This window comes from Pseudomonas sp. Lz4W (assembly GCF_000346225.2).
Taxonomy (GTDB): Bacteria; Pseudomonadota; Gammaproteobacteria; order Pseudomonadales; family Pseudomonadaceae; genus Aquipseudomonas; species Aquipseudomonas paraversuta.
Genome location: NZ_CP017432.1, coordinates 3,852,109 through 3,909,779 on the forward strand (window position 1 = coordinate 3,852,109; position 57,671 = coordinate 3,909,779).

Annotated in this window: 50 protein-coding genes (2 of these 50 only partly in view); 17 read left to right on the forward strand and 33 right to left on the reverse strand. The window is 58.7% G+C overall.

Translation table 11 applies throughout. The annotated features are described in order from the left end of the window. The 19 genes from B195_RS17630 to rpsB form a co-directional block, all read right to left on the reverse strand. Positions 1–747, reverse strand: partial view of a CTP synthase gene (locus B195_RS17630; protein ID WP_003440470.1) — the start only. 885 nt of this gene lie to the left of the window's left edge; 747 of the gene's 1,632 nt are visible here — the first part of the coding sequence; the start codon lies at positions 745–747; its stop codon lies beyond the left edge, outside the window. Positions 748–1,019: 272 nt separating this feature from the next. After that, entirely contained in the window at positions 1,020–2,336 is a 1,317-nt protein-coding gene (gene tilS, locus B195_RS17635) for a tRNA lysidine(34) synthetase TilS (protein WP_003440468.1), read from the reverse strand. Positions 2,337–2,414: 78 nt separating this feature from the next. Then, positions 2,415–3,362: an acetyl-CoA carboxylase carboxyltransferase subunit alpha gene (locus tag B195_RS17640; RefSeq protein WP_003440465.1), complete on the reverse strand. Its 948-nt coding sequence runs from the start codon at positions 3,360–3,362 to the stop codon at positions 2,415–2,417. 184 nt (positions 3,363–3,546) lie between these two features. Next, positions 3,547–7,068 (reverse strand): DNA polymerase III subunit alpha, encoded by a 3,522-nt coding sequence (gene dnaE, locus B195_RS17645; RefSeq protein ID WP_003440462.1) that lies wholly within the window; start codon positions 7,066–7,068, stop codon positions 3,547–3,549. Positions 7,069–7,146: 78 nt separating this feature from the next. Then, positions 7,147–7,770, reverse strand: coding sequence for a ribonuclease HII (gene rnhB, locus B195_RS17650; protein WP_003440459.1), 624 nt, complete (start codon positions 7,768–7,770; stop codon positions 7,147–7,149). Between the two features lie 11 nt (positions 7,771–7,781). Beyond that, positions 7,782–8,912 (reverse strand): lipid-A-disaccharide synthase, encoded by a 1,131-nt coding sequence (gene lpxB / locus B195_RS17655; protein ID WP_003440456.1) that lies wholly within the window; start codon positions 8,910–8,912, stop codon positions 7,782–7,784. A 2-nt stretch (positions 8,913–8,914) separates the two neighbouring features. Beyond that, on the reverse strand, positions 8,915–9,691 hold the full coding sequence (gene lpxA / locus B195_RS17660) for an acyl-ACP--UDP-N-acetylglucosamine O-acyltransferase (protein WP_003440454.1): 777 nt from the start codon (positions 9,689–9,691) through the stop codon (positions 8,915–8,917). Next, entirely contained in the window at positions 9,688–10,128 is a 441-nt protein-coding gene (gene fabZ, locus B195_RS17665) for a 3-hydroxyacyl-ACP dehydratase FabZ (protein ID WP_003440450.1), read from the reverse strand. Before fabZ ends, lpxA begins: the two co-directional genes overlap by 4 nt. A 109-nt stretch (positions 10,129–10,237) precedes the next feature. Continuing rightward, positions 10,238–11,293: a UDP-3-O-(3-hydroxymyristoyl)glucosamine N-acyltransferase gene (gene lpxD / locus B195_RS17670; protein ID WP_003440447.1), complete on the reverse strand. Its 1,056-nt coding sequence runs from the start codon at positions 11,291–11,293 to the stop codon at positions 10,238–10,240. 2 nt (positions 11,294–11,295) lie between these two features. Beyond that, entirely contained in the window at positions 11,296–11,799 is a 504-nt protein-coding gene (locus tag B195_RS17675; RefSeq protein ID WP_003440444.1) for an OmpH family outer membrane protein, read from the reverse strand. A gap of 45 nt (positions 11,800–11,844) precedes the next feature. Then, the gene (gene bamA / locus B195_RS17680; protein ID WP_003440442.1) at positions 11,845–14,193 is read right to left on the reverse strand and encodes an outer membrane protein assembly factor BamA; all 2,349 of its coding nucleotides are present in this window, start codon (positions 14,191–14,193) and stop codon (positions 11,845–11,847) included. Between the two features lie 75 nt (positions 14,194–14,268). Continuing rightward, a complete protein-coding gene (gene rseP, locus B195_RS17685) occupies positions 14,269–15,621 on the reverse strand; it encodes a sigma E protease regulator RseP (RefSeq protein ID WP_003440439.1) in 1,353 nt (450 codons plus the stop codon). 44 nt (positions 15,622–15,665) lie between these two features. Beyond that, on the reverse strand, positions 15,666–16,853 hold the full coding sequence (ispC, locus tag B195_RS17690; protein ID WP_003440436.1) for a 1-deoxy-D-xylulose-5-phosphate reductoisomerase: 1,188 nt from the start codon (positions 16,851–16,853) through the stop codon (positions 15,666–15,668). Beyond that, positions 16,850–17,656 carry a phosphatidate cytidylyltransferase gene (locus tag B195_RS17695; protein WP_003440433.1) on the reverse strand — a complete coding sequence of 269 codons (807 nt, stop codon included), beginning with the start codon at positions 17,654–17,656 and terminating at the stop codon, positions 16,850–16,852. The genes ispC and B195_RS17695 overlap by 4 nt, the downstream gene beginning before the upstream one ends. After that, positions 17,656–18,411 carry a polyprenyl diphosphate synthase gene (gene uppS, locus B195_RS17700; protein WP_003440430.1) on the reverse strand — a complete coding sequence of 252 codons (756 nt, stop codon included), beginning with the start codon at positions 18,409–18,411 and terminating at the stop codon, positions 17,656–17,658. Before uppS ends, B195_RS17695 begins: the two co-directional genes overlap by 1 nt. A gap of 15 nt (positions 18,412–18,426) precedes the next feature. Then, complete coding sequence (gene frr / locus B195_RS17705) at positions 18,427–18,984, reverse strand: ribosome recycling factor (protein ID WP_003440428.1); 558 nt, start codon at positions 18,982–18,984, stop codon at positions 18,427–18,429. Next, on the reverse strand, positions 18,981–19,724 hold the full coding sequence (gene pyrH, locus B195_RS17710) for a UMP kinase (protein WP_003440426.1): 744 nt from the start codon (positions 19,722–19,724) through the stop codon (positions 18,981–18,983). The genes frr and pyrH overlap by 4 nt, the downstream gene beginning before the upstream one ends. A 205-nt stretch (positions 19,725–19,929) precedes the next feature. Further along, on the reverse strand, positions 19,930–20,799 hold the full coding sequence (tsf, locus tag B195_RS17715; RefSeq protein WP_003440424.1) for a translation elongation factor Ts: 870 nt from the start codon (positions 20,797–20,799) through the stop codon (positions 19,930–19,932). A gap of 206 nt (positions 20,800–21,005) precedes the next feature. Further along, positions 21,006–21,749, reverse strand: coding sequence for a 30S ribosomal protein S2 (gene rpsB, locus B195_RS17720; RefSeq protein WP_003440422.1), 744 nt, complete (start codon positions 21,747–21,749; stop codon positions 21,006–21,008). Positions 21,750–22,040: 291 nt separating this feature from the next. On the opposite strand from rpsB, the gene map reads away from it, so the two are divergent. The 3 genes from map (at position 22,041) to dapC (ending at position 26,900) form a co-directional block, all read left to right on the forward strand. Beyond that, on the forward strand, positions 22,041–22,904 hold the full coding sequence (map, locus tag B195_RS17725; protein ID WP_083912784.1) for a type I methionyl aminopeptidase: 864 nt from the start codon (positions 22,041–22,043) through the stop codon (positions 22,902–22,904). A gap of 67 nt (positions 22,905–22,971) precedes the next feature. Next, positions 22,972–25,674, forward strand: coding sequence for a [protein-PII] uridylyltransferase (locus tag B195_RS17730; protein ID WP_003440414.1), 2,703 nt, complete (start codon positions 22,972–22,974; stop codon positions 25,672–25,674). Between the two features lie 26 nt (positions 25,675–25,700). Next, positions 25,701–26,900, forward strand: coding sequence for a succinyldiaminopimelate transaminase (gene dapC / locus B195_RS17735; protein WP_003440410.1), 1,200 nt, complete (start codon positions 25,701–25,703; stop codon positions 26,898–26,900). 77 nt (positions 26,901–26,977) lie between these two features. Here dapC and B195_RS17740 read toward each other — a convergent pair whose 3' ends face one another. After that, positions 26,978–28,621, reverse strand: coding sequence for a Na+/H+ antiporter (locus B195_RS17740; RefSeq protein WP_003440407.1), 1,644 nt, complete (start codon positions 28,619–28,621; stop codon positions 26,978–26,980). A gap of 229 nt (positions 28,622–28,850) precedes the next feature. Here B195_RS17740 and B195_RS17745 point away from each other — a divergent pair, with 229 nt between their 5' ends. The 4 genes from B195_RS17745 to B195_RS17760 are packed head-to-tail and all read left to right on the forward strand — an operon-like array spanning position 28,851 to position 31,950. Further along, positions 28,851–29,213 carry an ArsC family reductase gene (locus B195_RS17745; RefSeq protein WP_003440403.1) on the forward strand — a complete coding sequence of 121 codons (363 nt, stop codon included), beginning with the start codon at positions 28,851–28,853 and terminating at the stop codon, positions 29,211–29,213. 36 nt (positions 29,214–29,249) lie between these two features. Then, complete coding sequence (dapD, locus tag B195_RS17750) at positions 29,250–30,284, forward strand: 2,3,4,5-tetrahydropyridine-2,6-dicarboxylate N-succinyltransferase (protein ID WP_003440400.1); 1,035 nt, start codon at positions 29,250–29,252, stop codon at positions 30,282–30,284. 59 nt (positions 30,285–30,343) lie between these two features. After that, positions 30,344–31,549, forward strand: a complete 1,206-nt coding sequence (locus B195_RS17755; RefSeq protein WP_003440397.1) for a cysteine desulfurase — start codon at positions 30,344–30,346, stop codon at positions 31,547–31,549. Continuing rightward, positions 31,546–31,950 (forward strand): SufE family protein, encoded by a 405-nt coding sequence (locus B195_RS17760; RefSeq protein WP_003440394.1) that lies wholly within the window; start codon positions 31,546–31,548, stop codon positions 31,948–31,950. The genes B195_RS17755 and B195_RS17760 overlap by 4 nt, the downstream gene beginning before the upstream one ends. A 176-nt stretch (positions 31,951–32,126) precedes the next feature. Here B195_RS17760 and tcdA read toward each other — a convergent pair whose 3' ends face one another. Continuing rightward, complete coding sequence (gene tcdA, locus B195_RS17765; protein ID WP_003440391.1) at positions 32,127–32,936, reverse strand: tRNA cyclic N6-threonylcarbamoyladenosine(37) synthase TcdA; 810 nt, start codon at positions 32,934–32,936, stop codon at positions 32,127–32,129. Positions 32,937–33,211: 275 nt separating this feature from the next. Between tcdA and B195_RS17770 the strand changes: the two genes are divergently transcribed. The 4 genes from B195_RS17770 (at position 33,212) to B195_RS17785 (ending at position 38,323) form a co-directional block, all read left to right on the forward strand. Next, on the forward strand, positions 33,212–35,803 hold the full coding sequence (locus B195_RS17770; protein WP_003440388.1) for a glycosyltransferase: 2,592 nt from the start codon (positions 33,212–33,214) through the stop codon (positions 35,801–35,803). A 98-nt stretch (positions 35,804–35,901) separates the two neighbouring features. Continuing rightward, complete coding sequence (gene dapE / locus B195_RS17775) at positions 35,902–37,053, forward strand: succinyl-diaminopimelate desuccinylase (RefSeq protein ID WP_003440376.1); 1,152 nt, start codon at positions 35,902–35,904, stop codon at positions 37,051–37,053. Continuing rightward, a complete protein-coding gene (locus tag B195_RS17780) occupies positions 37,053–37,862 on the forward strand; it encodes a putative RNA methyltransferase (protein WP_003440374.1) in 810 nt (269 codons plus the stop codon). Before dapE ends, B195_RS17780 begins: the two co-directional genes overlap by 1 nt. 80 nt (positions 37,863–37,942) lie before the next feature. Next, a complete protein-coding gene (locus B195_RS17785; RefSeq protein ID WP_003440371.1) occupies positions 37,943–38,323 on the forward strand; it encodes a hypothetical protein in 381 nt (126 codons plus the stop codon). A gap of 110 nt (positions 38,324–38,433) precedes the next feature. On the opposite strand, the gene B195_RS17790 is transcribed toward B195_RS17785, so the two are convergent. Continuing rightward, the gene (locus B195_RS17790; protein WP_003440369.1) at positions 38,434–38,643 is read right to left on the reverse strand and encodes a cold shock domain-containing protein; all 210 of its coding nucleotides are present in this window, start codon (positions 38,641–38,643) and stop codon (positions 38,434–38,436) included. Between the two features lie 240 nt (positions 38,644–38,883). Here B195_RS17790 and plsB point away from each other — a divergent pair, with 240 nt between their 5' ends. Together plsB and B195_RS17800 are read left to right on the forward strand one after the other, a co-directional pair. Next, positions 38,884–41,397 carry a glycerol-3-phosphate 1-O-acyltransferase PlsB gene (gene plsB / locus B195_RS17795; RefSeq protein WP_003440367.1) on the forward strand — a complete coding sequence of 838 codons (2,514 nt, stop codon included), beginning with the start codon at positions 38,884–38,886 and terminating at the stop codon, positions 41,395–41,397. Between the two features lie 86 nt (positions 41,398–41,483). Beyond that, a complete protein-coding gene (locus tag B195_RS17800; protein ID WP_003440366.1) occupies positions 41,484–41,885 on the forward strand; it encodes a YbaY family lipoprotein in 402 nt (133 codons plus the stop codon). An 88-nt stretch (positions 41,886–41,973) separates the two neighbouring features. Here the strand turns inward: B195_RS17800 and B195_RS17805 are convergent, their stop codons facing one another. Then, positions 41,974–45,033, reverse strand: a complete 3,060-nt coding sequence (locus B195_RS17805; protein ID WP_003440364.1) for an efflux RND transporter permease subunit — start codon at positions 45,031–45,033, stop codon at positions 41,974–41,976. Between the two features lie 5 nt (positions 45,034–45,038). After that, positions 45,039–46,139 (reverse strand): efflux RND transporter periplasmic adaptor subunit, encoded by a 1,101-nt coding sequence (locus tag B195_RS17810; RefSeq protein ID WP_003440361.1) that lies wholly within the window; start codon positions 46,137–46,139, stop codon positions 45,039–45,041. A 90-nt stretch (positions 46,140–46,229) separates the two neighbouring features. Here B195_RS17810 and B195_RS17815 point away from each other — a divergent pair, with 90 nt between their 5' ends. Continuing rightward, a complete protein-coding gene (locus tag B195_RS17815; protein WP_037001390.1) occupies positions 46,230–46,868 on the forward strand; it encodes a TetR/AcrR family transcriptional regulator in 639 nt (212 codons plus the stop codon). An 89-nt stretch (positions 46,869–46,957) separates the two neighbouring features. Here the strand turns inward: B195_RS17815 and B195_RS17820 are convergent, their stop codons facing one another. After that, positions 46,958–47,740 carry a class I SAM-dependent methyltransferase gene (locus B195_RS17820; protein WP_003440357.1) on the reverse strand — a complete coding sequence of 261 codons (783 nt, stop codon included), beginning with the start codon at positions 47,738–47,740 and terminating at the stop codon, positions 46,958–46,960. Between the two features lie 93 nt (positions 47,741–47,833). Between B195_RS17820 and B195_RS17825 the strand changes: the two genes are divergently transcribed. Next, entirely contained in the window at positions 47,834–48,454 is a 621-nt protein-coding gene (locus B195_RS17825; protein WP_003440355.1) for a hypothetical protein, read from the forward strand. Here B195_RS17825 and B195_RS17830 read toward each other — a convergent pair. The 5 genes from B195_RS17830 to ppc all read right to left on the reverse strand — a co-directional run bounded on the left by B195_RS17830 (position 48,451) and on the right by ppc (position 54,095). Then, positions 48,451–49,314: a DUF72 domain-containing protein gene (locus B195_RS17830; protein ID WP_003440353.1), complete on the reverse strand. Its 864-nt coding sequence runs from the start codon at positions 49,312–49,314 to the stop codon at positions 48,451–48,453. The genes B195_RS17825 and B195_RS17830 overlap by 4 nt on opposite strands. Before the next feature lie 4 nt (positions 49,315–49,318). Next, on the reverse strand, positions 49,319–49,615 hold the full coding sequence (locus B195_RS17835; protein ID WP_003440351.1) for a hypothetical protein: 297 nt from the start codon (positions 49,613–49,615) through the stop codon (positions 49,319–49,321). A gap of 144 nt (positions 49,616–49,759) precedes the next feature. Next, positions 49,760–50,437 (reverse strand): tRNA (adenosine(37)-N6)-threonylcarbamoyltransferase complex dimerization subunit type 1 TsaB, encoded by a 678-nt coding sequence (tsaB, locus tag B195_RS17840; protein WP_003440350.1) that lies wholly within the window; start codon positions 50,435–50,437, stop codon positions 49,760–49,762. 94 nt (positions 50,438–50,531) lie between these two features. Then, a complete protein-coding gene (gene adk, locus B195_RS17845) occupies positions 50,532–51,179 on the reverse strand; it encodes an adenylate kinase (protein ID WP_003440349.1) in 648 nt (215 codons plus the stop codon). 285 nt (positions 51,180–51,464) lie between these two features. Further along, complete coding sequence (ppc, locus tag B195_RS17850; RefSeq protein ID WP_003440346.1) at positions 51,465–54,095, reverse strand: phosphoenolpyruvate carboxylase; 2,631 nt, start codon at positions 54,093–54,095, stop codon at positions 51,465–51,467. A 271-nt stretch (positions 54,096–54,366) separates the two neighbouring features. Between ppc and B195_RS17855 the strand changes: the two genes are divergently transcribed. Further along, entirely contained in the window at positions 54,367–54,780 is a 414-nt protein-coding gene (locus tag B195_RS17855) for a DUF4398 domain-containing protein (protein ID WP_003440344.1), read from the forward strand. Between the two features lie 64 nt (positions 54,781–54,844). Beyond that, the gene (locus tag B195_RS17860; protein WP_003440342.1) at positions 54,845–55,624 is read left to right on the forward strand and encodes an OmpA family protein; all 780 of its coding nucleotides are present in this window, start codon (positions 54,845–54,847) and stop codon (positions 55,622–55,624) included. Between the two features lie 100 nt (positions 55,625–55,724). Here B195_RS17860 and B195_RS17865 read toward each other — a convergent pair whose 3' ends face one another. The 3 genes from B195_RS17865 to B195_RS17875 form a co-directional block, all read right to left on the reverse strand. Next, positions 55,725–56,045: a hypothetical protein gene (locus B195_RS17865; protein WP_003440340.1), complete on the reverse strand. Its 321-nt coding sequence runs from the start codon at positions 56,043–56,045 to the stop codon at positions 55,725–55,727. Further along, positions 56,042–56,953: an alpha/beta hydrolase gene (locus B195_RS17870; protein WP_003440338.1), complete on the reverse strand. Its 912-nt coding sequence runs from the start codon at positions 56,951–56,953 to the stop codon at positions 56,042–56,044. Before B195_RS17870 ends, B195_RS17865 begins: the two co-directional genes overlap by 4 nt. A gap of 126 nt (positions 56,954–57,079) precedes the next feature. Then, positions 57,080–57,671 carry the 3' end of a flavohemoglobin expression-modulating QEGLA motif protein gene (locus B195_RS17875; RefSeq protein ID WP_003440336.1) on the reverse strand. Its footprint extends 686 nt past the window's final position, so only the last 592 of its 1,278 coding nucleotides appear in the window; its start codon lies beyond the right edge, outside the window; its stop codon occupies positions 57,080–57,082.

Sequence of the window (57,671 nt, forward strand, 5' to 3'; positions counted from 1 at the left end):
CATGCCCGGGATACGGTAGATGGTGTCGGCGTCTTCCAGCGAAATCACCGCACGCTCTTCAACGTTGGTGAACAACGCGATTTTGCGACGCGAGGAAATATCGACATGGTGATCGGAACGGCAGATCAGAACATCTGGCTGCAGGCCGATGGAACGTAATTCTTTAACCGAGTGTTGCGTTGGTTTGGTTTTCGTTTCGCCAGCAGTGGCGATATACGGAACCAGAGTCAGGTGCATCAGCATGGCGCGCTTGGCGCCTACTTCGATGCGCAGCTGACGGATTGCCTCGAGGAACGGTTGCGACTCAATGTCACCCACAGTGCCGCCAATCTCAACCATCGCTACGTCGGCATCGCCGGCGCCCTTGATGATTCGACGCTTGATCTCGTCGGTGATGTGCGGAATTACCTGGATGGTTGCACCCAGGTAATCACCACGGCGCTCCTTGCGCAGGACGTGTTCGTAGACACGGCCCGTGGTGAAGTTGTTGTTCTGGGTCATGGTCGTGCGGATAAACCGCTCGTAATGACCCAAGTCCAGGTCGGTCTCTGCGCCGTCGTGTGTGACGAACACTTCACCGTGCTGGAACGGGCTCATGGTGCCCGGATCAACGTTGATGTAGGGGTCCAGCTTCAGCATGGTGACCTTAAGTCCCCGCGCCTCCAGGATGGCTGCCAATGAAGCCGAGGCAATGCCTTTCCCCAATGAAGAAACAACACCGCCCGTGACGAAGATGTAGCGCGTCATGAAAAACCCTAGAAGTCTGCGTTAAAGCGGTCAGAGCCGCCGGGGAAAGCGAAGGAAGGCCGAAGCCCCCAATCACCAGCATTAGTCACAGTGCACCTTTCGAAAAACTGCTGCGTTGAAACAGACCGATGGAAACCAACGGTTCGATACAAGCCACACATTTTTTTAAAATCGCCCAGCAAAGACTGCTTGGTAATCGGCAACATCTGCAATTCTGGTGAATCTACAGAAGTTGTATCAAGAAGGGAGCGTAGTCTACCGGAAACACCCTTTCAGCTCAAACCTTGATCGCTCTTAGTTGGCAGCCAGTGCAATTGCCAGCGTCCACAGGGGCCGCAGTCCAGTCCCGGGAGGTTTGCCACTGCCAATAACTGCCCGTTTACATACAGAAGCGGCAATCTGCCACGGACAAATAATGGCAACCCCTGCTCGTTGAGCAGTCGCTTCAGGTCACGATGACCACGGTTTTTCACCGTCATCACCTCGCCCCCCTGACGATAGCTCACTTGCACGGAGCCATCGGGTATATCCCCCGACAGACGTAACTGGCCGTTGCCGGGCAATATCAGTGGCTGATGCGGGTTGTGCCATTGCACAGAAGCTGGCGGCTGGCGCAACCAGTCACCGGCCAGCCACCAGATCCTCCCGCCTGCACGGTGCAACTCGCCTTCGGCAAGTTTCCAGAGCGGTTGCCCGTCGCCCCGGGCATCGCGCAAGGCATCCCAACCGGCCCAATGATCGGTATCCGGTAATTGACTGAATGCCGCCAGCCAGTAACGCAACGCATTGCGTTGCCGGGCCGGTGACAGGCAGGTGATCGGCGCAAGCTCCAGCGAGGGCAAGCCGAGCCAGTCGAACTCGCTGACCGCCCCCGCAGCTTGCAGGTCCTGCCGGGCCAGGTCATCGAGCAGGCCCTGCGCCTCGGCACAGTGGGCCGCACTGCGCGCCATGCTGGCGGCTGCTTGCGGCCAGCGCCGGGTCAGCAGCGGAAAAATCTCATGGCGCAAATAATTTCGCGAAAAGTCGGTCTGCTGATTGGACGGATCTTCAATCCAGCTCAGGCTGTGTTCCCGCGCGTAGGCCTCCAGGTCGGTGCGCGACACATCCAGCAAAGGTCGACATAAATTGCCTTCACCCAGCCGACGCTGACGCGGCATCGCAGCCAGGCCGCTCACTCCGGCCCCGCGCAGCAGACGAAACAGCAGGGTTTCCGCCTGGTCGTCGCGATGCTGACCGGTGAGCAGCACCTCTTGCGCTCGCGTAAGCGTCACGAACGCCTGATAGCGAGCCTCACGGGCCGCACGCTCAAGACTTGCTCCGGCCTGCACATGCACGTGTACAACCTGCAGCGGCACCCCCAGCGCATTACAGAGTGCCTGGCAGTGGGCCGGCCACGCGTCTGCCGCAGCCTGAAGACCATGATGGACATGGATGGCGCTCAGAGGAGGCAGAGAACGGGTTTGACGAAGTTGAGCGAGAACATGCAGCAACACGGTCGAATCGAGACCGCCGGAGAGCGCTACATGCCAGGCCCCGGCATTGCGCCAGGGCTCGAGGGCTTTGAGAAGCAGGATTGAGAGGTTGGACATCGCACAATCCTGTAGGAGCGAGCCTTACAACGCAGCAACGAAGAGCTCGCGCGCAAGCTGGCTCCTACAATGCCCCTGTCAGAGACCGTAGCTCATCAGTCGCTCATAGCGACGCTTGAGCAACGCTTCGTGATCGAGTTTATTGAGCATGTCCAGCTGGGAGGCAAGCTCGGCACGAATCGAAGCGGAAGCCGCCACCGGATCACGGTGCGCGCCACCCAATGGCTCGGTGATGACCTTGTCAACAATACCCAGACCTTTCAAACGCTCGGCAGTAATGCCCATCGCTTCGGCAGCATCCGGCGCCTTTTCGGCGGTTTTCCACAGAATCGATGCACAACCTTCCGGCGAAATCACCGCATAGGTCGAGTACTGCAGCATGTTCAACTGATCGCAGACGCCGATTGCCAGCGCACCACCCGAACCACCTTCACCGATAACAGTGGCAATGATCGGGGTTTTGAGGCGCGACATCACCCGCAGGTTCCAGGCGATTGCTTCACTCTGGTTGCGCTCTTCAGCGTCAATCCCCGGGTAAGCGCCAGGGGTGTCGATGAAGGTCAGGATCGGCATCTTGAAACGTTCGGCCATTTCCATCAGACGGCAAGCCTTGCGGTAGCCTTCCGGGCGCGGCATGCCGAAGTTGCGGCGTACCTTTTCACGCACTTCACGGCCCTTCTGGTGACCAATCACCATGACTGGCTGATCGTCCAGACGGGCAATACCGCCAACAATGGCAGCGTCGTCCGAGAAATGGCGGTCGCCGTGCAGCTCATCGAACTCGGTGAAGATGTGCTCGATGTAGTCCAGGGTGTAAGGACGGCGCGGGTGACGGGCCAGACGGGCAATTTGCCAGCTGGTCAGCTTGCCGAAAATATCTTCAGTCAGCGTTTTGCTTTTGTCTTGCAGACGAGAGATTTCATCGCTGATGTTCAGCGAATTGTCGTTACCAACCAAGCGCAACTCTTCGATTTTGGCTTGCAGGTCAGCAATCGGCTGTTCGAAATCAAGAAAATTCGGGTTCATAAGCATCCGTCTTGGGTCGGCGGCAAAGCATGCCAGAAGAGTTAAAACCCAGCATTTGCTGGTGCTTTTAACCGAACTGGGGCAGCCGGTTGATCTGTATCGCGCCTACCTTAAGGGACAGGCGCTCTCAGGTCGAGATTAAAAATTAGGGTCGAGGTCAGGGCGCTTCTCGCACCCCTGACCGTCAACGGTATTGGAGGAAGACGTTGTCTCGCCCAAACTGGTCACGCAAGGCTTGAATCAAGCTGTCAGCCGGATCGATTCTCCAGGTCTCGCCAAACTGCAGCGTCGCCTTGGCCCCCACTCCGGTGTATTCCATGGTGATCGGGCATGCGCCGCGGTGTTTCTTGAACAAATCGCCCAGCCAGCGCAGTTGATCACCTTTGAGCGCGGACTGTACAACTTTCAGACGCAGGCTTTCGGCCAGGCTGGTTCGGGCGTCTTCCATGCTCATCACACGCTTGACCCGCAGGCGCAGGCCGCCGGAGAAGTCGTCATTGCTGACCTCACCTTCGACCACCACCATCGCATCCGTCTGCAACAGCGATTGCGCCGAATGGAATGCCTCGGCAAACAGCGAGGCTTCAATCCGTCCCGACCGGTCGTCGAGGGTGATGAAGCCCATCTTGTCGCCTTTTTTGTTCTTCATGACCCGCAAAGCGATGATCATGCCGGCAACCGTTTGAGTATCCCGGGCCGGCTTGAGATCAATGATCCGCTGACGGGCAAAACGGCGGATCTCGCCTTCATACTCGTCAATCGGATGGCCGGTCAGGTACAGGCCCAGGGTGTCTTTTTCGCCCTTCAAACGCTCTTTGAGCGTCAGCTCCTTGGCCTTGCGGTGATTGGCGTAGACGTCGGCATCCGCCTCGACAAACAGGCCGCCAAACAGGTCGGCATGCCCGCTGTCGTGGGTGCGGGCGGTTTGTTCGGCAGCCTTGATCGCCTCTTCCATCGCAGCCAGCAATACCGCGCGATTCTGGTCGATACTCGCCTGCCAGGCCTTGGGTTCATCATGGAAAAACGGCCCCAGACGGTCCAGCGCACCGCTACGGATCAGACCATCCAGGGTTCGCTTGTTGATGCGTTTGAGGTCGACCCGGGCGCAGAAATCGAACAAATCGGTGAATGGACCGTCCTGGCGAGCTTCGGTGATGGCCTCTACTGGCCCCTCGCCTACGCCCTTGATCGCACCCAGACCGTAAATGATCCGCCCTTCATCGTTAACCGTGAACTTGAACTCCGAAGCATTCACATCCGGCGCGTCGAGACGCAGCTTCATGGTGCGAATTTCTTCGATCAAGGTCACGACCTTGTCGGTGTTGTGCATATCCGCCGACAGTACCGCAGCCATGAACGGCGCCGGGTAATGGGTTTTCAGCCATGCCGTCTGGTACGACACCAGACCGTAGGCGGCAGAGTGGGATTTGTTAAAGCCATAACCGGCAAATTTCTCTACCAGGTCGAAAATGTTACCGGCAAGGTCGCCATCGATATTGTTGTTGGCACAACCCTCGATAAAGCCGCCGCGCTGCTTGGCCATTTCTTCGGGCTTTTTCTTGCCCATGGCCCGGCGCAACATGTCGGCACCACCCAGGGTGTAGCCGGCCATGACCTGGGCAATCTGCATCACCTGTTCTTGATACAGAATGATGCCGTATGTCGGGGCCAATACCGGCTTTAGCCCTTCGTACTGGTAGTCCGAGTGCGGGTACGCCAGTTCGGCACGACCGTGTTTACGGTTGATAAAGTCATCAACCATGCCTGACTGCAGCGGCCCCGGACGGAACAGGGCCACCAGTGCGATCAAGTCTTCCAGGCAGTCGGGCTTGAGCTTTTTGATCAGCTCCTTCATGCCCCGCGACTCAAGCTGGAACACTGCAGTGGTTTCGGCCTTTTGCAGCAACTGATAGGTCGGCTTGTCATCCAGCGGAATGAAGGCGATATCCAGAGGCGGCTCGTCTACCTTGGCGCGATCACGGTTGATGGTTTTCAGCGCCCAGTCGATGACTGTCAGGGTCCGTAGCCCCAGGAAGTCGAACTTCACCAGACCGGCCGACTCAACGTCGTCCTTGTCGAACTGGGTTACCAGGCCGCCGCCCTCTTCGTCGCAGTAAATCGGCGAAAAGTCGGTAAGTTTGGTCGGCGCGATTACAACGCCACCCGCGTGCTTGCCAACGTTACGGACTACGCCCTCGAGCTTGCGGGCCATGTCCCAGATCTCGGCCGCTTCTTCATCGACCTTGATGAAGTCACGCAGGATTTCTTCCTGCTCGTAGGCTTTTTCCAGGGTCATGCCGACTTCGAACGGAATCATCTTCGACAGACGGTCCGCCAGGCCGTAGGACTTGCCCTGGACCCGGGCCACGTCACGGATTACCGCCTTGGCAGCCATCGAACCAAAGGTAATGATCTGGCTTACCGCGTTGCGACCATACTTTTCGGCTACATACTCAATGACCCGGTCTCGACCATCCATGCAGAAGTCGACGTCGAAGTCGGGCATCGATACCCGTTCCGGGTTAAGGAATCGTTCGAACAGCAGGTCGTATTCCAGCGGATCAAGGTCGGTGATCTTCTGCACATAGGCCACCAGCGACCCGGCACCCGACCCTCGACCCGGGCCAACGGGTACGCCGTTGCTTTTAGCCCACTGGATAAAGTCCATTACGATCAGGAAGTAACCGGGGAACCCCATCTGGATGATGATATCCAGTTCGAAATTCAGCCGGTCGACATACACCTGGCGCCTGGCGTCATAGTCTTCGGTGGTGTCTTTAGGCAGCAGAACGCTGAGGCGATCTTCCAGACCGTCAAAGGACACCTTGCGGAAATACTCATCGATGGTCATGCCATCGGGAATCGGGAAGTTGGGCAAAAAGTGTTTGCCCAGTTTTACTTCGATGTTGCAGCGCTTGGCGATTTCAACCGAGTTCACCAGCGCCTCTGGCAAATCACTGAACAGCTCGGCCATTTCTTCGGCGCTTTTCAGGTACTGCTGGTCGCTGTAGTTTTTCGAGCGGCGCGGGTCGTCCAGCGCCCGGCCTTCACCGATGCAGACACGGGTTTCATGGGCTTCGAAGTCTTCTTGCCTGATGAAGCGCACATCGTTGGTCGCCACCAGTGGCGCGCCGACTGTCTCTGCCAGCGCTACCGCTGCATGCAGGTGCTCTTCGTCATTGGGACGTTTGGTGCGTTGAACCTCGAGATAGAACCGGTCCGGGAATACGGTCATCCATTCGCGGGCCAGAACCTCGGCCTCTTCAGTGTTGCCACTGATCAGCGCGATGCCGATTTCACCCTCCTTGGCTGACGAAAGCATGATCAGGCCTTCAGCAGCCTCGGCTACCCATTCGCGCTCGATAATGACCTGGCCGTTACGCTGGCCATCAATAAAGCCACGGGAGATCAGTTCAGTCAGATTGCGGTAGCCGACGCCATTCATCGCCAACAGGCTAAGGCGACTCACCGGGTTTTCCGGGTCTTTGTTCGACAACCACAGGTCAGCCCCGCAAATCGGCTTGATCCCGCCGCCCATGGCCGCTTTATAGAATTTGACCAAAGAACACATGTTGTTCTGGTCGGTCACCGCCACGGCGGGCATATTCATCCCGGCCAGGGTTTTGATCAGCGGTTTGATCCGCACCAGGCCATCGACCAGGGAGTATTCAGTGTGCAGGCGCAGGTGAACGAATGAAGCCGGCATGGTGATCCTGTCTTTAAGCTTTGAGAAACAACAAGGCCCGGATTGTACCGGGCCTTGGCAAAAACATCAGCCTTGGGGCTAAATCTCGGTCGCCTCGCGGGCTTCCCAGGCCCGACGCACCGGACCAAACGAACGCCGGTGTATCGGTGTGGGACCAAGGCGTTCCAGCGCCTCGAGGTGTACCGGGGTCGGATAACCCTTGTGTCCGCCGATGCCATAGCCGGGATAGATCAACTCAAAGGCGGCCATTTCCCGGTCACGACTGACCTTGGCCAGAATCGAAGCCGCTGCAATCGCCGGAACCTTGCTGTCGCCTTTAACCACGGCCTCAGCCGGCATCGCCAGTTTAGGGCAGCGGTTGCCATCGATCATGGCCAGCTTGGGGGTAATGCTCAGGCCTTCGACAGCCCGCTGCATGGCCAGCATGGTGGCGTGCAAAATATTCAGCTCGTCGATTTCTTCAACTTCGGCCCGGGCAATACACCAGCTCAGGGCTTTTTCGCAGATTTCGTCGTAGAGCTTTTCACGCCGCGCTTCGGTGAGCTTTTTCGAATCATTGAGCCCGGCGATGGGACGCGCAGGGTCAAGAATTACCGCTGCGGTCACTACCGCGCCGCACAACGGCCCGCGGCCCACCTCATCGACTCCGGCCACAAGGTCTTCGGCCAGATCGACCAGATTGAAGTCCAGCCCGATTTGCATGGTTACTTTACTCATTTGGATTGCGCAATCAGATCCAGCACCGCTTTGGCGGCCTGATTGGAAGCGTCGAGACGCAATGTACGGTGAATCTCGTCAAAGCCCCGGGTCTGCTCTTCGCCACCGTCCAGCAAGGGCAGCAGGGTTTGCGCCAATGCTTGCGGGGTAGCCGCATCCTGCAACAGTTCAGGCACCAACATCCGTTGAGCCAGCAAATTGGGCAATGACACGTAGGGACTTTTGACCAGACGCTTGAGAATCCAGTAGGTCAGACCTGCAAGACGATAAGCCACCACCATCGGGCGCTTGTACAGCAGCGCTTCCAGGGTGGCCGTACCGGATGCAATCAATACCGCATCACATGCCGCCAGGGCCAGATGCGAGCGGCCGTCGAGCAAGGTCAGGGGCAGATCACGCCCGACCAGCAACTGTTCGATTTGCGCCCGGCGCGCCGCATTGGCGCAAGGCAGGACAAACCGCACATCAGGTCGTGCTTCACGAATTTTTTGCGCAGCATCCAGAAACAGCCCGCCCAGCTTACCCACTTCGCCACCGCGACTGCCCGGCATCAAAGCGACCAGCGGCCCCTCAGGCAACCCCAGCTCGGCACGCGCACCGGCTTTGTCGGCCTCAAGCGGGATGGTGTCTGCCAGAGAGTGTCCGACGAAACGCACAGGTACACCGTGCTCTTCATAGAACCTGGCTTCAAACGGCAGCAAGGTCAGCATCAAATCGCAGCCTTCGCGGATTTTCAGCACTCGCTTCTGACGCCACGCCCACACGGAAGGGCTGACGTAGTGCACGGTTTTGATCCCGGCACGACGTAACTGGAGTTCGATATTGAGCGTGAAGTCAGGCGCATCGATGCCGATAAAGACATCGGGCCTTTCTGCGATCAGGGTCTGGACCAGAAGCTTGCGGCGCTTGAGCAATTCGCGCAAACGACCCAGCACCTCAACCAGCCCCATGACCGACAGTCGCTCCATCGGGAAGTAAGAGCTCATGCCCTCAGCTTCCATCAATGGGCCGCCGACGCCGATAAATTCGACATCAGGATGCTGTGCCTTGAGTGCCCGCATCAGCCCCGAGCCCAAAATGTCGCCCGAAGCCTCCCCTGCCACCAGCGCGATACGCAATCTAGCCATGACTAGCGCGTAATGCCGCGGGTGGAGGATTGAATCGACTCAACAAACATTGCAACTTCAGGGAATTGCGCAGCAGGCTCAGCCAGTTCGGCCAGCGCCTGATCAACGGTCAGGCCCTGGCGGTACACCACTTTATAGGCGCGGCGTAACGCGTGAATGGCGTCTTCACTGAAACCGCGACGGCGCATGCCTTCGAAGTTCATGCTGCGCGCTTGCGCAGGGCTGCCAAACACCGTCACAAATGCCGGTACGTCCTTGCCAATGGCGGTGCCCATGCCCGAGAAGCTGTGGGCGCCGATATGGCAGAACTGATGAACCAGAGTAAAACCGGACAGGATCGCCCAGTCACCCATGTGCACATGGCCCGCCAGGGCAGCGTTATTGACCAGAATGCAGTGATTGCCGATCACGCTGTCATGGCCGATGTGGGCATAAGCCATGACCAGATTGTGATCGCCCAGGGTTGTTTCGGCGCGATCCTGAATGGTACCGCGATGAATGGTGACCCCTTCACGAATGACGTTGTGGTCACCGATCACCAGGCGGGTTTCTTCGCCCTTGTACTTCAGATCAGGTGTGTCCTCGCCTACCGAAGAGAACTGGTAGATACGATTGTGCTTACCGATCCTGGTTGGGCCCTTGAGAATCACATGCGGCCCAATCACTGTCCCCTCGCCGATTTCCACACCTGCGCCGATGATCGACCATGGGCCGACCTCGACGTCGTCGGCCAATATGGCCGTCGGATCGATGATTGCGCGAGGGTCAATCAAACTCATAGTTTGCGTTCCGCACAGATAATTTCAGCCGAGCAAACCGGCTTTCCATCAACCGAAGCCTGGCACTCGAACTTCCAGATCTGACGCTTGCAGCTCAGAAATTTGGCTTCAAGAATCAGTTGATCACCCGGGGTGACCGGTTGACGGAAGCGCAGCTTGTCGGAGCCCACGAAATAGTAAAGCGTGCCGTCGGCAGGCTTGAGGTCGAGCATTTTGAAGCCAAGGATACCAGCTGCCTGAGCCATCGCTTCAATGATCAAAACGCCGGGCATGATTGGGTGCGCCGGAAAGTGACCGTTGAAAAAAGGTTCATTGATGCTGACATTCTTGTAGGCACGAATGCGCTTGTTCTCGATATCCAGATCCACTACGCGATCCACCAGCAGGAACGGGTAACGGTGGGGCAGATATTCGCGAATCTCGTTGATGTCCATCATTTCGTGGGGAAGCCTGTAATAAAGATTGGGCGCGCGCGACTAAGGCGCGCTCCTCTAGCAAATCAAGGAAGCAAACCAGTGGCTATGCACACTTGATATGGAAAATGTATTAGCCCTCTGAAGAAGCTTTACCGTCCGGGGTCACTTCCCCGACGTGCTTTTCCAGATGTTTAAGCCGTCTGGCGATATCGTCCAGCTGACGAATACGTGCCGCGCTCTTGCGCCATTCGGCCGCCGGCTGCATGGCGGTCCCTGAAGAATAGGCGCCTGGTTTGGTAATCGAGTGAGTCACCATCGTCATACCAGTCAAGAACACGTTGTCACAAATTTCAATGTGCCCCACCAAACCGACACCACCCGCCAACATGCAGTGCTTGCCGATTTTAGTGCTACCGGAAATGCCCACACAGGCAGCCATGGCCGTATGGTCACCGACCTGAACGTTATGGGCGATCTGGATCTGGTTATCCAGCTTGACGCCATTACCCAGCACCGTATCGGCCAAAGCACCGCGGTCGACGGCGGTGTTGACGCCAATTTCGACATCATCACCGATGGTTACCCCACCGATCTGCGCGATCTTTTGCCAGACACCCTTCTCGTTGGCAAAACCAAAACCCTCACCGCCCAGCACAGCACCCGACTGAATCACCACGCGCTTGCCGATGCGTACGTCGTGATAAAGCGTTACCCGTGGTGCCAGCCAGCCGCCCTCGCCGATTTCACAACGGGCCCCGATAAAGCAGTGGGGACCGACCGTGACGCCGGCAGCGATTCGAGCACCACTTTCAATTACCGCAAAAGCACCAATGCTGGCCAGCGGATCAATCACCGCATCAACAGCAATGACTGCCGTCGGGTGAATGCCGGGCGCCGCCTTGGGCTTGGGATCGAACAAGTGGGAAATTCGGGCATATGCCAGATAAGGATCAGGTACCAATAGCGCATCACCGACATAATCCTCGGCATCGTCCGGCTTGAGCAATACAGCTCCCGCGTGGCAGTCGACAAGGAATTTTCGGTACTGGGGATTGGCCAGAAAGCTCAACTGAGCTGGGCCAGCCTCTTGTAAAGTGGCTAGCCCAGTAATTTCTTTCTCCGCGCTGCCACGCAAGGTGGCACCGAGGAACTCGGCCAATTGGCCGAGTTTTATAGTCGCAGTCATAATTACTTCAGCTGATTCATGCGCTCGATAACCTGGCGAGTGATGTCGTACTGAGGTTTGACATCAATCACAGCACCACGCTCGAATACCAGGTCAAAGGCACCTTTCTTGATGACTTCTTCAACAGCGCTGTCCAGTTTTGGCTTGAGCTGTTTCAGCATTTCACGGTCAGCAACTGCTTTGGCTTCGTTCAGTTCCTTGGACTGGAACTGGAAATCGCGGGCCTTTTGCTTGAATTCAAGCTCCAGACGCTCACGCTCGCCCTGCTGCATTTTGTCGCCGCCTTTTACCAGACGATCCTGAATACCCTTGGCGCTGCTTTCCAGGCTTTTGAGCTTGGTCAGTTGCGGGCCAAATTTCTTCTCGGCATCCACTGCATAACGCTTGGCAGCGTCAGATTCCAGCAATGCCATCTGATAGTTCAGTACGGCAATTTTCATATCAGCAAAGGCTGGGCCAGCGACCAGGACCGAAGCCAGGAGAACCAATTGAGTCAACTTGCGCACGATGCACTCCTAAAAAATCTGTTGTCTGTGTCTAAAGTCAGGCTTTTAGAAAGTCTGGCCGAGGGAGAACTGGAATACCTGGGTATCTGCGTCATCCGGTTTCTTGACCGGCATTGCCAAGCTGAAGCTTAGCGGGCCAAGTGCAGTCACCCAGGTCACGCCAACACCGACAGAGCTGGCCATATTGCTAAAGCTGATGTCGCAATCCTTGGTATCGCCCTTGCAGTTGGTGTCGAACACGTTACCAACATCCCAGAACACAGAGGTCCGCAGGGAGCGCTGATCTTTGACGAACGGCATCGGGAACAGAACTTCCACACCGCCCTGGATCAGCACGTTACCACCAAATGGTAGCGGATCCTGATCAGGGTCAGCGATGGTGCCCGGGTTTTTACCCGAGCTAGGCGTGCTGCGAGGGCCCAGAGCGCTGTCCTTGAAACCACGTACCGAGTTGAAACCACCGGCGTAGTAGTTCTCGTAGAACGGCAGGCCTTCAGTCGAACCGTAACCGTCGCCATAGCCCAGCTCAGTGTGCAGGCGCATGGTGTAAGTGTCGGTCAACGGCTGGAACAGCTGGGCACGGTAGTCTAGCTTGTAGAACTGCAGGTCGCTGCCAGGAATCGTGCTTTCAAGCACCAGGCTCTGCGAGCTGCCGCGTGTTGGCAGTACACCTTTGTTCAGGGTCGATTCAGACCAGCCGACCGATGCCTTGAAGTTGAGGTACTTGGTGCCTTCACGGTTTACGAAGTCGAAAATCTCGTCAACGGTGTACTGACCGGTACTGATTTCATCCTGCTGCACGGTCAGACCATAGGTCAGACGCGAAGTGTCGCTGATCGGGTAGCCCATGCTGACGCCTGCACCCAGGCTGTCAACGGAGTAGTTGGCAACGTCAACGTCCAGATCTTTGTAGTCAGTGGTGCGGTAGAACACGTTGTAGCCCAGGCTTACGCCATCTGCAGTCCAGTACGGATCAACGTAGCTGAAGTTGTAGCGGCTCTGGTATTCGCTGCGGGTCAGGCCAATGCTGACCTTGTTACCCGTACCCAGGAAGTTGTTCTGCGTGATCGAGCCACCCAGGATCAAACCGGCGCTCTGGGCAAAACCGACGCTGGCAGTGATCGAACCCGAAGCCTGTTCTTCTACGGCGTAGTTCACGTCAACCTGGTCGTCAGTGCCTGGCACAGCCGGAGTTTCAACGTTCACTTCCTTGAAGAAGCCCAGACGCTCAAGGCGAACCTTGGACTGGTCAATCAGGTAAGTCGAAGCCCAGCCACCTTCCATCTGGCGCATTTCGCGACGCAGAACCACGTCTTCAGACTTGGTGTTGCCGCGGTAGTTGATGCGGTTCACGTAAGCACGCTTGCCCGGATCAACCACAAAAGTGATGGCTACCGTGTGATCTTCAGGGTTTGGCTGAGGCACACCGTTCACGTTGGCGAAGGTGTAGCCCTCGTTACCCAGACGACGGGTAATCAGTTCGGAGGTAGTGGTCATCAGCTTGCGCGAGAACACCTGCCCTGGCTGAACCAGCAACAGCGATTTGATCTGGTCTTCAGGAACCTTGAGGTCACCGCTCAGTTTCACTTCGCCGACATTGTATTTTTCGCCTTCATTCACGTTGACCGTGATGTAGACGTTCTTCTTGTCGGGGGTGATCGATACCTGGGTCGAAGCGATATCCATATTGATATAGCCGCGATCGAGGTAGTAAGAGCGCAGACGCTCAAGGTCACCCGACAGTTTTTCACGAGCATACTTGTCGTCATTCTTGAAGAACGACAGCCAGTTCGTGGTTTTCAGTTCGAAGAGGTCAACCAGATCTTCTTCAGGGAAGACGGTGTTGCCCACCACGTTGATGTGCTGGATAGCAGCAACCGTGCCTTCATTGATGTTGACCTTCAGGGCAACGCGGTTACGCGGCTCGGGCACCACTTCGGTGTCAACCGTGGCCGAGTAGCGGCCCTGGGCAACATACTGGCGTTGCAGCTCGTTGCGTACACCCTCAAGGGTTGCACGCTGGAAGATTTCACCTTCGGCCAGGCCCGACTGTTTGAGCCCTTTCATCAGGTCATCAGTGGAGATCGCCTTGTTACCGTCGATGGTGATGCTGGAGACGGATGGACGTTCGACAACCGTAATGACAAGCACATTGCCATCACGACCCAGTTGGATATCCTGAAAGAAACCGGTTTTGAACAACGCACGAGTGGATTCCACCAAACGGCGGTCATCCGCTACTTCACCCACGTTCAGAGGCAACGCACCAAACACGCTACCGGCGGAAACCCGCTGCAGCCCGTTGACACGAATATCAGAGATAGTGAAGGACTCGGCGTGAACTTCGGCGATCATCAGTACGGCGAGAACCGCAGTTAGCAGCAGACGTTTCATGAAGTCCTTTCTTATTCCAACTGGCAATAAACAAACTGCCGCAAAATGCGGCAGATTCGCAATTCAGCGAAGTGTTTACAGACGTCCCAGATCGTTGACCAGAGCAAGCAACATCACCCCGATCACCAAACTGATACCGATCTGCATCCCCCAACCCTGCACCCGATCCGACAAGGGACGACCACGCGCCCACTCGATCAGATAAAACAATAAATGCCCCCCATCCAGTACAGGGATGGGCAACAAATTCAGAACCCCAAGGCTAATACTCAGATAAGCCAGGAAACTCAGGAAATCCACGACGCCCGACTGGGCAGAAGCGCCCGCCACTTTAGCAATGGTTATCGGTCCACTCAAGTTTTTTACCGAGAGCTCACCGAACAACATTTTCTTCAGCGAATCGAGAGTCAATACGCTCATGGTCCACGTACGCTTTGCACCCTCCCCGATTGCGGCGAGCGGGCCGTAACTGACCTCACGAATCATTGCCGGTGGCCAATCGACACCTTTGGCCCCCGCCCCCAGATAGCCGGTTGCCGCCTTACCTTCGCCGCGAGCCGCCAGGGTAACAGGGACATCAAGCGCAACCCCGTCGCGCTCGACATGCAACACAACACGGGAGTCCGGCCGCACGCGAACCCAGTCAACCACCTGCTGCCAGTCGTTGATGGCCTGATCGTTGATGGCCAACAGCTTGTCACCGATTTTAAGTCCGGCAGCCTGTGCCGGGCCTTTCGGGTCAAGCTCTGCCAGCACTGCCGGCAACTCGGGGCGCCACGGGCGAATACCCAGCGACTTGATCGGATCCGGCTCGTCAGCAGACTTGAGCCAGTCATGCAGGATCAACTGATGCGAAGTCTCGACATCCGAGCCCGGCCCGCGTACTGCGATCTGGATAGAACCGCTTTCACCCAGACGGCGGACCAGTTGCAGGTTTACGTTCGACCAGCCAACGGTCGGCTCGCCGTCGATGGCAACGATTTCCTGGCCGGCCACAAGGCCGGCCTGAGCTGCCAGGCTGGCGCTTTCTACGGCACCGATTACAGGCCGCACCTGCTGGCTGCCCATCATTGCCAGCACCCAGAAAAACACCATCGCCAACAAGAAGTTGGCGATCGGCCCGGCGGCGACAATGGCTATGCGCTGACCAACGGTCTTGCGATTGAAGGACTGATCCAGCTGATCGGCGGGAACCTCGCCTTCGCGCTCGTCGAGCATTTTCACGTAGCCACCCAACGGGATGGCTGCAATGACAAACTCGGTACCCTTGCGGTCATGCCAGCGCAGCAAAGGCGTACCGAAACCCACGGAGAAACGTAGAACCTTGACGCCGCAACGGCGCGCCACCCAAAAGTGACCGAATTCATGAAAAGTGACCAGCACACCCAATGCCACCAGGGTGCCAACAATCATATATAGCGCACTCATCTACTTTCTCCGCGATCCTGTCCGGTTCCGGCAAGCACCACTTATCAGCCGTTACGACTCAACCACTGTTCAGCCCGCATTCGCGCCTTGGTATCGGCGGCGAAGACCGCCTCTAACTCGTCTACTGCAACCACAGGCTCACTGTTCAAAACGTCTTCGATGATACGGGCAATTTGCGGGTAACGGATTCGGCCATCAAGAAAGGCCGCAACCGCTACTTCGTTCGCCGCATTCAGCATCGCCGGCGCACTGTTGCCCGCCATGGCCGCTTCACGGGCCAGGCGCAAGCAGGGAAAGCGCTGCTCATCCGGGCGCTGGAAATCAAGACGCGCAACTGCAAACAGATCCAGCGGCGCGACCCCCGAATCAATGCGCTCAGGCCATGCCAGGGCATTGGTAATCGGAGTGCGCATATCCGGATTACCCAGCTGGGCAAGCACCGAACCGTCCACATAATCGACCAGCGAATGAATCACGCTTTGCGGATGGATGACCACCTCGACCTGGTCCGGTCTGGCGTCAAACAGCCAGCAAGCCTCGATCAACTCCAGGCCCTTGTTCATCATGCTGGCAGAGTCTACGGAAATCTTGCGCCCCATCGACCAGTTGGGATGGGCACAGGCCTGATCCGGCGTAACGTGCTCAAGCTCCGCCAGGGGGGTCTGGCGAAAAGGTCCGCCAGACGCCGTCAACAGAATCCGGCGAACGCCAACATTAGTCAGGCCTCGGGCGAAATCCTGCGGCAGGCACTGGAAAATGGCGTTGTGCTCACTATCGATGGGCAACAGCACCGAACCACTGCGGCGAACAGCCTGCATAAACAGGTCGCCGGTCATCACCAGCGCTTCTTTATTCGCCAACAGGATTTTTTTGCCTGCATTGACCGCTGCCAGTGTCGGACGCAAGCCCGCAGCACCAACAATCGCCGCCATGACCGAATCAACCTCGGGCGCCGAAGCAATCTGGCACAGGCCTTCCTCACCCACCAGGACCTCGACACCGAGCCCTGCCGAGCGCAGGCCGGCCAGCAACTGGCTGGCCGCACGATCATCCGGCACTACCACAACCTTTGGCTTGTGGGTAATGCACAACGCCAGCAGCTCGGCGAGACGGCTGTAACCGCTCAAACCGAACACCTGATAGCGATCAGGGTGACGGGCAACAACATCCAGGGTGCTCAGGCCAATCGAACCCGTAGCCCCCAGAACAGTAATCTGTTGTGGACGGCTCATGACGCCGCCATCCACAGCAATACAGCAAATACCGGGATCGCCGCAGTCAAACTGTCGATGCGGTCCAGAACACCACCATGGCCAGGCAGCAGGTTACTGCTGTCCTTGATCCCGGACTGGCGTTTGAACATGCTTTCGGTGAGGTCACCCACCACCGAAATCAATACGATCACGCCAGCACCGACCAGTGCGGCAAACATCTCGGAGGCGCTCCAGCCACGCGCCACACCGACCGCAGCGGTGATCAGCAAGCTCAGCAACAAGCCGCCAAATACACCCTCCCAGCTTTTGCCCGGACTGACTTTCGGTGCCAGCTTGCGCTTGCCGAATTTACGCCCCGAGAAATAGGCGCCGATATCGGCACCCCACACCAGAACCATCACTGCCATGATCAACCAGTTACCCAGCGCCATCGCCTTGATCAGCACCAGACCCTGCCAGGCCGGCAACAGAATCAACAGGCCGATGACCAGTTTGGTCGCAGTCGTTGACCAGTGCACCGCTGATTGCGGAAAGGTCAGCACCAGGTAGGTTGCCACTGCCCACCATAGAACCGCAGCACCCAGCACCCATGGCGCCAGATCAGGGAATATGTGCAGGCCAAACAGCAGCAAGGCTACAACCGCAGCAAAGGCAACGCGGGCCGGCTGAGCTTCAAAGCCCGCCAGGCGTGCCCATTCCCAGGCCCCCAGGGTCACGACCAGGCCAATAAACAGCGCAAAGCCGGCCCCCTCAAGCAGGAAAAAACCGCACAGGGCAATTGGCAGCAAGATAAGAGCAGTAATGATTCGTTGTTTAAGCATTAAACCCGGGCTCCAGCCTCAACCTGCTCGCTCGTTTTACCGAAGCGGCGCTGGCGAGAAGCGAAATCAGCCAATGCATGACGCATGGCTTCGTGTTTGAAGTCCGGCCAGAACAGGTCGGAGAAGTACAACTCGGAATAGGCCAGCTGCCACAGCAGAAAATTGCTGATGCGATGCTCGCCACCGGTGCGAATGCACAGATCAGGCAAAGGCAGATCACCCGTTACCAGACAGGCTTGCAACACGTCAGGGGTGATGTCTTCAGGCTGCAAATGCCCTGCCTGCACCTGACGCGCCAACTGCTGAGCGGCCTGGGCGATGTCCCACTGACCGCCGTAGTTAGCGGCGATCTGCAGCACAAAGCGCTCAGAACCCGCAGTCATTGCTTCCGCTTCACGCATCGCCATTTGCAAATCGGGATGAAAGCGTGAGCGGTCGCCAATGATCCGCAGACTGATGTTGTTTTCATTGAGGCGCTTGGCCTCACGACGCAGTGCCCGGAAGAACAAGTCCATCAAGGCACTGACTTCTGCTGCCGGGCGCTGCCAGTTTTCACTGGAGAACGCGAACAGCGTCAGCACCTCGACCTTGGCCTGGGCACACACTTCAATCACTGCGCGAACCGCATCCACTCCCGCTTTATGCCCGGCAACACCCGGCATAAAGCGTTTTTTCGCCCAGCGATTATTACCGTCCATAATGATGGCGACGTGTCGCGGCACCGATGACGGCTCAGCCTGCTTGGTCATTTCCATAAAACGCCCAGACCCTTATACGGCCATCAGGTCAGCTTCTTTCTGCTTGGTGGCAGTTTCGATATCAGCTACAGCCTTGTCGGTCAGCTTCTGAATATCATCAGCAGCACGACGCTCTTCGTCTTCGCTGATTTCTTTTTCCTTGACCAGATCTTTCAACTGGCTCAGCGCATCGCGACGAATATTACGCACAGCAATGCGGGCATCTTCAGCTGCGTCACGGGCCTGCTTGGCGAACACCTTGCGGGTTTCTTCAGTCAGGGCAGGCATGGAGATCAGCAGCAATTCGCCCAGGTTGGTCGGATTGAGGTTCAGACCGGCGCTCTGGATTGCCTTGTCTACCGCACCGAGCATATTGCGCTCGAACGCTACGACTTGCAGGGTACGGGAGTCTTTGACAGTGATGTTGGCCACTTGGCTGATCGGAGTATCCGAGCCGTAGTAAGGCACCATCACGCTACCCAGAATGCTCGGGTGAGCCTTGCCGGTACGGATCTGGCCAAATGCATGGGACAGAGATTCCAGCGATTTCTGCATGCGCGTTTGAGCGTCTTTTTTGATTTCGTTGATCATTGTTGACCTTCCTCGATCAGAGTGCCTTCAGCGCCGCCATGGACAATATTAAGCAGGGCGCCGGGCTTGTTCATGTTAAATACACGCAATGGCATTTTATGGTCGCGGCACAAGCAGATAGCCGTCAGGTCCATTACGCCCAGCTTGCGATCCAGTACTTCATCGTAAGTCAGATGATCGAACTTCTCGGCATGCGGGTCTTTGAATGGATCTGCGGTGTACACGCCGTCGACCTTGGTTGCCTTGAGCACCACATCAGCGTCAATTTCAATGGCACGCAAACAGGCAGCCGAATCCGTCGTGAAGAATGGATTACCAGTACCTGCAGCAAAAATCACCACATCCTTGGCGTTCAGGTGACGCATGGCTTTGCGACGATCGTAATGATCAGTCACGCCCACCATGGAAATGGCCGACATTACGATGGCGGAGATATTCGCACGTTCCAGCGCGTCGCGCATGGCCAGGGCGTTCATCACGGTTGCCAGCATGCCCATATGGTCGCCTGTAACGCGATCCATACCTGCAGCACTCAGCGCAGCCCCACGGAACAGGTTGCCACCACCAATCACCAACCCTACCTGAACACCGATACCAACCAGCTGGCCGACTTCCAGCGCCATGCGGTCGAGAACTTTGGGATCGATCCCGAACTCTTCAGAGCCCATCAGGGCTTCGCCGCTTAGCTTGAGTAGAATGCGTTTATAGCGAGCTTGATAACCACTGCCCTGCTGAGCCATTGCGAATCTCTCCTGCCGCGTTTTATAAAAAATCTGTGCGAGGCTGTTTACAGCCCGCGCTTACTCTAGCTGGCACTGCACAGCAGCACCATCGGAACACTATTTTGTAAACCGGTTCCGCCGGGAAGGGAAAATCCCCACCCATTTGAAAAGAGGCTGCGCGCGTGAGCGGGCAGCCTCTTCGGGTCGACAGTTTAGAACCGTCTTATTGCTTGCTTGCAGCCACTTGTGCAGCAACTTCAGCAGCGAAGTCATCAACTGGCTTCTCGATACCGTCGCCTACTTTGAAGTAGGTGAAGGAAACGATTTCAGCGCCGGCTTTCTTGGCCAGTTCGCCGACCTTGATTTCCGGGTTCTTAACGAAAGCTTGTTCAACCAGGCTGGCTTCAGCCAGGAACTTGCTGATACGACCGGCAACCATTTTTTCAACGATTTCTGCTGGCTTGCCTTTGATCTTGTCTTCGTTGAGGCTCATGAACACGGTTTTTTCGCGTTCGATAGCGTCAGCGGAAACTTGCGATGGCAGCAGGAACTCAGGGTTGCTTGCAGCTACGTGCATGGCGATGTCACGTGCCAGCTCGGCGTTGCCGCCTTTCAGAGCTACTACAACACCGATCTTGTTGCCGTGCAGGTAAGCATCAACAACGTCGCCTTCGATGCGGGCCAGGCGACGGATGTTTACGTTCTCGCCTACTTTACCAACCAGAACCAGACGATCAGCTTCTTGCGAAGCGATCAGCGGAGCTGCGTCGGTCAGCTTCTCAGCGAAAGCTTTTTCTACGCTGTCAGCAACGAATTTTTTGAAGTCGTCTTGCAGAGCCAGGAAGTCGGTTTGCGAGTTAACTTCAAGAATAACGGCAGATTTGCCATCTTCAGCAACTTTAACTGCGATAGCGCCTTCAGCAGCAACGTTGCCTGCTTTTTTGGCAGCCTTGATGGCGCCCGAAGCACGCATGTCATCAATGGCTTTTTCGATGTCGCCGCCAGCCTTGGTCAAGGCTTTCTTGCAATCCATCATGCCTTCGCCGGTACGCTCACGCAGTTCTTTAACCAACGCTGCAGTAATCTCTGCCATTTCAAAATTCCTCTTGGATAGGTTTTCAACCATTCCACCCGACCGAACGGGCGTTCAATTCGTGTGAAGCATGCCTCGATACAACCCTGCCAGCCGCAATCTGATACAGCAACGCCAGGGCAACTTCCAACAAATGGATTTCGAGGTGGCAAAAAGGGGGCCAAGCCCCCTTTTTGCGTACTGAGTAAACGCTAGGCGTTAATTACTCAGCCTTCAACTACCGCTGCAGCCGGAGCTTCTTCGACGAAAACGTCGGTGCCGCCAGCAACGTGGTTACGGCCTTTGATCACAGCATCAGCCATCGCACCCATGTACAGCTGGATAGCGCGGATTGCGTCATCGTTACCCGGGATGATGTAGTCAACACCTTCTGGGCTGCTGTTGGTATCGACAACGCCGATAACCGGGATACCCAACTTGTTAGCTTCGGTGATCGCGATACGCTCGTGATCAACGTCGATAACGAACAGTGCGTCTGGCAGACCGCCCATGTCCTTGATACCACCCAGGCTACGATCCAGCTTTTCCAGATCGCGAGTGCGCATCAGCGCCTCTTTCTTGGTCAGCTTGGCGAAAGTACCGTCTTCGGCCTGGATTTCAAGGTCACGCAGACGCTTGATGGAAGCACGGATGGTTTTGAAGTTGGTGAGCATGCCGCCCAACCAGCGGTGATCAACGTACGGCGAACCGCAACGGGTTGCTTCTTCAGCAACGATCTTGCCAGCGGAACGCTTGGTGCCGACGAACAGAATCTTGTTTTTGCCCTGGGCCAGACGCTCTACGAAAGTCAAAGCTTCGTTGAACATTGGCAGGGTTTTTTCAAGGTTGATGATGTGGATCTTGTTACGCGCGCCAAAGATGTATTTACCCATCTTCGGGTTCCAGTAACGGGTTTGGTGACCGAAGTGCACACCGGCCTTCAGCATATCGCGCATGTTGACTTGGGACATGGTAGTTCCTTAGTAAGTCGGGTTAGGCCTCCACGTATCCCAACGACCAACCAGCAGCTTCGAGCTGAAGGCACCCAGGTCATCGTGTCGATACGTGTGTGGGTTTGTGCTTAGCGGGCTATACCCGGAAAGCGGCGCATTTTATACCACAAGATGCGCAAAAAACGAAACACGGAATCAGACTTTCTTCCTCGCCCTTTTGCGCAGGGTCTGGAATAGAGCCAGAATGCCCCATTCTATTAAGAGAAGCGATGGCGAGAGGCCCATGATTATCGCCGACCGTCTGTTAGAATCGCATTTTTATGGCGGTGTGCAGCAGCAAAGCACCCCCGCAATCCTGATGATGAGCGCCAACGCGCGAAGAGAGCCCGAATGACCGTCACCCTCAAAACCCCCGAGGACATCGCAAAAATGCGTATCGCCGGCAAACTGGCCGCCGAAGTCCTGGAAATGATTGCCGAGCACGTCAAGCCCGGCGTTACCACCGAAGAGCTGGACCGCATCTGCCATGACTATATTGTCAACGTGCAGCAGGCCATCCCCGCTCCGCTCAACTACAAAGGCTTTCCGAAGTCCATCTGCACCTCGATCAACCATGTGGTGTGCCACGGCATCCCGGGCGACAAGGTGCTGAAAGACGGTGACACCCTGAATATCGACGTTACCGTCATCAAGGACGGTTACCACGGCGATACCAGCCGCATGTTCCACGTCGGCAAGGTACCGGTCTGGGCCGAGCGCCTGTCGCAAGTGACCCAGGAATGCATGTACAAGGCCATTGAAATCGTCAAACCGGGCTGCCGCCTGGGCGACATCGGCGAAGTGATCCAGAAGCACGCTGAAAAGAACGGCTTCTCGGTAGTTCGCGAGTTCTGCGGTCACGGCATCGGCAAGGTCTTCCACGAAGAGCCGCAAATCCTGCACTACGGTCGCGCCGGCACCGGCATGGAACTCAAAGCAGGCATGACCTTCACCATCGAGCCGATGATCAACCAGGGCAAAGCCGATACCAAGGTTCTGGGTGATGGCTGGACCGCAATCACCAAGGACCGCAAGCTGTCAGCGCAGTGGGAACACACCCTGCTGGTGACCGAGACGGGCTACGAGATCTTCACCCTGCGCAGCGATGACACCATCCCTCGCGTTTCGGCCTGATACCTCAAGCAGTCTCTATATAGATTCTCCCTATATAAAAGCCTTACAGCGATAGGAAAGCCAATCGATGCCGCAGGTGGATCCCGAACTTTTTGACCGCGGCCAGTTCCAGGCCGAACTGGCGTTGAAGGCAAGCCCCATTGCCGCTTTCAAAAAGGCCATCCGCCAGGCGCGAGAGGCTCTGGACGAACGCTTTCGCAGTGGCCGCGATATTCGACGCCTGATCGAAGATCGCGCCTGGTTCGTCGACAATATCCTGCAACAGGCGTGGGATCAGTTCAGCTGGAGCAACCAGGCCGATATCGCCCTGGTTGCCGTCGGCGGCTACGGCCGTGGCGAACTGCACCCCTACTCCGACATCGATTTGCTGATCCTGCTGGACAACGCCGATCACGAAATTTTCCGCGACTCCATCGAACGCTTTCTGACCCTGCTCTGGGACATCGGTCTCGAAGTTGGCCAGAGCGTGCGCTCGGTGGACGAATGCGCCGAGCAGGCCCGTGCCGACCTGACCATCATCACCAACCTGATGGAAAGCCGTACCGTGGCCGGCCCTGAGCGCCTGCGCCAGCGCATGCTGGACGTCACCAGTACCTCCCACATGTGGCCCAGCAAGGATTTCTTTCTGGCCAAGCGTGCCGAGCAGAAAGCTCGTCACCACAAATACAACGACACGGAATACAACCTGGAGCCCAACGTCAAAGGCTCACCGGGCGGCCTGCGCGATATCCAGACCATTTTGTGGGTGGCCCGACGTCAGTACGGCACCCTCAATCTGCGCGCCCTGGCGGGTGAAGGTTTCCTGGTCGAGAGCGAGCACGCCCTGCTGGCATCCTCGCAAGAGTTCCTGTGGAAAGTCCGCTACGCCCTGCACATGCTCGCCGGCCGCGCTGAAGACCGCCTGCTGTTTGATCATCAACGCAGCATCGCCGAGTTGCTCGGCTTTACCGGCGAAGATACCAAACAGACCATCGAAAACTTCATGCAGCAGTACTACCGGGTGGTCATGAGCATCGCCCAGCTCAGCGATCTGATCATCCAGCACTTCGAAGAAGTGATTCTGGCCCCCGACGACGCCGCGCCGCCTGCCCCGCTGAACTCGCGCTTCCAGCTGCACGATGGCTACATCGAGGCCACCAGCGACCATGTGTTCAAACGCACGCCGTTTGCCATGCTCGAAATTTTCCTGCTGATGGCCCAGCACCCCGAGATCAAGGGCGTGCGGGCCGATACCATTCGTCTGTTGCGCGAACACCGCTACCTGATCGACGACGACTTCCGTAAAGACATCCGCAACACCAGCCTGTTTATCGAGCTGTTCAAGTGCAAGATCGGCATCCATCGCAACCTGCGCCGGATGAACCGCTACGGCATTCTCGGACGCTACCTGCCCGAATTCGGCTTTATCGTCGGGCAAATGCAGCACGACCTGTTCCACATCTATACCGTCGATGCCCACACCCTGAACCTGATCAAGCATCTGCGTAAATTGCAGTACACCCAGGTGTCAGAGAAATTCCCGCTGGCCAGCAAGCTGATGGCCAAGCTGCCCAAGCCCGAACTGATTTACCTGGCCGGGCTGTATCACGATATCGGCAAAGGCCGGCATGGCGACCACTCCGAGATTGGCGCGGTAGATGCCGAGGCGTTCTGCATCCGCCACCAGTTGCCGCAGTGGGATACACGCCTGATCGTGTGGCTGGTGCAAAATCACCTGGTGATGTCGACCACCGCCCAGCGCAAGGATCTGTCCGACCCTCAGGTCATCCATGACTTCGCCCAGATCGTGGGCGACGAAACCCGTCTCGACTACCTGTACGTCCTGACCGTGGCCGATATCAATGCCACCAACCCGACCCTGTGGAACTCGTGGCGCGCCAGCCTGTTGCGCCAGCTTTACACCGAAACCAAGCGCGCACTGCGTCGCGGCCTGGAAAACCCGGTTGATCGCGAAGAGCAGATCCGCCAGACCCAGAGTGCCGCGCTGGACATATTGGTGCGCAACGGCAACGACCAGGACGACGTGGAACAACTCTGGTCCCAGCTTGGCGACGACTACTTCCTGCGCCATACCTCGGCCGATGTGGCCCTGCACACCGAGGCCATCCTGCAACAACCGGCCGATGGCGGCCCGCTGGTACTGATCAAGGAAACCACCCAGCGCGAGTTCGAAGGCGGCACCCAGATTTTCATCTACGCGCCCGACCAGCATGACTTCTTTGCCGTAACCGTGGCCGCGATGGATCAGCTCAACCTGAACATTCATGACGCGCGAATCATCACCTCCAGCAGCAAGTTCACCCTCGATACCTACATCGTGCTCGACAACGACGGCGAAACGATCGGCAATAACCCGGCCCGCGTCGAGAGAATCCGCAAGGGCCTGACTGAAGCGCTGCGCAACCCCGATGACTACCCCAACATCATCCAGCGCCGGGTTCCCCGCCAGCTCAAGCATTTTGCTTTCCCGCCCCAGGTGACGATTCACAATGACGCGCAGCGCCCGGTGACCGTACTGGAACTCAGCGCACCCGACCGGCCCGGCCTGCTGGCCCGTATCGGGATGATTTTTCTGGAGTTCGACCTGTCGTTGCAGAACGCCAAGATTGCCACCCTGGGCGAGCGCGTCGAAGACGTGTTTTTCGTTACTGACGAAAACAATCAGCCGCTGTCCGATCCGCAGCTGTGCATGCGTTTGCAGGAAGCCATCGTTAAACAGCTGACCGTCGACAAAGACTCAACCCCTGAACCGTGGCGCCTGAGCATTTAAGCGCCGCCGAGCGAGACCCGCATCCAATGAACAACGCTCTAAACCAGCTTCAGCCTTATCCGTTCGAAAAACTGCGCGCCCTGCTTGGCAGCGTGCAGCCCAACACCGACAAACGCCCGATTGCGTTGTCCATTGGCGAACCCAAACACCGCTCGCCGGATTTCGTGGCCAAGGCCCTTGCCGACAACCTGGACCAGATGGCGGTCTACCCGACCACCCTCGGCATCCCGGCCCTGCGCGAAGCCATTGGCGGCTGGGCCGAGCGACGTTTCCAGGTGCCAAAAGGCTGGCTCGACCCGGCGCGCAACATCCTGCCGGTCAACGGTACCCGTGAAGCGCTGTTTGCCTTCACCCAGACCGTGGTCAACCGTGGCGACGACGCGCTGGTGATCAGCCCGAACCCGTTCTACCAGATCTACGAAGGCGCAGCGTTCCTCGCCGGCGCCAAACCGCACTACCTGCCGTGCCTGGCAGAGCATGGCTTCAACCCGGACTTCGACGCCGTAGCGGCCGAGACCTGGGACAACTGCCAGATCCTGTTCCTGTGCTCACCGGGCAACCCGACGGGCGCGCTGATCCCCCTCGACACCCTGAAAAAACTGATCGCCCTGGCTGACAAACATGACTTCGTGATTGCCGCCGACGAGTGCTACAGCGAACTGTACTTCGACGAGCAGACACCGCCCGTCGGCCTGCTGAGCGCCTGCGTAGACCTGGGTCGTGAAGATTTCAAACGCTGCGTGGTATTCCACAGCCTGTCCAAGCGCTCCAACCTGCCAGGCCTGCGCTCGGGTTTCGTGGCCGGTGACGCCGAGATCCTCAAGGCATTTTTGCTGTATCGCACCTACCACGGCTGCGCCATGCCGGTTCAAACCCAGCTGGCCAGCATTGCGGCCTGGAACGACGAAGCCCACGTGCGCACCAACCGCGACCTGTATCGCGAGAAGTTCGATGCGGTGCTGGAAATCCTGGGCCCGGTCCTCGACGTACAGCGCCCGGACGGCGGCTTTTACCTGTGGCCCAAAGTTGAAGGGGATGACGCAGACTTTTGCCGCGACCTGTTCGCCGAAGAACAGGTGACTGTGGTCCCGGGCTCGTACCTGTCCCGCGAAGTCGACGGCTTCAACCCCGGCGCCGGCCGCGTGCGCATGGCACTGGTAGCGCCGCTGGCAGAATGCGTAGAAGCCGCAGAACGGATTCGCGAGTTCATTCTGCGCCGCAAATAACCTCCAGACCTGCAACAGCGAACTTGCCCCGCGATCTTTAAAGATCATGAGGCGAGCTCGCTGCTGCAGATGTCGGGCTACTTCACGGTTCCCAGGTTGGCCTCGCTCAAGTCCAGATCCCGCAGGACTTCACTGAGTACGTCATCACCGATTTCATGGTGGCGACGCAAGCTGTACAGCTCCAGCCGCTGCGCCCTGAGCGCCTTGAGCCGCAAACGGCTTTCCAGATGGTCCATCTGCGACGCCAGCGCCTGAGCTTCCGCCGAATCATTGAACACCTCAAGCTGATGCCGGTACTCGGACATGATCCGCGCCTTCAATTCAGCCGCCAATGCCGCCAGCGCAGCATCCTGCTTCTCGGGCTCGACCACCTCTTCAGCCTCCAGCGCATGAATCGCCGCTTCCGCCGTGCGCCGCCACGCCTCGCGCACTTCAGCCCGCATGGCATCGTCCTGACTCTTGGGGATACCGCGCAACAACAGGGGCAAGGCAATGCAGGCCACGATCAACGACAGCAAAATCACCCCGGCGGCAATGAAGATCAACAGTTCGCGCTCCGGAAAATCCAGGCCTTCGCTGATCAACAGCGGCACCGACATCACGCCCGCCAGCGTCACGGCCCCACGCACCCCGCCCACCGTCAGCAACCAGCAGGAACGTGCAGTCGGCACCATGGTCAACTCACCCTTGCCGCGCCAGCGGCGCAACAAGCCGGACAAGCGCCAGATGCTCTGCACCCAGATAAAACGCAACGCCAACAGCACCAGAAAGATCACCACTACATCCAGGCAGCGATACATCAGGGTCGGCCACAGTGTGGGCTCCAGTCTGACGACGGCTTTGATGATGTCCGGCAACTGCAGGCCCAACAGCAAGAAAATCAGGCCATTGAAGGCAAATTCCAGCAGCGACCACACGCTGCGGTTCAGTAACCGGGTACTGGTTTGCCGCGGCAACAAATCCAGCCAGCTCTGCATCATCCCCGCCGCTACCGCCGACAAAATACCCGAAGCCCCCAGGCGCTCGGCCAGTACATAAGCGGCAAACGGCAGCAGAAGCATGAACACCACATGCGTGGCCGGATCATCCCAGCCCCGCGTGATCATCCACGAGCGCATGCGCCCTACAACCCAGCTCAATGCCACACCTATCGCCAGGCCGCCACAAGCCACCAGCAAAAAAGTCACGCTGGCATTGGCCAGGGAAAATACCCCGGTGATGGCTGCCGCCAGGGCGAACTTGAAGGTCACCAGGCCGGTCGCGTCATTCATCAATGCCTCGCCCTGCAACATATGCATCAGGGGTGCCGGCAGCCGGTTTTGGGCAATGGCCGATACCGCCACCGCATCCGTCGGCGACAGTACGGCGGCCAGGGCAAACGCCACGGGTAGAGGAATGCTCGGTAATAGCCAATGAATGAAGTAGCCGGCCCCCACGACAGTGAACAGCACCAAGCCGACGGCCAGCGTCAGAATGGGCCCCCGCAGGCGCCAGAATTCGCGCTTTGGCATGCGCCAACCGTCCGAGAACAACAACGGCGGCAAAAACAAAAAGAGGAATAACTCGGGGTTCAGCGCCACGTGCAAGCCCAGGGTTGGCCACGCCAGCACTGCACCGGCAGCAATCTGCACCAGGGGCAGAGGCAGCGGAATCACGCGCCCCAATAAACGCGAGACGCCCACCAGCATCAGCAAGATGAGGACGGTATAGGCAGTTTGCATATCAACAGGATTCCCGAACAATAAGCCTTAAAACATATGAGGCAACAATTTCCCCATTGCGTACCATAGTAGCCTTTAAGCCCGGGCTCTGACCGCTGAACAAAAGTCGCAATGCGACGACCTGTCACACGGGCATGCCAAGCTTGCACCCGGCCGAGCCCAAGGCCGCTGCTCATGGCATAATCCGCCACCGATCATTTCCCGGCGTATTCAAAGGAGGGGCAATCCAGTGACCGATTCGAACAAGACGTTGCACCTTTTCGGCATCAAGGCCTGCGACACCATGAAGAAGGCTCGCACCTGGCTGGATGAGCATGCCGTGCGCTACGACTTCCACGATTACAAAACCAGCGGTATTGACCGCGAGCACCTGACCCAATGGTGCAACGAGCACGGCTGGCAAGTGGTACTCAATCGCGCCGGTACAACCTTTCGCAAACTCGACGACGAACGCAAAGCCGATCTCGACCAGGCGAAAGCCATTGAACTGATGCTTGCCCAACCCTCGATGATCAAGCGCCCGGTGCTCGATCTCGGAGACAAAACCCTGATTGGCTTCAAGCCAGATCTTTATGCGGCGGCCCTTCTTTAAAGCCCGCCCATTTATTTATGTTCAAGAGGTAATTGCATGTCTACTACCCTATTCAGCGCGGCCTTTGGTGTTGGTACCCAGAATCGTCAAGGCGCATGGCTGGAAGTGTTTTACGCCCAACCGTTGCTTAACCCGTCGGCCGAGCTGATCGCAGCCATCGCCCCGATCCTGGGCTACACCGGCGGCAACCAGGCAATCACCTTCAGCACCGCGCAAGCTGCACAAATGGCTGAAATCGCCAAACCGATCGACACCGCCCAGGCCGCCCTGCTGACCCGTCTGGCTGAAAGCCACAAGCCGCTGGTCGCCACCCTGCTGGCCGAAGATGCAGCCCTGACCTCCACCCCCGAGGCCTACCTCAAGCTGCACCTGCTGTCCCATCGCCTGGTCAAGCCCCACGGCCTGAGCCTGGCTGGCGTGTTCCCGCTGCTGCCGAACGTGGCATGGACCAGCCAGGGTGCCATCGACCTGGGCGAACTGGCCGAGCGTCAGCTCGAAGCCCGCCTGCGTGGCGAGTTGCTGGAAGTGTTCTCGGTCGACAAGTTCCCGAAAATGACCGACTACGTGGTTCCGGCCGGCGTGCGTATTGCTGACAGCGCGCGGATCCGTCTGGGCGCCTACATCGGCGAAGGCACCACCGTGATGCACGAAGGTTTCGTCAACTTCAACGCAGGCACCGAAGGCCCGGGCATGATCGAAGGCCGCGTCTCGGCGGGCGTATTCGTCGGCAAGGGCTCGGACCTGGGCGGCGGCTGCTCCACCATGGGCACCCTGTCGGGCGGCGGCAACATCGTGATCAAGGTTGGCGAAGGCTGCCTGATCGGCGCCAACGCCGGTATCGGTATCCCGCTGGGCGACCGCAACACCGTTGAGTCCGGCCTTTATGTAACCGCCGGCACCAAGGTCGCGCTGCTGGACGAGAACAACCAGCTGGTCAAAGTGGTCAAGGCCCGTGACCTGGCCGGCCAGCCAGACCTGTTGTTCCGCCGCAACTCGGAAACCGGCGCTGTGGAATGCAAAACCCACAAGTCGGCCATCGAGCTGAACGAAGCACTGCACGCTCACAACTAAGCGTCTGTCTGCCACTGACGGGGCCAGCCTCTGGTCCCGTCAACAGAGCCCTGAACACCATGCTTTTGCCTTCCCCCTGGCGCGCTGACTTCCCTGCCATCGCCGCCATGCAACGTCAGGACCAGACCTATCTGGACAACGCTGCAACCACACAAAAACCCCAGGCCCTGCTCGACGCACTGCAGCATTACTACGCCAATGGCGCAGCCAATGTGCACCGCGCCCAGCATCTGCCGGGCGCCCATGCGACCCAGGCGTTTGAAAACACCCGTCAGAAAGTGACGCAATGGCTCAACGCCAGCGACTGCGGGCAAATTGTTTTCACCCACGGCGCCACCTCGGCGCTGAACCTTCTGGCCTATGGGCTGGAACACCAATTTACCCAGGGCGACGAGATCGTTATCAGCGCCCTGGAACACCATGCCAACCTGCTGCCGTGGCAACAGCTTGCCAAGCGTAGAAAACTGACTCTGGTGATACTGCCGCTGGATGCCGACGGCGTGATCGACCTCGATGCCGCCGCCCGCCTGATCACCCCCCGCACCCGCCTGCTGGCCGTCAGCCAGTTATCCAATGTGCTCGGTGTATGGCAGCCGTTACCTGAGCTGCTGGCTCTGGCTAAAGCGCAAAATGCGCTGACCGTGGTTGATGGCGCCCAGGGCATCGTCCATGGCCGGCATGACGTGAACGCCCTGGGCTGCGACTTTTACGTCTTCTCCAGCCACAAACTGTACGGCCCGGACGGGCTGGGCGTGCTGTTTGGCCGCCACGCAGCGCTGGCCCGCCTGCAGCACTGGCAGTTCGGTGGCGAGATGGTGCAAGACGCTGACTACCAGAGCGCAACCTTTCGCCCGGCACCGCTGGGCTTTGAAGCCGGTACTCCGCCGATTGCCAGCGTGATCGGTCTGGGCGCAACCCTCAGCTATCTGTCCACTCTGGATCAAGCAGCCGTCGAAGCCCACGAAGCCGCATTGCACAGCCTGCTGATCGACGGCTTGACGCAACGCCAGGGGGTTCGCCTGCTGGGTTCGCCACAGCTGGCGCTGGTGAGCTTTGTGGTTGATGGCGTGCACAATGCCGACCTGGCACATCTGCTGACTGAGCAAGGCATCGCTGTGCGGGCCGGTCATCACTGTGCCATGCCGCTGCTCAAAAGCTTCGGTCTGGCCGGAGCTATCCGCGTGTCGCTGGCGCTGTACAACGACTCCGACGATTTACAGCGTTTTTTCGAGGCGCTGGACCAGGCGCTGGAGTTGCTGCAATGACCCTGCCCGCCGATGCACAGGCCGCCCTCGACAGTTTTGAACACTGCACAGGCTGGGAACAACGCGCGCGCTTGCTGATGCAATGGGGGCAACGCCTGCCCGAGCTTGACCTGGCAGACAAAAACGAAGCCAACCGCGTGCATGGCTGCGAAAGTCAGGTGTGGTTGCTGGGTGAGCTGCGCGACGGTCACTGGCAGTTTGCAGCCAGTAGCGATGCACGATTGATCCGCGGGCTGGTCGCCCTATTGCTGGCACGGGTCAATGGCTTGTCCGGCGAACAGCTGCAACAGGTGGATTTGCCCGAGTGGTTCAACCAGCTGGGCTTGAGCCGGCAGCTGTCACCGTCGCGCAGTAATGGGCTGAATGCCGTATTGCAGCGGATGCGCGAGCTGGCAGGCTAAACCCCATCGCTGGCAAGCCAGCTCCCACAGGGCATTAGCGCCTACAAAACAGTGTGGGAGCTGGCAGGCTAAACCCCCATCGCTGGCAAGCCAGCTCCCACGGGGTATTAGCGCCTACAAAAACAGTGTGGGAGCTGGCTTGCCAGCGATGGCATCGGGACGATTAACGGGGCCGGTCAGGCAGGCTTCACCCGCTCCGAGGGCCGCCGCACGCCCGCCACGATCTTGTCCACGGCCTTGGTGGCCGCGACCATGCCAAAAGTGGCTGTCACCATCATCACCGCGCCAAATCCACCGGCGCAATCAAGCTTGACCCCGTCACCCACAAAGCTTTTCTGCAGGCAAATACTGCCGTCAGGCTTCGGATAGCGCAGCTGCTCGGTGGAAAATACGCAAGGCACGCTGTAATGACGGGTCATGGTGCGCGAGAAGCCATAATCGCGGCGCAAGGTCGAACGCACTTTTGAAGCCAGCGGATCATTGAAGGTGCGGTTCAAATCGCAGACCTGGATCAGCGTCGGGTCAATCTGCCCCCCCGCACCACCGGTAGTGATAATCTGGATCTTGCGCCGCTTGCACCAGGCAATCAGCGCTGCCTTGGCATTCACGCTATCGATACAGTCAATCACGCAATCGATATCGGGGGTGATGTATTCGGCCATGGTTTCGCGAGTCACGAAGTCAGCCACTGCATGCACCTTGCAGTCAGGATTGATCTGACGCAGACGCTCGGCCATCACTTCAACCTTGTCTCGACCAATGGTCGTGCTCAAGGCGTGTAACTGGCGATTGCTGTTGCTGACGCACACGTCATCCAGATCAAACAGCGAGATTTCACCTACGCCACAACGGGCGATGGCTTCTGCCGCCCACGACCCGACACCGCCCACACCGACGATTGCTACATGGGCCGCGCGCAGCCGCTCCAGGCCTTCTATGCCATATAACCGGGCTACACCGGCAAACCGTGGATCTTCTGTACTCATGACCATCACCCTGAAACCGGCGCGCATTATAGGGGCATGACCCGGGGTTTTGTATCTTTCCTGGAGGCTGCGCGACCAAGCCTGCTTTAATACCTGGAGGTACAACGAGGCAAGAGCTGCAAATAATAAAGCAAGAACTTAAATCGGCCGCCGCTGCCAAACGCCGGACCTGATTCCGTGCGCTGTACGGTAGGTCAGAGCGCGGTGTAGGATGCGCGCCGCTTGGTAACTGCCGAACGATCTTCGTTCCACTCCCTTTGGAACCCGAAATAGTTATGTCATCGCGTAAATTTGGACTCAACCTGGTGGTGGTGCTGGCCATCGCCGCCCTGTTCACCGGCTTCTGGGCGCTGATCAATCGCCCGGTTTCTGCGCCTAACTGGCCCGAGCAAATCTCGGGCTTTTCGTACTCGCCGTTTCAGCAAGGCCAGTACCCGCAGAAAGACCAGTACCCGACCGACGACGAAATGCGTCGCGATCTGGAAATCATCAGCAAGCTGACCGACAACATCCGGACTTACTCGGTCGACGGCACCCTGGGCGATATTCCCAAGTTGGCGGAAGAGTTCGGCTTGCGGGTCACCATCGGGATCTGGATCAGTCCGGACCTTGAGCGCAATGAGCGCGAAATCCAGAAAGCCATCGAACTGGCCAATAACTCGCGCAGCGTAGTGCGGGTTGTGGTGGGTAACGAAGCCCTGTTCCGTGAAGAGATCACCCCGGAAGACTTGATCGTGTTGCTGGACCGGGTGCGAGCAGCCGTCAAGGTGCCGGTCACCACCTCCGAGCAGTGGCATATCTGGGAGAAATATCCGCAACTGGCCAAGCACGTTGACCTGATCGCTGCGCACATTTTGCCGTACTGGGAATTTATCCCCGTGGACAAGGCCGGCGAGTTCGTCCTGGACCGTGCCCGCGACCTGAAAAAAATGTTCCCGAAAAAACCGCTGCTGCTCTCGGAGGTTGGCTGGCCGAGCAACGGCCGCATGCGCGGTGGCGCCGATGCGACCCCGGCCGACCAGGCCATTTACCTGCGCACATTGGTCAATACGCTTAACCGTCGCGGCTACAACTACTTTGTGATCGAAGCCTTCGACCAACCCTGGAAAGCCAGTGACGAAGGCTCGGTAGGCGCGTACTGGGGCGTGTACAACGCCGCGCGCCAGCAAAAATTCAACTTTGAAGGCCCGGTAGTGGCTATCCCGCAGTGGCGGGTACTGGCCATTGGCTCAGTGGTCATGGGCCTGCTGTCACTGGCCTTGCTGCTGATCGACGGTTCCGCCCTGCGTCAGCGTGGCCGCACTTTCCTGACCTTCACCGCGTTCCTGTGCGGGTCGGTGCTGGTGTGGATCGGTTACGACTACAGCCAGCAATACAGCACCTGGTTCAGTCTGACCGTAGGAATCCTGCTCGGGCTCGGTGCGTTCGGGGTGTTTATCGTACTGCTGACCGAGGCCCATGAACTGGCCGAGGCCGTATGGATTCGCAAGCGGCGGCGCGAGTTTCTGCCGGTTGAACACGAGGACGCCTACCGGCCAAAAGTGTCGATCCACGTGCCGTGCTACAACGAGCCGCCAGAGATGGTCAAACAGACCCTCGATGCACTGGCGAACCTCGACTACCCGGACTTCGAAGTGTTGATTATCGACAACAACACCAAGGATCCGGCGGTCTGGGAGCCGGTGCGCGACTACTGTGCAACCCTTGGCCCGCGCTTCAAGTTCTTCCATGTTGCCCCGCTGGCCGGCTTCAAGGGCGGCGCGCTGAACTATCTGATCCCGCACACCGCGCCGGATGCCGAAGTGATTGCCGTGATCGACTCCGATTACTGTGTCGATCGCAACTGGCTCAAGCACATGGTGCCGCACTTTGCCGATCCGAAAATCGCCATCGTGCAGTCGCCCCAGGACTACCGTGATCAGAACGAAAGCACCTTCAAGAAGCTCTGCTACTCGGAGTACAAGGGCTTCTTCCATATCGGCATGGTCACCCGCAATGACCGCGACGCGATCATTCAGCACGGCACCATGACCATGACCCGGCGTTCCGTGCTCGAGGAGCTTGGCTGGGCAGACTGGTGTATCTGTGAAGATGCCGAATTGGGTCTGCGCGTGTTCGAAAAAGGCTATTCCGCTGCCTATTCCCACAATAGCTACGGCAAAGGGCTGATGCCCGACACCTTTATCGACTTCAAGAAACAGCGCTTCCGCTGGGCCTACGGTGCGATTCAGATTATCAAGCGTCACGCCTCCAGCCTGCTGCGCGGCAAAGATACGCAATTGACCCGTGGCCAGCGTTATCACTTCCTCGCGGGCTGGTTGCCGTGGGTAGCCGACGGCATGAACATCTTCTTCACCGTGGGCGCCCTGCTGTGGTCGGCGGCGATGATCATTGTGCCGACGCGGGTTGATCCGCCGCTGCTGATTTTCGCCATCCCGCCATTGGCCCTGTTTGTGTTCAAGGTAGGCAAGATCATCTTCCTGTACCGCCGCGCCGTGGGGGTCAACCTCAAGGACGCGTTTGCCGCGGCCCTGGCAGGTCTGGCCCTGTCCCATACCATCGCCAAAGCGGTGCTGTACGGATTTTTCACCACCAGCATTCCGTTCTTCCGCACCCCGAAAAACGCCGACAATCACGGATTCTGGGTCGCCATCTCGGAAGCCCGTGAAGAGGTGTTCATCATGCTGCTGCTCTGGGGCGCGGCACTGGGGATCTTCCTGGTCCAGGGCCTGCCGAGCAACGACATGCGTTTCTGGGTGGTCATGCTGCTGGTGCAGTCGCTGCCGTATCTGGCGGCGCTGATCATGGCCTTCTTGTCTTCACTGCCCAAACCGGTGGAAGCGCCAGAAGAGCACCCGGCCGTATAAATTGACTGCAACCACTAAACGGCGGCCTCTGGTCGCCGTTTTGCTTTAAGATAACCGCCCTTTTGTGCCCTGCCACGCTCAGCTTCGGAGTCCACCCCATGACGGCCCACGCCGACCTTTCGCCGACCCTGCAACTTGCCTGCGATTTGATCCGTCGCCCTTCAGTGACCCCGATCGATGCCGATTGCCAGAAGCTGATGATGCAGCGCCTGGGTGATGCCGGCTTCAAGCTGGAACCCATGCGCATCGAAGACGTAGACAACTTCTGGGCCACCCACGGTAAAAACGAAGGCCCGGTGCTGTGCTTCGCTGGCCATACCGATGTGGTACCCACCGGCCCGGTGCAGGCCTGGCAAAACGACCCATTCGACGCCTTGATCGACGAGCACGGCATGCTCTGCGGCCGTGGCGCTGCCGACATGAAAGGCAGTCTTGCTTCCATGCTGGTTGCCGCCGAACGCTTCGTCGCCGACTACCCGGACCACAAGGGTTCGGTGGCGTTTCTGATCACCAGTGACGAAGAAGGCCCGGCCCATCACGGCACCAAGGCCGTGATCGAGCGTTTCAAGGCCCGCAATGAGCGTCTGGACTGGTGCATCGTCGGTGAGCCGTCGAGCACCACTCTGGTGGGCGACGTGGTTAAAAACGGCCGTCGCGGCTCCCTGGGCGCCAAACTCACCGTGCGCGGGGTACAGGGTCATGTGGCCTACCCGCATCTGGCCAAAAACCCGATTCACCTGGCCGTGCCCGCACTGACCGAACTGGCCGCCGAGCATTGGGATAACGGCAACGCCTTCTTCCCGCCAACCAGCTTCCAGATCTCCAACCTGAACTCCGGCACCGGCGCCACCAACGTGATTCCCGGCGATCTGGTGGCGGTGTTCAACTTCCGGTTCTCCACCGAGTCCACTGTTGAAGGGCTGCAAAAGCGTGTCGCAGACATCCTCGACAAGCACGGCCTGGACTGGCACATCGATTGGGCGCTGTCCGGCCTGCCGTTCCTGACCGAGCCGGGCGCACTGCTGGATGCGGTGTCGTCGAGCATCAAACAGGTGACCGGCCGCGAAACCAAAGCCTCCACCAGCGGCGGCACCTCGGACGGACGCTTCATCGCGACCCTGGGTACCCAAGTGGTTGAACTGGGCCCGGTCAACGCGACCATCCATCAGGTCAACGAGCGGGTTCTGGCCAGCGATCTCGACGTGCTGACCGAAATCTACTACCAGACCCTGATCAGGTTGCTTGCCTGATGCTTGCCTGCCCTATCTGTTCGCAACCCCTCAGCGCAGTCGACAATGGCGTGGCCTGCCCTACGGGCCATCGCTTTGACCGCGCCCGTCAGGGTTACCTGAACCTGTTGCCCGTGCAGCACAAAAACAGCCGCGACCCTGGCGACAACCAGGCCATGGTTGAAGCCCGTCGCGATTTCCTCAACGCGGGTCACTACGCGCCTGTGGCCAAGCGACTGGCTGAACTGGCCGCCGAACGCGCCCCCCAGCGCTGGCTCGACATCGGTTGCGGCGAGGGTTACTACACCGCGCAAATCGCCGAGGCGCTGCCCAACGCCGACGGCTACGCGCTGGACATCTCCCGCGAAGCCGTCAAGCGTGCCTGCAAGCGCAACCCGCACCTGACCTGGTTGATCGCCAGCATGGCCCGGGTGCCACTGGCCGATGACAGCTGCCAGTTTCTGGCCAGCGTGTTCAGCCCGCTGGACTGGCTGGAAGCCAAACGCCTGCTCAGCCCCGGCGGCGGCCTGATGCGCGTAGGCCCGACCCGCGGGCACCTGATGGAGCTGCGTGAACGGCTGTACGACGAAGTACGCGACTACGCTGACGACAAACACCTGGCGCTGGTGCCTGAAGGCATGCAGTTGCAGCACAGTGAAACCCTGGAGTTCGTGCTCAGCCTGAGTGAACCCAAGGACCGCGCCAACCTGCTGGCCATGACCCCCCATGGCTGGCGTGCCAGTGCCGAACGTCGGGCCCAGGTCATCGACCACCCGCAGCCTTTAGTGGTCACTGTGTCGATGCGCTACGATTACTTCATTCTTCAATAACCCACTTTACGGCCAGGGGCAGCCGCCCCTGGCCCGACTAATCCGCGAATGGATTTTTCAGATACGCAGTGAGGACATCCATGCGCCAGCCCGATATTGAGATTTACCTGAAAGAAGCCAAAGCCGGTCATGAACACGTCGTTACATGGCTTAGCGAGGCCCTGGGCCCCTGCACCCCCTGGGTGAAGAAAGGCCAGGTGTGGAAATGCACCGCCGGCGACATACCTGTGACCTGGATGCCAAATGCCGTCGGCAAATGGAACAGCCTGTTCCTGGACAGCGATAAAACCCCGTGGGATGACGACATTGCCTGCGCCCAGGCCGCTTTCAAAGCGCTGAACGTCGAAGTGCGTTGCGCACCGGGCACGTGGGAAGAGGAACAGGGCGAAGCTGACGCTGATCGCTGGATTCGTATCAGCGAAGACGGTCAGGAAGAAATCACCTGGAAAACCGGGGCCTGAAGTGAAACATGTAGCCGCTGACGCAGGCTGCGACGGGGTGCGCAGCACCCCTGCTGTTTGAAGGGCCGGCGGCCCTTATCGCAGCCTGCGACAGCGGCTACAGGGCCTGCCTACAACCCCACCACATCCTCAGCCTGCAAGCCCTTGTCACCCTTGACCTGGGTGTATTCGACCTGCTGTCCCTCGGCCAGGGAACGATGCCCCTCGCCGCGAATGGCACGGTAATGCACGAACACATCGGCACCATCGGCACACTGAATAAAGCCGTAGCCTTTGGCGTCGTTGAACCACTTCACACTGCCTGTTACGCGCGTACTCATGAATCCTTCCCCCTTTTTATTATTGATCGGGCTCTACCATCAGCCCTTTGAGAACTTTCGCTCGAACCTGGTTTTTGCAGACTGGGTCTTGTGCAGCATGGCGAAAGACCCCCGAGTATAAGTCAGCAAAAAAAACACTCAATCAATATTAGTTCGCTGCTTTTTTGCCGATTTTCCAGAGATACGGCACACTACCGGCACGAGTAAACACTCGTTTTAATCCACTAACGCAGAAGCCGTATGACCCGCTCCCCATTCCGTCGTCTTGTATTTGGCGCGCTGCGTCGCTTGCTGTACCTGTGGGTGCGCTCGGAAACGATCAATCAGTCGTCCTTGACACTGAATCTGGATCGCAGCCGGCCGGTGTTCTACGTGCTGCAATCGCCCTCACTGACCGAACTGGCAGTGGTCGACGCCGAGTGCACCAAGGCCGGCTTGCCGCGCCCCGTGCTGCCGGTCGCCGTTGGCAGCATGATCGAGCCCGAAGCGTTCTTTTACCTGACCCCCGAGCCCGACTGGCTGGGACGTCAGGACAAGCGCGGCGCCCCTCCTGCGCTGACCCGCCTGGTAGACGCCTTGACCCTCAACCCGGGCGAGGACGCGCAAATCATCCCGGTCAGCGTGTTCTGGGGCCAGTCCCCCGACAGCGAGTCCAGCCCCTGGAAGCTGCTGTTTGCCGACAGCTGGGCAGTCACCGGGCGCCTGCGCCGCTTGCTGCGCATTCTTATTTTGGGGCGCAAGACCCGCGTGCAGTTTTCCGCGCCGATTCATTTGCGCGAACTGATTGACCACAACAAGGGCCATGAACGCACGGTACGCATGGCCCAGCGCATTTTGCGAGTGCACTTTCGCAACCTCAAAACCGCCACCATCGGCCCCGACCTGTCCCACCGCCGCAACCTGGTCAAAGGTCTGATCAAGGAGCCGGCCGTACGCCAGGCGATTGTGGATGAAGCCGAGCGCGAGAATATCTCTGCGGACAAAGCCAAAGCCCTGGCGCTGCGCTACGCCAACGAAATCGCTTCGGATTACACCTACACGGCAATCCGTTTTTTTGAAGTGATACTGAGCTGGTTCTGGAACAAGATTTACGACGGGGTCAAAATCCACAACATCGAGGGCGTGCAGAACGTGGCCCAGGGCCATGAAATCGTCTACGTGCCATGCCACCGTAGCCATATCGATTATCTGCTGCTGTCTTATCTGCTGTTTCGCAACGGCCTGACTCCGCCGCACATTGCTGCCGGGATCAATCTCAATATGCCGCTGATGGGGCGCTTGCTGCGCCGTGGCGGGGCTTTTTTCATGCGCCGCACGTTCAAGGGCAACCCGCTGTACACCTCGGTGTTCAACGAATACATGCATACCCTGTTCACCAAAGGCTTCCCGGTGGAGTATTTCGTCGAAGGCGGCCGCTCGCGCACCGGGCGCATGCTGCAACCGAAAACCGGCATGCTGGCCATCACCGTCCGCAGCTTCCTGCGCTCATCGCGCATGCCGATCGTCTTTGTACCTGTGTACATCGGTTACGAGCGGGTGCTGGAGGGCCGCACCTACCTCGGAGAGCTGCGCGGGGCGAGCAAGAAAAAAGAATCGGTATTCGATATTTTCAAAGTCATCGGCGCACTCAAGAAACAGAAGTTTGGCCAGGTGGCGGTCAACTTCGGCGAGCCGATCAAACTCGCCGAGTTTCTCGATGGGGAACAACCAGGCTGGCGCCAGCAGGAACTGGCTCCGTCGTACCGGCCTGAGTGGTTGCACGGGGCTACTAACCGGCTGGGGGAGAAAGTCGCCCGGCACCTGAACGAAGCCGCAGCCATCAACCCCGTCAACCTGGTGGCGCTGGTGCTCCTGTCCACCAGCAAACTGGCGCTGGATGACCGGGCCATGGCCCGCGTGCTGGACCTGTATCTGGCCCTGCTGCGCCGCGTCCCCTATTCACCCCACACCACCGTGCCTGAAGGCGACGGTCAGGCACTGATCGAACACGTGAAAAGCATGGACCTGCTCTCCGAGCAGAGCGATGCACTGGGCAAGGTCCTGTACCTGGATGAGCAAAACGCCGTCCTGATGACTTACTACCGCAACAACGTGCTGCATATCTTTGCCCTGCCGGCGTTGCTGGCCAGCTTCTTCCAGAGCAGCTCGCGCATGACCCGCGAGCAAATCCTGCGTTACACCCACGCCCTGTATCCGTACCTGCAATCGGAACTGTTTATCCGCTGGTCCGAGGATGAGCTGGACGGCGTGGTGGATCAGTGGCTGGAGGCGTTTGTCGAACAGGGTTTGCTGCGCTTTGAAAACGCTGTGTACCTGCGCCCGGCCCCGAGCTCGCGGCATTTTGTGCTGCTGACGCTACTGTCCAGGAGCATTGCGCAAACCCTGCAGCGCTTCTACATGGCCATCTCGTTGCTGCTCAACAGCGGCCAGAACACCTTGAGCGCCGAAGAGCTGGAAGACCTGTGCACCATGATGGCCCAGCGCCTGTCGATCCTGCATGGCCTCAATGCCCCGGAGTTCTTCGACAAGAGCCTGTTCCGCCACTTTATCCAGAGCTTGCTCGAAGAAGACGTCTTGCGTCGCGACGCCAACGGCAAGTTGAGCTATCACGAGCTGCTTGGCGAACTGGCTGAAGGCGCGGCCAAACGCGTGCTGCCCGCCGAGATCCGCCTGTCGATCCGTCAGGTGGCCTTGCACCGCAGCGAAGACCCGGCAGATCAAGCGCCGCTGTCTTTGGAAAAACCGCTTAAATAAGCAAAAGCGCCTGCCAGATTGAACATTTGTCTGGCAGGCGCCCTCTCAACGCATGGCGTTAATGCCTGCCCTATGGAGCCTCCCGCATGAAAAAAGTCCTTTTACTCAGCCTGACTGCCCTGCTCGGAGCCTGCAGCTCTATGACACCTGCCCCGCAAGCCGCTCTCGATGGCGAAGTGTTTTACCTGCAACGTATCGCCCTGCCGCCTGGCGCCACCCTTGAAGTGAGCCTGCAGGATGTGTCACTGGCCGACGCTCCGGCAGTCACCCTGGCCAAACAAAGCGGCCCGGTCAAAGGCCAGGTTCCGCTGCCTTTCCACCTGAGCTATGACCCGGCTGAAGTCAAACCGGGCCACACCTATGCAGTCAGTGCACGGATTGAAGATAACGGTCAGTTGTTGTTCATCACCACTGAGCGCAACAGCGTCGACCTGAATGCCAAAACCCAGCAACCGATTCGCCTGCGGGTTGATCAGGTTCAACAATAAACAGCGCATGATCCTGTAGGGGCTGGAGTTGCCTGCATCGCCGGCAAGCCAGCCCCCACTTCAACAATGCCCCCACCTCAGGCCAGGGTTAAACCTTCTTCACCCTGAACCACGCCGCGTACAGCGCCGGCAAGAACAACAGAGTCAGGGCCGTCGCCACTATCAGCCCGCCCATGATCGCTACCGCCATCGGCCCGAAGAACACGCTACGGGACAGCGGGATCATCGCCAGCACCGCGGCAAGGGCAGTCAGCACAATCGGCCGGAACCGGCGTACCGTCGCTTCGATAATCGCCTGCCAGGGGTCCATCCCTGCGGCTTTGTCCTGTTCGATCTGGTCCACCAGGATCACCGAATTGCGCATGATCATCCCGGACAGGGCAATGGTGCCCAGCATCGCAACAAAGCCGAAAGGTTTGCCGAACACCAGCAAGAACAGGGTCACTCCGATCAACCCCAGCGGCGCGGTCAAAAACACCATCACCATGCGCGAGAAGCTGCGCAGCTGCACCATCAACAGGGTCAGCACCACCACGATAAACAACGGTACACCGGCTTTCACCGAGTCCTGCCCACGGCTGGAGTCTTCAACCGTGCCGCCCACTTCCAGCAGGTAACCGTCCGGCAGCTCTGCCCGCACATCCTGCAATGTCGGCAGAATCTGCTGCACCAGCGTGGCCGGTTGTTCCTTGCCATAAATATCGGCGCGCACGGTCACGGTCGGCAGGCGGTTGCGGTGCCAGATAATGCCTTCTTCAAAGCCATATTCCAGGGTCGCTATTTGCGACAGGGCGACACTCTGACCATTGTCGGTCGGTACCGCCAGGCTCGGCAGCAATGACAGTTCGGTGCGCTCATGGGGGGTGCCGCGCAACAGGATTTCGATCAACTCGTTGTCTTCCCGGTACTGGCTGACGGAGGAGCCCAGCAAGGTGCTTTGCAGGAAGTGCGACAGGTTCGCCGTACTCACGCCCAAAGCCCGCGCCCGGTCCTGGTCGACATTGAGGTACACCACTTTGCTCGGTTCCTCCCAGTCCAGGTGAACATTGACCACGTGGGGATTCTCCCGAACCCTGGCCGCTACCTTGCGCGCCAGGGCCCGTACCTCTTCTATATGCTCGCCAGTCACCCGAAGCTGCACCGGGTATCCAACCGGCGGGCCTGTTTCAAGACGGGTAACCCGCGAGCGAACCCCCGGAAACTGTTGATCAAGGGTCTCGATCAACCAGGTGCGCAGGGTTTCACGCTCCTCGATGCTCTTGGCCAGCACCACGAACTGGGCGAAGCTGGCCGCCGGCAACTGCTGATCCAGTGGCAAGTAAAAACGTGGCGAACCGGTCCCCACGTAAGCCACATAGTTGGCAATCCCGGGGTGATCCTTGAGCAAGCTTTCCAGATGTTTGACTTGCTCGTTGGTGTTGCTCAGCGAGACACCTTCTGCCTGTTTCAAATCGACCATCAATTCCAGGCGGCTCGAAGCCGGGAAAAACTGCTGCGGAACGAACCGGAACAGCACCACCGACCCTAAAAACAACAGCACCGTCAGTACAATCACGGTCTTGCGCCGACGCACACACCACTCCACCAGCCGTCGTACCCGTTGATAAAACGGGGTGCCGTAGGGGTCGGGCGTCGCGCTGCCGTGTTTGGCCCCATGGATCTTCGCCAGATCCGGCAGCAGCAATGCCCCCAGATACGGCACGAACACCACCGCGGCAATCCAGGATGCCAGCAGCGCAATGGTCACCACCTGGAAGATCGAGCGGGTGTACTCACCGGTGCTCGACTGCGCCATGGCAATCGGCAGAAAACCCGCTGCCGTAATCAGGGTGCCGGTCAACATCGGGAACGCGGTGCTGGTCCAGGCAAAACTCGCCGCCTTGAGCCGGTCGTAGCCCTGCTCCATTTTGATCGCCATCATTTCCACGGCGATGATCGCGTCATCCACCAACAGCCCCAGCGCCAGCACCAGCGCACCCAGGGAGATTTTGTGCAGGCCGATGCCCAGGTAGTACATGGCGGCAAATGTCATCGCCAACACCAGCGGGATCGTCAGCGCCACCACCAGGCCGGTGCGCACCCCAAGCGAGAAGAAGCTCACCAGCAACACGATTGCCAGTGCTTCCACCAGCACCTGGACGAATTCACCGACGCTGCTTTTCACCGCCGCCGGTTGATCCGACACCTTGCTCAGTTGCATCCCGGCGGGGAGGTTTTTCTGGAGTCGTTCGAACTCTGTTTCCAGCGCCTTGCCCAGTACCAGAATATCGCCGCCGTCTTTCATCGCCACGGCCAGGCCAATGGCATCCTGCCCCATGAAGCGCATGCGCGGTGCCGGAGGATCATTAAAGCCGCGGTGTACGTCCGCCACATCACTGATCCGCAAGGTGCGCTCCCCCACCCGGATCGGGAACCCCTCGATCTGTTCAACGGTTTTGAAATTGCCGCTCACGCGCAATTGAACACGCTCGGTCGGGGTCTCGAAGAAACCGGCGGTAGAGACTGCGTTCTGCTCCTTGAGGGCTTGTTGCACAGTCGCCAGCGGCAGGCCCAGAGTGGCGAGCTTGAGGTTGGAGAGTTCGATCCAGATTTTCTCGTCCTGCAGCCCCAGCAGCTCGACCTTGCCCACATCCTTGACCCGTTGCAGCTGGATCTGGATGCGGTCGGCGTAGTCTTTAAGCACCCCGTAGTCGAAGCCTTCGCCACTCAGGCTGTAGATATTGCCGAAAGTAGTGCCGAACTCATCGTTGAAAAATGGTCCCTGAATATCCGGCGGCAGGTTCTGGCGAATGTCGCTGATTTTTTTTCGGACCTGATACCACAGCTCCGGAATCCGCGCCGAAGGCATTGAGTCACGGGCCATGAAGGTCACTTGTGACTCGCCAGGTCGCGAGAACGAAACAATCCGCTCGTAATCGCCGGTTTCCATCAGCTTCTTTTCGATGCGCTCGGTCACCTGGCGCGAGACTTCCTCGGCGCTGGCACCCGGCCACAACGTGCGAATCACCATGGCCTTGAAGGTGAACGGCGGGTCTTCACTTTGCCCTAACTTGGTGTAGGAAAGCCCACCGACGATAGCGAGTAACAACATCAGAAACAGTACGATTTGACGATTGCGCAACGCCCAGGCGGAAAGGTTGAAACCCATCGGGATTACTCCTTCACCGCAACATTGATCGTTCGGTTGGAGCGATCAACCGGCCGCACTTGCTGCCCAGGATGCAACACGTGCACCCCGGCCGAGACAATCCAGTCGTCAGCCTTGAGACCTTCAAGCACCGGCACGTTTTTCTCGCCAAAGGGCCCGGTACGCACGGGAACCTGCTCCAGCTTGTTGCCCGGGCCGACACGCCAGACATAGGTCGCGCCATTTTCAGCGCTCAATGCCGACAGCGGCACCGACAACGGGCTCACGCCTTCGCTTTGGATAAAGACCCGGGCACTTTGCCCCAGCTCGGCCGGCACCTTGCCGGAAGTGAAGGCGATACGAGCGGCAAAGGTCCGCGACCGGGGATCAGCCGCAGGCGACAGTTCGCGAATGCGCCCGCTGAAGCGTTGATCGGGCTGCGACCACAGTTCAACCGAAACCGGCAGGCCAATCTTGAAACGGCCGAAGGCTTGCTCCGGCAAGCTGATCAGCACTTCACGCTCGCCGTCGGCAGCCAGGGTAAACACCGTTTGCCCTGCGGCCACGACCTGGCCGACCTCAACCTGGCGCTGGGCGATCACCCCGTCCTGGGGCGCGCGCAACACTGCGTAGCTGGCCTGATTGCTGGCCACGTCCTGCTCGGCCTTGAGCTGCTGGAGCCGGGCTTCACCCGAGCGATAGAGGTTTTCGGCATTGTCGAACTGCGAACGGCTGACCATCTGCCGGTCGAGCAGGGTTTTGTAGCGGTCACGTTCCGCTCGCACCAGATTCAGGTTGGCCTGCCCCGCTGCAACCTGGGCCCGGGTCGCCTCCAGTTGCAGGCGCACATCTTGCGGGTCCAGCTCAGCCAGCGGCTGATTGGCCTTGACCCGCTCACCTTCATCCACCAGGCGTCGGGTCACTTTGCCACCAATGCGGAACGCCAGTTGCGGATCGAACCGGGCCCGGACTTCACCCGGATAGCTTTGGCTCGCCAGCGCAGAAGGCTGTGGCTGCTCCACCATTGCCGGGCTGATGCTGATTTGAGCAGGCTCTTCATGGCCGCACGCGGATAACAAAAACACCAGACACACAGGCACAGCGCGGGGCAAGGCATGGCGCAACATGGAGATGACCTTTCGCTAATAGGGCTTGGAATATTTATACTGGGCGGCATGTTATTAATACCAAACTCACCAGTCCAGTAATAAACGAGAATGTCTGACAATCCTTTACCCCCCAATGCACTCGGGCGTCCCAAGGACATGGCAAAACGCCAGGCGATCCTTGACGCGGCGAAAACCCTGTTTCTGACCAAGGGCTATGCCAGCACCAGCATGGACGCGGTCGCAGGCCTGGCAGGCGTGTCAAAACTCACCGTCTACAGCCATTTCACCGACAAAGAGACGCTCTTTTCTTCGGCGATCATGGCCAAGTGCACAGATCAGTTGCCGGAATTGTTTTTTGAATTGCCTGGCGGCGCACCGGTCGAGGCGGTGCTGCTGAACATTGCCCGGGGTTTCCACAGCCTGATAAACAGCCAGGAGTCACTCAACCTGCATCGGCTGATGATGACCCAAGGCAGCCAGGACCCTAAGTTGTCGCAAATTTTCTTTGAGGCGGGGCCGGAGCGAGTGGTGCTGGAGATGGAGCGTCTGCTGGGAAAAATCCACCGCACCGGTGAATTGCAGATTGATCAGCCGCACTACGCAGCGGAGCACTTCTTTTGCATGCTCAAGGGCTCACCCAATTTTCGCCTGCTCTATGGCTGCGGCGAGCCGCTGGACGATGCGGGCGCCGAGGCGCACGTGCAGGAAGTGGTGGGGGTTTTCATGCGTGCGTATCGCCCGCTCTGATCACACCGCCCCTGTAGGCGCGAGCTTGTCTCGCGATCTCTTGCGCTTGAAAGATCGTGAGCAAGTTCGCTCCTGCAGGAAGATCGGGGTCAGGGCTTTAGCGCTTTCTTCGGATAAATATCGTAACGGCTCGACTTGCCGTCCAGCGCATGGCTCGGCTTGGGCCCGGCAATGCACGGTGCCTTGCGCGGGCGCTTGACCACTACCCGGTGGCTGGCCAGTGCCAACGCCGCTTCAAGCAGGGCCGGAGCATCATTGTCATCACCCACCAATGGCCGGAACAGGCGCATTTCCTTCTTCACCAAGGCTGTTTTCTCACGGTGCGGAAACATAGGGTCGAGGTAGATGACTTGCGGCGGCTCGCCTTCCCAGTTGCGCATCACCTCAATCGAGTTGCCCTTGAGCAAGTGCATGCGTGACACGATCGGCGCCACCTCAAAGTCGTCCAGGCCGCGGGCCAGGCCATCTTCAAGTAGCGCTCCGATCAGCGGCTGACGTTCGATCAGGCTCATTTCACAACCCAGGCTCGCCAGCACGAACGCGTCTTTGCCCAAACCCGCCGTGGCGTCCAGTACCCGCGGACGCACGCCCTGCTGTACGCCGACCGCCTTGGCAATCATCTGCCCCGTACCGCCACCAAACAAACGTCGATGGGCCGCCCCTCCCTCTACAAAGTCGACCCGCACCGGGCCCGGGGCGTCCGGCCCCAGTTGTTGCAGCTGCAACCCCTGCGCGCCCACTTGCAAGGCGAACTCAGCCTCGGGCTCGGCCAGAGGCAGACCCAGACGTTCAGCCCATTGCCCGGCCAGGGCCTGATAGGCCTCGCCCAATGCTTCGACTTTGATACGACAGCCTGCTGCTTGCTCACTCATCTAAAAACACGCTCAAAAATTTAATGATCGGCAAAGGCTGCCGATAAATGAAATATCCGGCATTTTGCCAGAGCCGGGCGTCGACCGAGAGCTATGTCAGACATTCATTGCACATCCATCGGCTTTATCGCCCCAATTGGCGACTTTGGCCGGCACAATTCGCAGATCACGGGTAGCGTCAACCACCTGTGGAAGGACTTTTACGCCCAGGCATTGGCCGAACAATGCGCGACGTCGGAGTTCCCTGCGATTGAAGCAACCCCGCAGGCCGTGGAGGAGCAGGTTGAGCCCCGGGGTGGCAGCGACCTGCTGGGCAATATCGTGACCCAGCGACATTGCCAGGTGCAGGACACCGAACTGCAGCCCCCTGAAGCGTTGTTTTTACCGATTGCCGAGTTCGATCCGGATTTGCTGCCACCGCCCGCCACACCCTTTGCCGCAGAACAAGTGAGTGCACAGCAGCATCAACAGGACTTCGAAACCACCTGGGTACGCCCGAGGGTTATGGCTTTCGGCCATCCGCTGCCTGATCCGGGCCCGGGGCCTGAACCACGGCCGTTGCATCTGCCGATTGCCGAGTTTGAAATGGACTTGCTCGACAAGCCTGCCGAGCCGTTCGACCCCCTGACCCTGATCGAGCAACAACGGGCCATGGACTTCGATCTTGGCTGGGCCAGACCATTGGTCATCAACAATATGCGTCTGGCGGCTTAAAGCAGTCCCAGTTGTTCTGTCGCCTGGGGTTGGTGCAACTCGGGTAATGCGGGCAACCCCGGTAACCTTTCGCTCAACTGTTGATGAAAGCGCCGCGCCAGTTCCGGAGCGCGGTGATTGTCCGGCGTATGAAGAAACACGTAAGGCGTGCGCCCTTCCTCGATCCAGCCCGCGACTTTGTCAATCCAGGGCACTAAATACGGGTCGTTGGCTTGCAGCTCCGGCCGGCCAATAAAACGCACTTGCGGGAATTGAGTGAAGGCTGCCGGACGGGGCGGCACCCTGGGCTTTTTCGCCTGGGCGTGGAGCACCGCCGGATCGGTCGAAGTGCAGCTGAACAGCGCCCGCGGATCCAGGCAAATACGCTCCACCCCGCGATCTTTGAGCAAGCGATTGAGCAAGCGTTCGCTATCCCCTTTGGCGAAGAACTCAGGGTGGCGCACTTCCACCGCTAACGGGCGCTCCAGAGCGTCCATGAAGCTCGCCAGCTCTGCCAGACGCTGAGGCCCGAAGCTGGCCGGGAGTTGTAGCCAAAGTGGCGCTACGCGCGCCCCAAGAGGTCGCAACAACTGCAGGAAATCTTCGGCCGCATGATTTTGTTCACGCAGATCACCGCCGTGGCTGATATCCCTGGGGAACTTGGCAGTAAAGCGAAAATGTCCGGGCAGGCTTTGTGCCCAGCGCTCGACAGTGGCTGGCGCGGGACGGGCATAGAAAGTGGTATTGCCTTCGACAGCGTTGAAGACCTGAGCGTACAGGCCCAGAAATTCCGCTGGCCGGGCATTCTGCGGGTACAGCCCTTCGCGCCAGGCGCTTTCGCTCCAGGACGGGCAACCCAGGTAGTAAGGAAGATCTTTCATGGGCTCAAATGTACAGGTCCAGCACCTGCTCTTCTATTTCCCAATCGACGAAGCCGGCAGTCGTCAAATAGCTGGCCAGGGCGCTGGCCGCACTTTTGCTCATGGAGCGCTGGAAGATCATGTCTTGAGAACGGACGGGGAACGAGTTGATACGCTCACCGGAGGGTGGCGTGCGAGCAGTTTGGGGGGCGCTTTCAAACGTGGTTTCGCTGTCCTCCACCGACTCATCAACCAGCGCCTGATCTTTACGCTGCTTGCGCTTGACGGGGTAGGACCGGGAGGAAAAGCCGTCTATGCGCATGGCTGCTTGCTCGGTAGCGATAAAGGCAATTTAGCGACGTTGGGCCAAGTAAGCAAATCCCCGCCGCCCTGCCTGATAAACCGCGTTGCCTGTATCGCTGGCAAGCCAGCGCCTACAGAGAATGGGCTGTGCTGCCTGTCCCGATCAACGCTCTGCTTTTGGAGTGGCTACCTTGTCACGCAGGTACACCGGCTGCGCCAGGTCGGCGGCGATGGCTTCACCGCGCTCCCAGGCATAGCGGGCCAGGGTCAGCAGGTCTTCAGCATGGGGCAACATGCCCGCATCCATCGCGTAGGGTTTGACGTTCAAACGCTCGGCATAACCCCAACCGGTCCCCGCGCCAAACCAGTCACCGCCGGCACCGGCAGGCAAGGCGGCCACTTCCGGTGGCAATACGGCTTCAGCACCCTCCAGACGCATTTCACCCGCCTGCTCGCGGTAGCAACCCCAATACACTTCGTCCATGCGCGCATCAATGGCCGACGCCACCTGGGTCGCGCCATGCTCGCGATGGGCACGCTGGGCCAATACCGCCAGGTTGGAGATCGGCAACACCGGGCGCTCCAGGGCAAAGGCCAGACCTTGCACCACGCCAATGGCAATCCGCACCCCGGTAAAGGCTCCCGGCCCGCGCCCGAAAGCAATGGCTTCGACGGCTGACAGTTCAACCCCGGCCTCAGCCAGCAGGTCTTTAATCATCGGCAACAACTTTTGCGCATGCAGGCGCGGGATCACCTCGTAGTGGCTCGTGACCTTGCCATCATGCAGCAGGGCAACAGAGCAAGCTTCAGTCGCGGTATCCAGGGCCAGCAAGGTGCTCATCGGTGTTCCCGTCAGAATTGAGAATTGAAAAAAGTGCAGCAGTATAAACAACAACAGCCCGCAAGCGGGCTGTTGTATCAGAGCAATTCGACGATCAGCTCAGCGCTTCAAGTACCTTGCCGGTGATGGCTTCAACCGAGCCTACACCTTCGATGTGGCTGTACTTCGGCTTGCCTTGAGTCTCAGCCAGGTTCTGGTAGAAGGCTACCAGCGGCTTGGTTTGCGAATGGTAAACCGACAGGCGATGACGAACTGTTTCTTCAGTGTCGTCCTTGCGCTGGATCAGCTCTTCGCCAGTTACGTCGTCCTTGCCTTCAACCTTTGGCGGGTTGTAGATGGTGTGGTAAACCCGGCCAGAGGCTTCGTGAACACGACGACCGGCAATGCGCTGAACGATTTCTTCATCGTCAACCGCGATTTCAATCACGTGATCCAGCTCGACGCCGTTTTTAACCAGTGCTTCGGCTTGCGGAATGGTGCGCGGGAAACCGTCGAACAGGAAACCGTTTTTGCAGTCTTGCTGGCTGATACGCTCTTTAACCAGATTGATGATCAGGTCATCAGATACCAGACCACCGCTGTCCATCACGCTCTTAGCGATCAGGCCCAGTTCGGTGCCGGCCTTTACCGCTGCACGCAACATGTCGCCGGTGGAGATTTGCGGGATGCCAAATTTTTCAGTGATGAACTTTGCCTGAGTACCTTTACCGGCCCCGGGAGCTCCCAGCAGAATTACGCGCATCGATATGCTCCTCAAATTTTTATTTAAATGACAACAGACTCGCCTCTTTGGGCCAATCTCAAAATCGGGTTATGGCCGTCAAAACGGCCAAGGGCTGATCAAGATACACAGCAGGCCCGGCCCACACAAGCAGGCCAAACCAGGAATAATCTCTAGCAAACGCGCACTTGCGGCCAGGTGTCGCAGCTCGCAACCCTACAATAAAGTGTCGTTCGAGCCCGGGGATCCGCAGCAAATCTTCAGCGCTCCCGGGCCCGTTGCACGACAACCAGTCTTGCTTTTGGCTTAACCGGTGTTACGCAAGCCGGCAGCAATCCCGGCCACAGTTACCAGCAACGCTTGTTCCAGAGGGCTGTCCTGGGCCGCTTGCTGGCGCCTTGAACGGGCCAGAAGTTCTGCCTGCAATAGATGAAGGGGATCCAGGTAGGTGTTGCGCAAACGGATGAACTCCAGAGTGTCCGGGCTGTGCGCCATCAATTGCGATTGACCGGTCAAACCTAGCACCACCGAACACGCCTGCGACAATAAGTCGCGCAAATGCGCACCCAATGGCAGTAGTTCCTGATCTACCAGACGCTCGTCATAGAGCCGTGCGATGTCGGCATCGGCCTTGGCCAGGACCATTTCCAGCATGTCGATACGGGTCCGAAAGAACGGCCACTGCTCGCGCATTTGTGCCAGCTGTTCGCCCTCCCCCCGTTCCAGCGCCCGGCTCAATGCGGTCTCCCAACCCAGCCATGCGGGCAACATCAGACGGGTCTGGGTCCAGCCAAAAATCCACGGAATGGCACGCAGGCTTTCAATCCCCCCTGCCCGGCGCTTGGCCGGACGACTGCCCAGCGGCAAGCGGCCCAGCTCCTGCTCGGGGGTGGACTGGCGGAAGTATTCGACGAACTGCGGATTGTCCCGCACCACTGCGCGGTAAGCCTCGACCCCATCGCCAGCCAGCTCGTCCATCAGCACCCGCCAGCCCGGCTCGGGCAACGGCGGCGGCAGTAAAGTGGCTTCCAGCACTGCAGCCAGATAGAGGTTGAGATTTTGCTCGGCGATGTCCGGCAAACCGAACTTGAAGCGAATCATTTCGCCCTGCTCGGTGGTGCGGAATCGCCCCGCCACAGAGCCCGGCGGCTGCGACAGAATCGCCGCATGGGCAGGACCGCCGCCACGGCCCACGGTGCCACCGCGACCATGGAACAACAACAGTTCAACCTCTTGCTCGCGGCAGATATTGACCAGTTTTTCCTGGGCCCGATATTGCGCCCAGGCCGCTGCGGTGGTGCCCGCATCCTTGGCCGAATCGGAATAACCGATCATCACTTCCTGCGGGCCATGCAGGCGTGCGCGGTACCCCGGCAACAGCAGCAGGCGTTCGATCACCGGCCCTGCATTGTCGAGGTCGGCCAGGGTTTCGAACAACGGCACCACGCGCATCGGGCGCTCCAGCCCTGCTTCTTTAAGCAGCAGTTGCACCGCCAGCACGTCAGAGGCAGCCCCCGCCATCGAGATTACATAGGAGCCCAGCGAAGCCTGCGGTGCTGCAGCCACTTCGCGACAGGTGGCCAGCACTTCGGCGGTGTCGGCCCCGGGTTTGAAGTAACCCGGCAACAGCGGTCGACGGTTGGCCAGTTCGCGGTTGAGGAAGGTCAGACGTGCATCTTCGTCCCAGTCTTCATAGCGGCCCAGGCCCAGATAATCGGTGATTTCAGTCATGGCCGAGGCGTGGCGGGCCGCATCCTGGCGTACATCGAGGCGCACCAGAAACAAGCCAAACGTCACCGCACGACGCAGGCAATCAAGTAGCGGCCCGTCGGCAATTACCCCCATGCCGCAGGCATGCAACGACTGGTAGCACAGTTGCAACGGTGCCAGCAGATCGCGGTTGTCCTGCAACACCCCGTCCGGTGCAGGCTGGGCGCTGCTCAAGGCGTTATGCGCCCAGTTGCGGGTCGCCCGCAGCCGCTCACGCAACTGCTTGAGGACCGCGCGATACGGTTCGGCGCCATCCCCCGCTACCGCCAGCAGTTCGGCAGTGGCTTGCTGCATCGACAGATCGGCGGCCAGTTTGTCGATATCACGCAGGTACAGGTCAGCCGCCATCCAGCGCGCCAGCAACAGCACTTCGCGAGTCACACTGGCGGTGACATTGGGGTTGCCGTCACGGTCGCCGCCCATCCAGGAAGCAAAACGCACAGGCGCTGCTTCCAAAGGCAAATGCAGGCCAGTGGCCGTGTGCAGCGCCTGATCGGCGTTGCGCAGCATATGCGGCACGGCTTGCCACAAGGAGTGCTCAATGACCGCGAAGCCCCACTTGGCCTCGTCCACCGGGGTGGGTCGGGTACGGCGGATTTCTTCGGTGTGCCAGGCCTCGGCTATCAAGCGTTGCAGACGCTGCTCGATCCGGGACTTTTCGGCCTGGGTCAGGTCGCGATGGTCCTGGGCTGCGAGTTGTTCGGCAATGGCATCGTACTTCTGGATCAGGGTACGGCGCGTGACTTCAGTGGGATGGGCCGTGAGCACCAGCTCGATGTCGAGACGGCCGATTTGCCGCGCCAGGGTGTCAGGGTCATGCCCTTCGTCCAGCAGCCGGGTCAGCAAGGTGGGCAGCACCAGCGACTCGAACGGTTGTGGCTGGCCTTCTTCGCGACGGTGAATCAGCTGGTATTGCTCGGCGATGTTCGCCAGGTTCAGAAACTGGTTGAACGCCCGCGCAACGGGGAGAACTTCATCGTCGCCCAGGGCATCCAGAATGGCACTCAGCTCCTCGCCCGTGGTGCCGCGCCGGTCATCCTTGGCCCCTTGGCGGATACGCTCGATCTTGGCGAGAAATGCTTCGCCGTACTGGTCACGAATGGTATTTCCCAACAGCTCACCCAGCAGGTGAACATCATCGCGCAAGCGTGCATCAATATCGGTCATCAGCAATTTCTCCAGCAGATTCCGGGGACCAGCTCCTGCCCAAGAGTGCGTTGCGAGGACTGCTTTTGACAAGAGATCCAGTACCAAAGCCTGCAAAAAACGCCTGACCAAACGGTCAGAATTTTTTAGGCAATGCGCCACCATTTAATTTGAACTATTCAAAAATCGTTCGGGTCACAGCCAATAACCATCACCTCTTGCACCTGTGTTCCAACACTCCCGTGTGATGCCTTAGTCGTGATGGAACTTGATTTTTATAAGGAGCTTCCCAATGGAGTCGAAGACCATGATGACCCGCACTGTCAAAACCAACTCGCCTCGCCTGCGCGGGCTAAAACTGGCCGCGCTGGCACTCGGTGCCAGCTTCGTTCTGGCCGGTTGCGCTGGCAATCCTCCGTCGGAGCAGTACGCAGTGACCCAGGCGGCGGTCAACAACGCCGTAAGCGCTGGTGGCACTGAATACGCTCCGGTAGAAATGAAGTCGGCACAGGACAAGCTCAAGCAGGCCGAGATGGCCATGCATGACAAGAACTACAAAGACGCCCGTCGTCTGTCTGAACAAGCGGAATGGGATGCCCGCGTAGCAGAGCGCAAAGCCCAGGCCGCAAAAGCCGAGAAGGCCGTACAGGATGCTCAGAAAGCCGTCCAGGAACTGCGTCAGGAAGGTATGCGCAGCGTTCAATAAGCGCTGCCCCTTTTTGCCTCTGGCCCAGACACAGCATTCCTAATCGATATAAAGGACAAACATTATGCGTAATCAAGTACTGATCCCCGCCCTGCTGGCTCTAAGCGTTGGCCTGGCTGCATGCTCCCACCAGCCGAACGTCAACCTGGAAAATGCCCAGACCAATTTCTCGGCCCTGCAGGCCAACCCGCAAGCCACCAAGGTAGCCGCGCTGGAAACCAAGGATGCCAGCGAATGGCTGGACAAGGCGCAAAAGGCCTACATGGACAAAGAGGATGACAGCAAAGTGGACCAGCTGGCCTATCTGACCAACCAGCGGGTTGAAGTGGCCAAGCAGACCATTGCGTTGCGTACTGCTGAAAACCAGTTGAACAACTCCGCAGCGGCCCGTTCTCAAGCACTGCTGGACGCCCGTGATGCGCAGATCAAGCAACTGCAAGGCATGAACGCCAAGCAGACCGAACGCGGCACTCTGGTGACCTTCGGTGACGTGCTGTTTGATTTCGACAAGGCAAGCCTCAAGCCCAACAGCCGTGACAGCATCACCACACTGTCCAACTACCTGATCAAAAACCCGGACCGCAAGGTGATTGTTGAAGGTTATACCGACAGCAAGGGTTCGGCTTCGTACAACCAGAACCTGTCTGAACGTCGTGCAAACGCCGTCAAGGCGGCGCTGGTGCGTGCCGGGGTAGATCCTACGCGCATCGTCGCCCAGGGCTACGGCAAGGAATATCCGGTGGCTGACAACAACAGCAACTCGGGCCGTGCCCAGAACCGCCGGGTTGAAGTGACCATCTCCAACGACAACCAGCCGGTAGCTCCGCGCTCGTCGATGAAGTAAGTCTGTAAGCGCAAATAAAAAGCCCCGCCTGAGCAATCAGGCGGGGCTTTTTTGTGAGCAACTGCAATCCTGCAGGAGCGGGCTGTTCAAGCGCTCGCTCTTAGGGTTGCAGGGCCTTCTGGACCAGACAGTGCACCGCTTGTTTCTTGTTGTTGACCAGCACCCCGGTCAGACCTTTTTGCTCGGTGTCGAACAGTACGACGATGCCATCGATGCACTGCGCCACCTGATTGGCCGGCGTCAGCGACACCTTGTAGTCCTCCCCGGGGATAGTCTTGAGCATGGTGAAGTCGCTGAGCAGCAGTGCGTCTTCGGGTTTTGCAAAGTGCAGGTAACCGTAGTACCACAGGGCTCCCACGGTGCCGATGATGGTGCAAATACCGGTAATGATCAGGGGGATGGCGTTGCGTTCTTCACTCATTGCGGGCTCTCTGCAGCATTAATCGAATCGGGTGAGGCGGGGTAATTGGGGATTTCGCCCAAGCGCCGTACGCCATTGAAGTGTTGCGGGTCATCCAGGTAACGCAGCATCACTTGACGCCAGGTCGGGTCGGCAAACGTCTGTACATGGCCGCCGCGCGTCAGTTGCAACACCTTGGGCGGGGGCGCAGCTTGATACAGTCGCAGACCATTGGAAAGCGGCACGATCGGGTCATCCATGCTGTGGAAGATCAGCATCGGTACCCCGCCCATTTCCGGCATGGCATACACGGCGCTGTCTGCGTCGGGCACCAGCCATGACAAAGGGACTTGCAGGGGCCAGGTCAGCCACGAAGTGCTCAATGCAAATTTCCCCACTTCGCGATAGCTGGCCGGTACTCCATCGAGCACCATGGCCTTGATCCGGGCCCGCTGCTCAGGGTGCCGGCTCAGGTAATGCACACCCATCGCCCCGCCCAGGCTTTGCCCCAGCACGATCAGTGGCTGACCCCGGGTTTCGGGTTGTTGCTGCAACCACTCGAAAGCGGCGTCGATGTCCTGATAGATCGCAGGCAAACCGGGCTCGCCCGCGGACAGGCCGTAGCCGCGATAATCGAGCATCAACACCTGATAACCCTGCTCGGGCAACCAGGCAGTGGCGCCCAGGTGATAGGCCAGGTTGCCGCCATTTCCATGCAGGTGCAGCACCGTGCCCTTGAGCGGCACCCCGGCTTTGGCGGGCAGCCACCAACCATGCAGGCGCGTGCCATCGGCGGCGGTGAGGGTTACATCACGATATTTCAAACCCGCGGCAGTTGGCGTAATCGGCTGGCCAGGTTCGGGGTAGAACAGCAATGAGCTGCATCCGCTGAGGGTCAACAGCAGGCAGAGGGCAGCCAGGATTTTCATCTAACAAGTCACCATTTGTAGTCGCTGCCCAAGGCCGCGATGAGGTCCGTGCGTATGGTTTTCAGAATAACGGATTGCTTCGCACTCCTTCGCAGCCTGGGTCAGCGACTACCGGCTGTTCAAGGGTTACAGGATGTTGGAGTAATCCGCTTCAATCCGGTCCAGGCTCAGATGGTTGAGGAAGTTGGAGAAGCACATCCAGGCCGCCAGTGCGTTCATGTCACGGAACTGTTCGGGCAGGTACTTGGGCGCTACCACCAGGCCTTCATCCACCAGTTGGCGCAGGGTTCGCATGTCTTCCAGGGTGGTCTTGCCACAGAACAACAACGGTACTTGCTCCAGCTTGCCTTTACGCACGGCCAGCTGAATGTAGTTGTAAACCATGATGAAGCCCTTGAGGTAGGACAAGTCTTTGGTAAATGGCAGGCCATTTGGCACCGAGCCGCGGAAAACCCGACTGGCATTGCCATAGCTTTGCGACATTTCAAAGCCTTGCTCACGGAAGAACTCGTAAACCTGCATGAAGTCGGCGCCCTCTTCCACCATATGGATAGCGCGGGTGCGATTGGTCAGTTTGCGCAGGCGGCTCGGGTAGGAGGCAAAGGTGATGATTTCCATCAAGATCGCCAGGCCTTCCTGGGTCACCGTCGAGGATGGCGGGCCTTTGGCGAGGAAGGTGCATATCGGCTGGTTCTGCCCGTTGAGCGTAGTGCCCACA

Excerpts from the sequence above, each read along its gene's own strand:
- tilS (WP_003440468.1), bottom strand. The coding sequence starts at position 2,336 with ATGTCCAACCTCTCAATCCTGCTTCTCAAAGCCCTCGAGCCCTGGCGC.
- B195_RS17835 (WP_003440351.1), bottom strand. The coding sequence starts at position 49,615 with ATGCGCATAGACGGCTTTTCCTCCCGGTCCTACCCCGTCAAGCGCAAG.
- adk (WP_003440349.1), bottom strand. The coding sequence starts at position 51,179 with ATGCGCGTAATTCTGCTGGGAGCTCCCGGGGCCGGTAAAGGTACTCAG.
- B195_RS17830 (WP_003440353.1), bottom strand. The coding sequence starts at position 49,314 with ATGAAAGATCTTCCTTACTACCTGGGTTGCCCGTCCTGGAGCGAAAGC.
- B195_RS17770 (WP_003440388.1), top strand. The coding sequence starts at position 33,212 with ATGTCATCGCGTAAATTTGGACTCAACCTGGTGGTGGTGCTGGCCATC.
- B195_RS17760 (WP_003440394.1), top strand. The coding sequence starts at position 31,546 with ATGACCCTGCCCGCCGATGCACAGGCCGCCCTCGACAGTTTTGAACAC.
- B195_RS17780 (WP_003440374.1), top strand. The coding sequence starts at position 37,053 with ATGCTTGCCTGCCCTATCTGTTCGCAACCCCTCAGCGCAGTCGACAAT.
- B195_RS17815 (WP_037001390.1), top strand. The coding sequence starts at position 46,230 with ATGTCTGACAATCCTTTACCCCCCAATGCACTCGGGCGTCCCAAGGAC.
- ppc (WP_003440346.1), bottom strand. The coding sequence starts at position 54,095 with ATGACCGATATTGATGCACGCTTGCGCGATGATGTTCACCTGCTGGGT.
- bamA (WP_003440442.1), bottom strand. The coding sequence starts at position 14,193 with ATGAAACGTCTGCTGCTAACTGCGGTTCTCGCCGTACTGATGATCGCC.
- B195_RS17825 (WP_003440355.1), top strand. The coding sequence starts at position 47,834 with ATGTCAGACATTCATTGCACATCCATCGGCTTTATCGCCCCAATTGGC.
- dnaE (WP_003440462.1), bottom strand. The coding sequence starts at position 7,068 with ATGCCGGCTTCATTCGTTCACCTGCGCCTGCACACTGAATACTCCCTG.
- B195_RS17805 (WP_003440364.1), bottom strand. The coding sequence starts at position 45,033 with ATGGGTTTCAACCTTTCCGCCTGGGCGTTGCGCAATCGTCAAATCGTA.
- lpxB (WP_003440456.1), bottom strand. The coding sequence starts at position 8,912 with ATGGCTAGATTGCGTATCGCGCTGGTGGCAGGGGAGGCTTCGGGCGAC.
- rnhB (WP_003440459.1), bottom strand. The coding sequence starts at position 7,770 with ATGCAAATCGGGCTGGACTTCAATCTGGTCGATCTGGCCGAAGACCTT.
- frr (WP_003440428.1), bottom strand. The coding sequence starts at position 18,984 with ATGATCAACGAAATCAAAAAAGACGCTCAAACGCGCATGCAGAAATCG.
- B195_RS17820 (WP_003440357.1), bottom strand. The coding sequence starts at position 47,740 with ATGAGTGAGCAAGCAGCAGGCTGTCGTATCAAAGTCGAAGCATTGGGC.
- B195_RS17695 (WP_003440433.1), bottom strand. The coding sequence starts at position 17,656 with ATGCTTAAACAACGAATCATTACTGCTCTTATCTTGCTGCCAATTGCC.
- lpxA (WP_003440454.1), bottom strand. The coding sequence starts at position 9,691 with ATGAGTTTGATTGACCCTCGCGCAATCATCGATCCGACGGCCATATTG.
- B195_RS17810 (WP_003440361.1), bottom strand. The coding sequence starts at position 46,139 with ATGTTGCGCCATGCCTTGCCCCGCGCTGTGCCTGTGTGTCTGGTGTTT.
- B195_RS17640 (WP_003440465.1), bottom strand. The coding sequence starts at position 3,362 with ATGAACCCGAATTTTCTTGATTTCGAACAGCCGATTGCTGACCTGCAA.
- B195_RS17855 (WP_003440344.1), top strand. The coding sequence starts at position 54,367 with ATGGAGTCGAAGACCATGATGACCCGCACTGTCAAAACCAACTCGCCT.
- B195_RS17860 (WP_003440342.1), top strand. The coding sequence starts at position 54,845 with ATGCGTAATCAAGTACTGATCCCCGCCCTGCTGGCTCTAAGCGTTGGC.
- lpxD (WP_003440447.1), bottom strand. The coding sequence starts at position 11,293 with ATGACTGCGACTATAAAACTCGGCCAATTGGCCGAGTTCCTCGGTGCC.
- B195_RS17755 (WP_003440397.1), top strand. The coding sequence starts at position 30,344 with ATGCTTTTGCCTTCCCCCTGGCGCGCTGACTTCCCTGCCATCGCCGCC.
- tsaB (WP_003440350.1), bottom strand. The coding sequence starts at position 50,437 with ATGAGCACCTTGCTGGCCCTGGATACCGCGACTGAAGCTTGCTCTGTT.
- ispC (WP_003440436.1), bottom strand. The coding sequence starts at position 16,853 with ATGAGCCGTCCACAACAGATTACTGTTCTGGGGGCTACGGGTTCGATT.
- B195_RS17800 (WP_003440366.1), top strand. The coding sequence starts at position 41,484 with ATGAAAAAAGTCCTTTTACTCAGCCTGACTGCCCTGCTCGGAGCCTGC.
- B195_RS17790 (WP_003440369.1), bottom strand. The coding sequence starts at position 38,643 with ATGAGTACGCGCGTAACAGGCAGTGTGAAGTGGTTCAACGACGCCAAA.
- B195_RS17740 (WP_003440407.1), bottom strand. The coding sequence starts at position 28,621 with ATGCAAACTGCCTATACCGTCCTCATCTTGCTGATGCTGGTGGGCGTC.
- fabZ (WP_003440450.1), bottom strand. The coding sequence starts at position 10,128 with ATGATGGACATCAACGAGATTCGCGAATATCTGCCCCACCGTTACCCG.
- B195_RS17870 (WP_003440338.1), bottom strand. The coding sequence starts at position 56,953 with ATGAAAATCCTGGCTGCCCTCTGCCTGCTGTTGACCCTCAGCGGATGC.
- tcdA (WP_003440391.1), bottom strand. The coding sequence starts at position 32,936 with ATGAGTACAGAAGATCCACGGTTTGCCGGTGTAGCCCGGTTATATGGC.
- dapE (WP_003440376.1), top strand. The coding sequence starts at position 35,902 with ATGACGGCCCACGCCGACCTTTCGCCGACCCTGCAACTTGCCTGCGAT.
- B195_RS17865 (WP_003440340.1), bottom strand. The coding sequence starts at position 56,045 with ATGAGTGAAGAACGCAACGCCATCCCCCTGATCATTACCGGTATTTGC.
- rpsB (WP_003440422.1), bottom strand. The coding sequence starts at position 21,749 with ATGTCCCAAGTCAACATGCGCGATATGCTGAAGGCCGGTGTGCACTTC.
- B195_RS17785 (WP_003440371.1), top strand. The coding sequence starts at position 37,943 with ATGCGCCAGCCCGATATTGAGATTTACCTGAAAGAAGCCAAAGCCGGT.
- dapD (WP_003440400.1), top strand. The coding sequence starts at position 29,250 with ATGTCTACTACCCTATTCAGCGCGGCCTTTGGTGTTGGTACCCAGAAT.
- tsf (WP_003440424.1), bottom strand. The coding sequence starts at position 20,799 with ATGGCAGAGATTACTGCAGCGTTGGTTAAAGAACTGCGTGAGCGTACC.
- dapC (WP_003440410.1), top strand. The coding sequence starts at position 25,701 with ATGAACAACGCTCTAAACCAGCTTCAGCCTTATCCGTTCGAAAAACTG.
- uppS (WP_003440430.1), bottom strand. The coding sequence starts at position 18,411 with ATGGAAATGACCAAGCAGGCTGAGCCGTCATCGGTGCCGCGACACGTC.
- pyrH (WP_003440426.1), bottom strand. The coding sequence starts at position 19,724 with ATGGCTCAGCAGGGCAGTGGTTATCAAGCTCGCTATAAACGCATTCTA.
- plsB (WP_003440367.1), top strand. The coding sequence starts at position 38,884 with ATGACCCGCTCCCCATTCCGTCGTCTTGTATTTGGCGCGCTGCGTCGC.
- B195_RS17730 (WP_003440414.1), top strand. The coding sequence starts at position 22,972 with ATGCCGCAGGTGGATCCCGAACTTTTTGACCGCGGCCAGTTCCAGGCC.
- rseP (WP_003440439.1), bottom strand. The coding sequence starts at position 15,621 with ATGAGTGCGCTATATATGATTGTTGGCACCCTGGTGGCATTGGGTGTG.